General features: G+C 72.3%; 49 protein-coding genes and 1 pseudogene (1 of these 50 running past the window's edge). 30 read left to right on the top strand and 20 right to left on the bottom strand.

Annotated elements, in window-relative coordinates; genetic code table 11:
• The 8 genes and pseudogenes from ABZ444_RS36845 to ABZ444_RS36880 form a co-directional block, all read left to right on the top strand.
• Positions 1–193: pseudogene (locus tag ABZ444_RS36845) on the top strand (AraC family transcriptional regulator); the annotation flags it as partial.
• A gap of 135 nt (positions 194–328) precedes the next feature.
• On the top strand, positions 329–1,258 hold the full coding sequence (locus ABZ444_RS36850; protein WP_358007461.1) for an alpha/beta fold hydrolase: 930 nt from the start codon (positions 329–331) through the stop codon (positions 1,256–1,258).
• Between the two features lie 33 nt (positions 1,259–1,291).
• Positions 1,292–1,747, top strand: coding sequence for a transcriptional regulator (locus ABZ444_RS36855; RefSeq protein ID WP_358007464.1), 456 nt, complete (start codon positions 1,292–1,294; stop codon positions 1,745–1,747).
• 9 nt (positions 1,748–1,756) lie between these two features.
• Positions 1,757–2,569: a class I SAM-dependent methyltransferase gene (locus ABZ444_RS36860; RefSeq protein ID WP_358007467.1), complete on the top strand. Its 813-nt coding sequence runs from the start codon at positions 1,757–1,759 to the stop codon at positions 2,567–2,569.
• Positions 2,570–3,168: 599 nt separating this feature from the next.
• Positions 3,169–3,507, top strand: coding sequence for a hypothetical protein (locus ABZ444_RS36865; protein WP_358007470.1), 339 nt, complete (start codon positions 3,169–3,171; stop codon positions 3,505–3,507).
• Positions 3,508–3,736: 229 nt separating this feature from the next.
• Entirely contained in the window at positions 3,737–4,078 is a 342-nt protein-coding gene (locus tag ABZ444_RS36870; protein ID WP_358007473.1) for a helix-turn-helix transcriptional regulator, read from the top strand.
• Positions 4,075–4,932 carry a hypothetical protein gene (locus ABZ444_RS36875; protein WP_358007476.1) on the top strand — a complete coding sequence of 286 codons (858 nt, stop codon included), beginning with the start codon at positions 4,075–4,077 and terminating at the stop codon, positions 4,930–4,932. The genes ABZ444_RS36870 and ABZ444_RS36875 overlap by 4 nt, the downstream gene beginning before the upstream one ends.
• 61 nt (positions 4,933–4,993) lie before the next feature.
• On the top strand, positions 4,994–5,656 hold the full coding sequence (locus tag ABZ444_RS36880; RefSeq protein WP_358007479.1) for a DUF2993 domain-containing protein: 663 nt from the start codon (positions 4,994–4,996) through the stop codon (positions 5,654–5,656).
• A gap of 388 nt (positions 5,657–6,044) precedes the next feature.
• Here the strand turns inward: ABZ444_RS36880 and ABZ444_RS36885 are convergent, their stop codons facing one another.
• The 5 genes from ABZ444_RS36885 to ABZ444_RS36905 all read right to left on the bottom strand — a co-directional run bounded on the left by ABZ444_RS36885 (position 6,045) and on the right by ABZ444_RS36905 (position 10,229).
• Positions 6,045–6,635: a GNAT family N-acetyltransferase gene (locus tag ABZ444_RS36885; RefSeq protein ID WP_358007482.1), complete on the bottom strand. Its 591-nt coding sequence runs from the start codon at positions 6,633–6,635 to the stop codon at positions 6,045–6,047.
• A gap of 578 nt (positions 6,636–7,213) precedes the next feature.
• Positions 7,214–8,398 (bottom strand): FAD-dependent oxidoreductase, encoded by a 1,185-nt coding sequence (locus ABZ444_RS36890; RefSeq protein ID WP_358007485.1) that lies wholly within the window; start codon positions 8,396–8,398, stop codon positions 7,214–7,216.
• Positions 8,395–8,592: a ferredoxin gene (locus ABZ444_RS36895; RefSeq protein WP_358007488.1), complete on the bottom strand. Its 198-nt coding sequence runs from the start codon at positions 8,590–8,592 to the stop codon at positions 8,395–8,397. Before ABZ444_RS36895 ends, ABZ444_RS36890 begins: the two co-directional genes overlap by 4 nt.
• Before the next feature lie 23 nt (positions 8,593–8,615).
• On the bottom strand, positions 8,616–9,830 hold the full coding sequence (locus tag ABZ444_RS36900; RefSeq protein WP_358007491.1) for a cytochrome P450: 1,215 nt from the start codon (positions 9,828–9,830) through the stop codon (positions 8,616–8,618).
• A 186-nt stretch (positions 9,831–10,016) separates the two neighbouring features.
• The gene (locus ABZ444_RS36905; protein ID WP_358007493.1) at positions 10,017–10,229 is read right to left on the bottom strand and encodes a hypothetical protein; all 213 of its coding nucleotides are present in this window, start codon (positions 10,227–10,229) and stop codon (positions 10,017–10,019) included.
• 65 nt (positions 10,230–10,294) lie between these two features.
• Here ABZ444_RS36905 and ABZ444_RS36910 point away from each other — a divergent pair, with 65 nt between their 5' ends.
• On the top strand, positions 10,295–10,936 hold the full coding sequence (locus tag ABZ444_RS36910) for a DsbA family protein (protein WP_358007496.1): 642 nt from the start codon (positions 10,295–10,297) through the stop codon (positions 10,934–10,936).
• Between the two features lie 64 nt (positions 10,937–11,000).
• On the opposite strand, the gene ABZ444_RS36915 is transcribed toward ABZ444_RS36910, so the two are convergent.
• Positions 11,001–12,179: a cytochrome P450 gene (locus ABZ444_RS36915; RefSeq protein WP_358007499.1), complete on the bottom strand. Its 1,179-nt coding sequence runs from the start codon at positions 12,177–12,179 to the stop codon at positions 11,001–11,003.
• Between the two features lie 279 nt (positions 12,180–12,458).
• Here ABZ444_RS36915 and ABZ444_RS36920 point away from each other — a divergent pair, with 279 nt between their 5' ends.
• Together ABZ444_RS36920 and ABZ444_RS36925 are read left to right on the top strand one after the other, a co-directional pair.
• On the top strand, positions 12,459–13,100 hold the full coding sequence (locus ABZ444_RS36920; RefSeq protein ID WP_358007502.1) for a histidine phosphatase family protein: 642 nt from the start codon (positions 12,459–12,461) through the stop codon (positions 13,098–13,100).
• Between the two features lie 249 nt (positions 13,101–13,349).
• The gene (locus ABZ444_RS36925) at positions 13,350–15,113 is read left to right on the top strand and encodes an alpha/beta hydrolase (protein ID WP_358007505.1); all 1,764 of its coding nucleotides are present in this window, start codon (positions 13,350–13,352) and stop codon (positions 15,111–15,113) included.
• An 84-nt stretch (positions 15,114–15,197) separates the two neighbouring features.
• Here ABZ444_RS36925 and ABZ444_RS36930 read toward each other — a convergent pair whose 3' ends face one another.
• Together ABZ444_RS36930 and ABZ444_RS36935 are read right to left on the bottom strand one after the other, a co-directional pair.
• Positions 15,198–16,607 (bottom strand): FAD-binding protein, encoded by a 1,410-nt coding sequence (locus ABZ444_RS36930; RefSeq protein WP_358007508.1) that lies wholly within the window; start codon positions 16,605–16,607, stop codon positions 15,198–15,200.
• 182 nt (positions 16,608–16,789) lie between these two features.
• Positions 16,790–17,377 (bottom strand): zinc-binding dehydrogenase, encoded by a 588-nt coding sequence (locus ABZ444_RS36935; protein ID WP_358007511.1) that lies wholly within the window; start codon positions 17,375–17,377, stop codon positions 16,790–16,792.
• Here ABZ444_RS36935 and ABZ444_RS36940 point away from each other — a divergent pair.
• Positions 17,321–18,286 carry an ABC transporter permease subunit gene (locus ABZ444_RS36940; RefSeq protein WP_358007514.1) on the top strand — a complete coding sequence of 322 codons (966 nt, stop codon included), beginning with the start codon at positions 17,321–17,323 and terminating at the stop codon, positions 18,284–18,286. The two genes, ABZ444_RS36935 and ABZ444_RS36940, sit on opposite strands and share 57 nt — an antisense overlap.
• A gap of 79 nt (positions 18,287–18,365) precedes the next feature.
• Positions 18,366–18,896: a GNAT family protein gene (locus ABZ444_RS36945; protein WP_358007517.1), complete on the top strand. Its 531-nt coding sequence runs from the start codon at positions 18,366–18,368 to the stop codon at positions 18,894–18,896.
• Between the two features lie 92 nt (positions 18,897–18,988).
• Here ABZ444_RS36945 and ABZ444_RS36950 read toward each other — a convergent pair whose 3' ends face one another.
• The 3 genes from ABZ444_RS36950 to ABZ444_RS36960 are packed head-to-tail and all read right to left on the bottom strand — an operon-like array spanning position 18,989 to position 22,441.
• Positions 18,989–20,191, bottom strand: a complete 1,203-nt coding sequence (locus ABZ444_RS36950) for a hypothetical protein (RefSeq protein ID WP_358007520.1) — start codon at positions 20,189–20,191, stop codon at positions 18,989–18,991.
• A 49-nt stretch (positions 20,192–20,240) separates the two neighbouring features.
• Positions 20,241–21,452, bottom strand: coding sequence for a cytochrome P450 (locus ABZ444_RS36955; protein WP_358007523.1), 1,212 nt, complete (start codon positions 21,450–21,452; stop codon positions 20,241–20,243).
• Complete coding sequence (locus ABZ444_RS36960; RefSeq protein ID WP_358007526.1) at positions 21,449–22,441, bottom strand: methyltransferase; 993 nt, start codon at positions 22,439–22,441, stop codon at positions 21,449–21,451. The genes ABZ444_RS36955 and ABZ444_RS36960 overlap by 4 nt, the downstream gene beginning before the upstream one ends.
• A 153-nt stretch (positions 22,442–22,594) precedes the next feature.
• Between ABZ444_RS36960 and ABZ444_RS36965 the strand changes: the two genes are divergently transcribed.
• Together ABZ444_RS36965 and ABZ444_RS36970 are read left to right on the top strand one after the other, a co-directional pair.
• The gene (locus ABZ444_RS36965) at positions 22,595–24,136 is read left to right on the top strand and encodes a 4-hydroxyphenylacetate 3-hydroxylase N-terminal domain-containing protein (protein ID WP_357981981.1); all 1,542 of its coding nucleotides are present in this window, start codon (positions 22,595–22,597) and stop codon (positions 24,134–24,136) included.
• 41 nt (positions 24,137–24,177) lie between these two features.
• A complete protein-coding gene (locus tag ABZ444_RS36970) occupies positions 24,178–25,332 on the top strand; it encodes an epoxide hydrolase family protein (RefSeq protein WP_358007529.1) in 1,155 nt (384 codons plus the stop codon).
• An 89-nt stretch (positions 25,333–25,421) separates the two neighbouring features.
• Here ABZ444_RS36970 and ABZ444_RS36975 read toward each other — a convergent pair whose 3' ends face one another.
• Genes ABZ444_RS36975 through ABZ444_RS36985 form a run of 3 tightly spaced genes read right to left on the bottom strand, consistent with a single transcriptional unit; the run spans position 25,422 to position 28,391 of the window.
• Positions 25,422–26,801: an FAD-dependent oxidoreductase gene (locus tag ABZ444_RS36975; protein WP_358007638.1), complete on the bottom strand. Its 1,380-nt coding sequence runs from the start codon at positions 26,799–26,801 to the stop codon at positions 25,422–25,424.
• 1 nt (position 26,802) lies between these two features.
• A complete protein-coding gene (locus ABZ444_RS36980) occupies positions 26,803–27,204 on the bottom strand; it encodes an SgcJ/EcaC family oxidoreductase (protein WP_352359652.1) in 402 nt (133 codons plus the stop codon).
• An 11-nt stretch (positions 27,205–27,215) separates the two neighbouring features.
• Entirely contained in the window at positions 27,216–28,391 is a 1,176-nt protein-coding gene (locus tag ABZ444_RS36985; protein ID WP_358007532.1) for an acyl-CoA dehydrogenase family protein, read from the bottom strand.
• Positions 28,392–28,565: 174 nt separating this feature from the next.
• Here ABZ444_RS36985 and ABZ444_RS36990 point away from each other — a divergent pair, with 174 nt between their 5' ends.
• Positions 28,566–29,774 (top strand): acyl-CoA dehydrogenase family protein, encoded by a 1,209-nt coding sequence (locus ABZ444_RS36990; RefSeq protein WP_358007535.1) that lies wholly within the window; start codon positions 28,566–28,568, stop codon positions 29,772–29,774.
• Between the two features lie 81 nt (positions 29,775–29,855).
• Here the strand turns inward: ABZ444_RS36990 and ABZ444_RS36995 are convergent, their stop codons facing one another.
• From ABZ444_RS36995 to ABZ444_RS37010, 4 genes are all read right to left on the bottom strand, one after another.
• Positions 29,856–31,403, bottom strand: coding sequence for an MFS transporter (locus tag ABZ444_RS36995; protein WP_358007538.1), 1,548 nt, complete (start codon positions 31,401–31,403; stop codon positions 29,856–29,858).
• A gap of 24 nt (positions 31,404–31,427) precedes the next feature.
• Positions 31,428–32,486: a glucose-1-phosphate thymidylyltransferase gene (locus ABZ444_RS37000; RefSeq protein ID WP_358007541.1), complete on the bottom strand. Its 1,059-nt coding sequence runs from the start codon at positions 32,484–32,486 to the stop codon at positions 31,428–31,430.
• A gap of 130 nt (positions 32,487–32,616) precedes the next feature.
• Positions 32,617–35,682: a BTAD domain-containing putative transcriptional regulator gene (locus tag ABZ444_RS37005; protein ID WP_358007544.1), complete on the bottom strand. Its 3,066-nt coding sequence runs from the start codon at positions 35,680–35,682 to the stop codon at positions 32,617–32,619.
• Positions 35,683–35,897: 215 nt separating this feature from the next.
• Positions 35,898–36,092: a hypothetical protein gene (locus tag ABZ444_RS37010; protein WP_358007547.1), complete on the bottom strand. Its 195-nt coding sequence runs from the start codon at positions 36,090–36,092 to the stop codon at positions 35,898–35,900.
• Positions 36,093–36,460: 368 nt separating this feature from the next.
• Here ABZ444_RS37010 and ABZ444_RS37015 point away from each other — a divergent pair, with 368 nt between their 5' ends.
• From ABZ444_RS37015 to ABZ444_RS37070, 12 genes are all read left to right on the top strand, one after another.
• Positions 36,461–36,787: a hydroxyisourate hydrolase gene (locus tag ABZ444_RS37015; protein ID WP_357982008.1), complete on the top strand. Its 327-nt coding sequence runs from the start codon at positions 36,461–36,463 to the stop codon at positions 36,785–36,787.
• Between the two features lie 18 nt (positions 36,788–36,805).
• A complete protein-coding gene (locus ABZ444_RS37020) occupies positions 36,806–38,596 on the top strand; it encodes a 2-isopropylmalate synthase (RefSeq protein ID WP_358007550.1) in 1,791 nt (596 codons plus the stop codon).
• 57 nt (positions 38,597–38,653) lie between these two features.
• A complete protein-coding gene (locus ABZ444_RS37025) occupies positions 38,654–41,425 on the top strand; it encodes an AAA family ATPase (RefSeq protein ID WP_358007553.1) in 2,772 nt (923 codons plus the stop codon).
• A 165-nt stretch (positions 41,426–41,590) separates the two neighbouring features.
• Positions 41,591–41,779: an acyl-CoA carboxylase epsilon subunit gene (locus ABZ444_RS37030; protein WP_358007556.1), complete on the top strand. Its 189-nt coding sequence runs from the start codon at positions 41,591–41,593 to the stop codon at positions 41,777–41,779.
• A 35-nt stretch (positions 41,780–41,814) separates the two neighbouring features.
• Complete coding sequence (locus ABZ444_RS37035) at positions 41,815–42,807, top strand: DUF1702 family protein (RefSeq protein WP_358007559.1); 993 nt, start codon at positions 41,815–41,817, stop codon at positions 42,805–42,807.
• A gap of 155 nt (positions 42,808–42,962) precedes the next feature.
• Positions 42,963–43,928 (top strand): DUF1702 family protein, encoded by a 966-nt coding sequence (locus ABZ444_RS37040; protein ID WP_358007641.1) that lies wholly within the window; start codon positions 42,963–42,965, stop codon positions 43,926–43,928.
• Positions 43,925–45,871 carry a CRTAC1 family protein gene (locus ABZ444_RS37045; RefSeq protein ID WP_358007562.1) on the top strand — a complete coding sequence of 649 codons (1,947 nt, stop codon included), beginning with the start codon at positions 43,925–43,927 and terminating at the stop codon, positions 45,869–45,871. Before ABZ444_RS37040 ends, ABZ444_RS37045 begins: the two co-directional genes overlap by 4 nt.
• Positions 45,872–45,875: 4 nt before the next feature.
• Positions 45,876–46,847 carry an enediyne biosynthesis protein gene (locus ABZ444_RS37050; protein WP_358007565.1) on the top strand — a complete coding sequence of 324 codons (972 nt, stop codon included), beginning with the start codon at positions 45,876–45,878 and terminating at the stop codon, positions 46,845–46,847.
• Positions 46,844–52,552 carry an SDR family NAD(P)-dependent oxidoreductase gene (locus tag ABZ444_RS37055; protein WP_358007568.1) on the top strand — a complete coding sequence of 1,903 codons (5,709 nt, stop codon included), beginning with the start codon at positions 46,844–46,846 and terminating at the stop codon, positions 52,550–52,552. The genes ABZ444_RS37050 and ABZ444_RS37055 overlap by 4 nt, the downstream gene beginning before the upstream one ends.
• Before the next feature lie 3 nt (positions 52,553–52,555).
• A complete protein-coding gene (locus ABZ444_RS37060) occupies positions 52,556–52,984 on the top strand; it encodes an acyl-CoA thioesterase (protein ID WP_352329445.1) in 429 nt (142 codons plus the stop codon).
• A 22-nt stretch (positions 52,985–53,006) separates the two neighbouring features.
• The gene (locus ABZ444_RS37065) at positions 53,007–53,546 is read left to right on the top strand and encodes a flavin reductase family protein (protein WP_352329447.1); all 540 of its coding nucleotides are present in this window, start codon (positions 53,007–53,009) and stop codon (positions 53,544–53,546) included.
• Complete coding sequence (locus ABZ444_RS37070; protein WP_358007571.1) at positions 53,543–54,913, top strand: cytochrome P450; 1,371 nt, start codon at positions 53,543–53,545, stop codon at positions 54,911–54,913. The genes ABZ444_RS37065 and ABZ444_RS37070 overlap by 4 nt, the downstream gene beginning before the upstream one ends.
• An 86-nt stretch (positions 54,914–54,999) precedes the next feature.
• Here the strand turns inward: ABZ444_RS37070 and ABZ444_RS37075 are convergent, their stop codons facing one another.
• Complete coding sequence (locus ABZ444_RS37075; protein ID WP_358007574.1) at positions 55,000–55,755, bottom strand: AraC family transcriptional regulator; 756 nt, start codon at positions 55,753–55,755, stop codon at positions 55,000–55,002.
• 217 nt (positions 55,756–55,972) lie between these two features.
• Entirely contained in the window at positions 55,973–56,824 is an 852-nt protein-coding gene (locus tag ABZ444_RS37080; RefSeq protein ID WP_357982039.1) for a metallophosphoesterase, read from the bottom strand.
• 210 nt (positions 56,825–57,034) lie between these two features.
• Between ABZ444_RS37080 and ABZ444_RS37085 the strand changes: the two genes are divergently transcribed.
• The gene (locus ABZ444_RS37085) at positions 57,035–57,562 is read left to right on the top strand and encodes a sigma-70 family RNA polymerase sigma factor (protein WP_357982041.1); all 528 of its coding nucleotides are present in this window, start codon (positions 57,035–57,037) and stop codon (positions 57,560–57,562) included.
• A gap of 14 nt (positions 57,563–57,576) precedes the next feature.
• A protein-coding gene (locus ABZ444_RS37090; RefSeq protein WP_358007577.1) for a DUF5987 family protein crosses the window boundary here: on the top strand, positions 57,577–57,671 show its 5' end (the start). 466 nt of this gene lie beyond the right edge of the window; only the first 95 of its 561 coding nucleotides appear in the window; its start codon is at positions 57,577–57,579; its stop codon lies off the right edge, out of view.

Below are 57,671 nucleotides of genomic sequence, written 5' to 3' on the forward strand. Positions count from 1 at the left end.
CTGCCGCGCCGACCTGGCCGATCCGAGCCTGGCCGGGCAGCCCATCCATGTCATCGCCGCCCGCTGGGGATTCATCCGCGCCGCCGACCTCAGCAAGTCCTTCCGCGCCAGGTACGGCCTGCCGCCCAAGGACTACCGGCACGAGGCCCTGACCCGCGCCACGTCAGAGGCGGACGACGGCCACACACGTTGATGACGCCGAGGGCGGCCCCGACCTCCGCCCGAAGAGCACCGCGGCGCGGCCACCGACACGGGACGCCGAATGTGTTGAAATTGCTAGTCATTTCAGTCATGATTGAAATGACTAGCCGCTACTAGGGAGCGAGCCATGGAACACGTGACCTTCAACAGCCTCGGCACCCGCTGCGCGGGCGATCTCTACCTCCCGGACACGAGTGACCCGGTCCCCGGGCTGGTGCTCGGGCACAGCGGGGTGATGGTCAAGGAGGCGCTGGCGTTCTTCGCGCCGCACTTCGTCGAGGCCGGCTTCGCGGTGCTGGCCATCGACTACCGCACGGTCGGTTCCAGCGAGGGCGAGCCGCGCGGCCTGGATCACCCGGAGCGGCAGGTGGAGGACTTCCGCAGCGCCGTGTCCTACCTGCGGACCCGTCCCGAGGTGCAGCCGGAGCGGATCGGGGTGTGGGGGGTGAGCATCGGCGGCTCGGTGGCGGCCCAGGCCGCCGTGCTCGATCGGCGCATCAAGTGCGTTGTGGTGCAGAGCCCCAGCGTGTGGGACGGATGGCGGTACACCGAACGCCTCCTGGGCCGCGCCGGCGTTCACGCGCTGCGCGACCGGCTGCAGCAGGACTGGCAGCGGCGCTACGAGGGCGAGCAGAGCGCTCGCGTGCCGCACCTGACGCTGGAGGGCGACAGCGTGAAGGACGCTCCGGACATCTCGACCCGCCTGTTTCCCTCCTACCGCAACGAGAAGACCCTCGACTCGGCCGAGCACCTGCTCACCTTCGCCCCGGAGAACCTCATCCACCGGCTGGCGCCGACGCCGCTGCTGATGATCGCCAACGGCGGCTGGGACCCGTACCACATGCTCGAAGAGGCGCAGAGCGCCTTCGCCAAGGCGGGCGAGCCCAAGCGGCTCGCGGTGCTGCCGTACGACGTGCTCGGCCTCTACACCGGGCCCGGCCTGCAGGAGGCGATGGCGCTCGCCATCGACTGGTTCGACCTCCACCTGCGCAGGACCGCGCCGGCGGGCCTCACCCCGACACCCACCTACGAGTCGGTGACCGCCATGACACAGTGAACCGGCACACGATCACCAAGGGAGGACGCGACGATGAGCGCCGAGGAACAGCAGGACCGGCTGCTTCGATGGGTGGAGCGGGTGTCCGCCTTCTGCGTCGAGGAGTGGGGGCTGCCGCCCATCACCGGACGCATCCTCGGCTGGCTCATGATCTGCGATCCGGCCGAGCAGTCCGCCGGCCAGATCGCCGAGGCCATCCAGGCCAGCCGGGCCTCGCTCACCTCGAACATGCGCTTTCTCACGGCCATCGACCTGGTCAAGAAGGTGAGAAGGCCCGGGGATCGCACCTCCTACTACCGCATCGAGGACGACGCCTGGCAGAAGGTCATCCAGCGCAAGCTCGACAGCCTGAGCGCGTTCGGCGAGATCGCCGACGAAGGGCTCGACATCGCGGGCGGCGAGGGGCAGCGCACCGAGCGCATCAAGGCCGCCCACGACTCCCTGACATGGCTGCAGAACCTCGCGGCCCACCATCCGCCACGCCATTGAGGAATCTCCATGCACCGCTGGAAACCCGAGCTGGGGCTGATCCAGGAAACGCTGCTGCTCACTCTCCACGCGAGGGCCCTGGACGCCGGGCTCTCCCATCCGATCCTCGGCGACACGCTCTCCGCCGACCTGGCCGGCAGCGTCGACTACGACTTCGGCATGCTGAAGGTCAAGCCCAGCCTCGTCCTCACCACGGCACTGCGCGCCAAGAAGCTCGACGACGTCGTCCGTGCCTACGTCGCGGCTCACCCCGGATGCGTGGTGCTCGACCTGGGCTGCGGCCTGGACACCAGGATGTCCCGCTGTGATCCGCCGCCGGGCGTCGACTGGTACGACGTCGACTTCCCCGAAGTGGTGGACCTGCGATCCGGACGCCTGCCCGGCCGTTCCCACCTGGTCGGAGCCGACCTCACCGGCTCCGACTGGCTCTCGGCCGTCCCCGGTGACCGGCCGGCGATGATCGTCGCCGAGGGGCTGCTCCCCTTCATGCCCGGCGACTCCTTCCAGACGATGACCCGCGCGCTGACCGGCCATTTCCCCTCGGGTGAGCTCGCGCTCAACGGCTACACCCGCTTCGCCGCCTGGGCCATGAAGTACCACCCGACCATCAAGGCACTCGGCATCGGGGCCGCCCAGGGCTTCGACGACGCGCACGAACCCGAGTCCTGGGACGCCGGCCTCGAACTGATCGAGGAGCAGATCCTCACCCGCGCTCCGGAAGTGGCCCGATTCCCGCAACCCCTACGGGCGCTGACCCGTCTCACCGCCCGCAGCACGACCTTGTCCCGGCAAGGGGCACGCGTTCTCCGCTACCGGTTCTGAGCCTGGCACGGCAACGCACGCGAGTGCGCCCGCGCTGCCGGAACGGGCCTCTGCGTACGTTTCCCTCCGACGGGCAAGACGAGCAGGCGCAGAGGCTCTCCCCTGGGGCGGTCAGGTAGCGGCCGTCTGCCGGCCGCAGGGCGGCGGCGTACGCGTGGCGAATCTGGCCGCCGCTCCTCAGCCATACCCGTGTCGGTGGTGCGCAGGCGTTGGTCCGTGCGTTCAGTCACAACAAGGCGTGCGCCCAGCCCTAACGCGTGACGCGGCCGATCATGCGAGAGTTGGGGGCGAAGGTTCACCTCTTCTCTCGACGCTCGGAGAACTTCTCAGCCATCTGGAAGCGCGGTCCCGGCATCGCCGGGAGGTGACCACTGACATCCGTCGCGGTGCGCTCTCGCCGTAGTCGACCAGACGACAACCGGCCCCGTTCATCGGCCCCCCGTCAACAGCCGCCCGGTGTGCCGATCGCCCGCCACGAGTAGACCGCCACCCCATGCGTGTGGCCGGCCATCTCAGCGGTCTCCGCCACGACTCGCAGATCAAGGCTGTCCTGACAGCTCCCACCAACGTGGGCTGTGCACGAATCGAAGGAGATGAACATGACAACCGTCAAAACCAAGATCGCCGCTCTGAGCTTGGCGTTCACCACCGCCGCGGCCATGGCCGGGGTCATCGGGGCCGGTCCCGCGGCGGCCGGTTCCGCAACGGCCCTGGACCAATGCTCGGACCGCGGCTGGGCCAATGTGGGTCTGCTGGACAGGGGATGGTCGGGCAACACCGGATGGGCGATCATCATGTATTGCGGCTGGGAGTTCAACAGGGGATTCACCATCGACGTGAAGAGCGGGCCCGACCCGAAGTGCGTGTACCTCGATCACGGCGAGATGGCCCTCCTGAGCTGGAACGATGGTTCCTACCGCGGCATCAAGTACTGCTGATCGGCTCTCCACCTGCGCCGGTGAGCCCCGCAGCGCTGGTCGACGTGGCCGGCACGAGACCGGGTTGAGGTGACGTGCGGCCGGTCGGGGTCGCACCGGATGTCTCGGTCCGGAGCGTCCCGATCGGTACCGCCGGCAGCAAGCGTTCGACGGCACCTTCACACCGCTTCGCCGAGGAGTCGACTTCTCAATCCTTCCAATGTACCGACCGTCGGTATATAAAGATCCTGTGTCCAAGTCGCGCTCCTTGCAGGAGCCTTCGTTCCTCATCTTGACCGCGCTGGCCGCCGAGCCTCAGCACGGTTACGGCATCATCGTCGACGTTGAGCGGATCTCCGAGGGCGAGGTCCGGTTGCGGGCCGGGACCCTGTACGCCGCCCTGGACCGGCTCCAGTCCGAAGGGCTGATCGCGGAGGACCGGGAGGAGATCGTCGGCGGGCGGTTGCGGCGCTACTACCGCCTCACCCACGAGGGCAGCGGCCGCCTGGCCGCCGAAGTCGAACGACTGCGGCGCAACGCGAGGACCGCCGCCGCCCGGCTGCGGACGCGCCCCGCCGGAGGTGTCGCGTGAGCGACCTCGAACGACGTTACCGCCGCCTTCTCCGCTGGTACCCGCGCGAGCACCGGGAGCGGCACGAGGAGGAGATGCTCAACGTGCTGATGGCGACGGCGCGGCCCGGGCAGCGTCATCCGGAGCCGCGGGACGTCCTCGACCTCGTCAAGGGTGGCGCCGCGATCCGCGTCCGCTGGGCGTTCGGGCCGGAGTCCATGACGCGCTGGCGCGATGCGGTGCGTGTCGTCGCGGTGGTCGGCCCCGTCGTGTTGCTCACCTACCAGATTCAGTTGGGCATCAGCGTCGAGCTGCTCCTGATGGGCATCCTGACCACCTTCCTGGCCTGGACCGATCGCCGCCGGCCCGCTGCGGCGGTCGCGTGGATCTGGGCGATCCTGTTCGGCGCAGCCATGATCGCCACGGCGATGTTGTCGGCCACAGGCGTCTCCTTGGAGATGGGGGTGGCACTCTGCGGCATCGTCGGGTCCTTTGTGCTGGTAGCGGCGGCGCTGACCGGGGTGGCGCAGCCGCGGCGAGGGCTGTCGCTGGTGGGCCGCAGGCGGATCCTGGCGTGGTCCGGGGCGGCTCTGGCGGTGGGCGCCGTGACGTGGCAGCTGGGAGCCACCCTGCGGGAGGCCGGAGTGCCGCCCGAACTGCTCCCGCTCGGGCTGGGTGCGGTGGCCTGCGGAGTGGCCGCACGATCTCCGACAGGGCGCAGGAGCGTGGTGATGCTCTCACCGGTCATGCTGGCGATGTTCCCCCAGCTCGTGATGGTCGGACTGTGGGGGATCACGCTGTTGGGGCTGGGGTCGGCCGGGTTTCTGGGTGCCGCCGTCCGTTCTGGGTCGCTCGCGCAGAGGTCCGTTGACTGATGAGTGACGCTGGAACGGCAGTCAAGGCCGTCCGCGGGCGCCGGCGCATGCGGACGGCCCCATGCGCAAGGTGATCCTTCTCCTGATCGCGGTCGTCGTCCTCCTCATCATCGACCGAGTCGCCGCGGCGAGCGTCGAGCGGGAGCTCGCGAACAGGATCGCCGCCGTCCCCAACCTCTCCGGCACGCCGAGCGTGTCGATCGAGGGCCTCCCGTTTCTCACGCAGGCCGTGTCGGGGCGCTATCCAGAGGTGCGGTTCGATCTCGGCACCTTCACCTACGGCGGCGTGCCGGTCAAGAATCTGCGGGGTGTCGCATACGACGTGAGGGCGCCCCTCGCCGACGCCCTGCAGAACCGAGCCGACATCCAGGCCGGCCGCGTGACCATCAGCGGCACCCTGCTCAGGGCGACGATCGACAAGTACGCTCCGAGCGGCGTGAAGATCGGCGGTGACGGGCAGCGGCTCACGGCCTCCGGGGAGGTGACGATCGGGGCGAACAAGGTGAAGTTCAACGCCGAGATGCGGGTCGAAGTCGCCGACGGGAGGATCAAGCTCCAGGCCGAGAAAATACCGGGCGTGCCCGTGCCGGACCAGGTCGCGCAACTGATCTCCTACCCGATCCCGTTCAGTCTGCCCTTCGATGTGAAGCTGATCGGGGTCAGGAGCCTGCCGGACGGGCTGGAGCTCTCCGCCGAAGCGTTCGACGTGCCGATTCGTGGCTGAGGTCGGCCCCTTCGCCCTGTCGTCCGTTTCGCCGCAACCCTGGCCCTTGTTGCCCCCGCCGTCCTGGCCTCCTCGCCGGCTGGGGCGTCCGCATCCATGGCCGGCTGGCAGATCGCGGGGTACTACCCCTCCACCTCGGAGGGCCGCAACGAGTGCCACAGGGACGATGTGCGATGGGCGCGCGGCTGAGGGATCCGCTGCCGGATCATGCGGGCGATCCCCGGCATGGCCCGCATGGACAAGGGCATGCTCCGCTTCGCCTTCGCCAGGACCTGACCGCCCGTTCGACGCCGCTGGCCGGGCGCGGTACGCGAGGGGCCTCGACCCGGGGCGTGACGCGGCGGACCACCTGTCCGGCCCGCGGATCGGACGCTCGGGCCAGCCGGCCTCAACTGCCGAGTCGCATGACGATGCGTGGCACGCCGGCGGCCGTCGATCCGGTATCGGCGGTCTTGACGAAGCCGGCGGACTCGAACAGGGAGCGGGTACCGACGAACGCCAGCATGGTGTCGATCTTCTTGCCCTTGTTGTCGACCGGGTAGCCCTCGACGGCCGCGGCGCCGTGCTCGCGCGCGAAACGGACGGCGCCGTCGATCAGCGCCCTCGCCACTCCCCGGCCGCGGTGGCCGGCACGGACTTTGAGACACCAGATCGACCAGATCGCGAGGTCGTCGCCGATCTTGGGGATCCTGCCGCTGCGGGCGATGGAATACACCTCGGCGCGGGGCGCGACACCGGCCCAGCCGACGACCTCGTCGACGTCGTAGGCCAGGACACCCGGGGCGACCGGCTGCCGGCACAGGCGTCGCATGTAGCCTGGCCGCTGGTCGGGACCGAGTTCCCGGTTGACCGCGGGGTCGATGCGATGGCTCAGGCACCAGCAGGCGGTCGTGCCCGGCCTTCGGGGGGCGAGCATGATCGAGACGTCGTCGAAGCGGTCCGCCGACGCGGGCTCGATCCTGAAGGCGGGAGCGCTCATCGGCCGAAGGGGGTCAGTACGGCGATCTTCCATGGGGGCCCCGTGTCGATGAGTTGATGGAGGTGGCGTTCAGTGGCGCCGATGTCATGTCCTTCAGTCCGTCGTACTGCCCCAGGCGCCGGCGAAGAACCCCTCGGTCTTTCCGGCACGGTCTTCTCGTCCCGGGCGAGCAGGGCGCGAGCGTATCGGTCGAAGAACCCGCGCACGACGGTGGTCACACTCACGGGGTGTTCCAAGTTCGGCCGCCGGCACCCGCCGTTAGCCCGAGTCCCATGCTGTTCAAGCGCCGAGACCTCGAACGCATCGCGGACGGGACCCTCACGCTGGCCTTCCGCCGCTGGAAGCGCAGCCGAGACAGAGCGGCGGCTGGCCGGCATCGACAAGGCCGGCCGCCGCGGCCCCTGGCGGCGGCAGATGGCGTTCCGGACAGGACGGCCTGAATGGCGTGACGGGACGCCCTCCGGGTTCTGCGGCGTTGTTGGAGCCGTCCGGCACCTTGGCGATCTCACCGAGCCCCGCCCTGAGGGGCAGGGCCGGCAACTCGTCGTCCTCTTAGAGCTTCCGAACGCTGCTGGCCTTCACTCGGTGGCCTGCCGCCACGGGGTCCGCTCTGCGACGTGGCGGCGGAGCTCGCGTGCCTGCCGGGGCAGGTTCCAGGCCACGGCGCCGATGACGTGGCCGTCCCTGCCGTACAGGCCGGCGAACCGGCCGGTGGCGGGATCCCCGGCCACGACCTGGAACCGGGCATCGCCGCCCGTGACGCCGTGGACCTGGATCCTCACGTCGTACTGGTCGGTCCAGAAGTAGGGCACGGGCGCGAAGGGGGCCTCGCCGCCGAGGAGCGTCCGGGCCGCGGCCGTGCCCTGCTCGGTGGCGTTCAGCCGGTGTTCGACGCGCAGGCGGCCGAAGCGGGGGTGCCGCCAGGAGGCCACGTCGCCGGCGGCGACCACGCCCGGAGCGGCCCGGCACCGATGGTCGCACCTGACGCCGTCCTCCACCTCCAGGCCGCTGCCGGTCAGCCAGCCGGTCGCCGGGGCCGAGCCGACGGCCACGAGCACCAGGTCGGCCGGGACGTGCGCGCCGTCGTCCAGATCGACCCCGTCCACCTGGCCGTCGCGGCCGGTCAGGCCGGTGACCAGGGTGCCGGGACGCAGGCGGACGCCGTGCCCGGTGTGCAGGCCGGCCAGCAGCCGCGCCACCCGGTCGCCGAGCCGGTCGATCAACGGCGCGGGGAGCGGATCGACCAGGGTGACGTCCAGGCCGAGCTGCCGGGCGACGGCGGCGACCTCCGTACCGAGGAAGCCCGCGCCGACGACGACCACCGACCGGGCGGCGAGCAGCCCCTCCCGCAGGGCGAGGGCGTCGTCGAGGGTGCGCAGCACGTGCACGCCGCCGAGTTCGTGCCCCGACGGCAACCGGCGCGGGACGACGCCGGTGGCGATCACCAGCCCGTCGTAGGGCAGGACGCCGCCGTCGGACAGGACGAGCTCACGCGCGCCGGTGTCGAGGGCGGTGGCGGCGACGCCGAGCCGCCAGTCGGCCCCCAGCCCGGCGGGCGCCCACTGGCGGCGCAGCGTCACGCGGTCGGGCGCCCACCTGCCGAGCAGGATCTGCTTGGACAGCGGCGGCCGGTCGTAGGGTTCCCGCCGCTCGGCGCCGACCAGGGTCAGCGAGCCGGTGAATCCGTCGCGGCGCAGGGCCTCGGCGGCGGTCAGGCCCGCCGCCGAGGCGCCCACGACCACGATCCGGGAGGTCCGGCTCACGACGCGCTGAGCGTGATCGCGCGGGCCGGGCAGATCCGGGCGGCCTCGCCGACGCCCTCGTGCAGCCCCGATTCCGGGCTGTCCCGCAGCAGGACGACGATGCCGTCCTCGTCGCGCTGGTCGAACACGTCGGGACTGACGAGGACACACTGCCCCGAGCCGGTGCAGGCGTCCTGATCCACGGTGACCTTCATGTGCTTGACTCCTTCGCTCGATCTCACCAGGTGACGGGCAGTTCGCGGACGCCGTAGAAGACGGCCTGCTGTTTGAACGCCAGCTCCTCCAGCGGCACGGCCGCCGCCAGCGTGGGGACGCGCCGGTAGAGCGTGCCGTAGACGACCTGCAGCTCCACCCGGGCCAGCGACTGCCCCAGGCACTGGTGGGCGCCGAACCCGAAGGCGACGTGGTGGCGGACCTCGCGGCGGACGTCGAGGACGCCGGGGTCCGGGAAGGCCGACGGGTCCCGGTTGGCGGTGCTCTTCACCACGACGATGCCCTCGCCCGCGCCGATCACCGTGCCGCCGACCTCCAGGTCCTCGCGGGCGACGCGGCGGGCCTCGGTGTGGGTGATGGACAGGTAGCGCAGGAGCTCCTCCACAGCGTTGGCCACCAGCGCCGGGTCGCCGTCGCGCACCGCCGCGAGCTGGTCGGGGTGCGCCAGCAGCGCGGCCGTGCCGAGCGCGATCATGTTGGCGGTGGTGTCGTGCCCGGCCACCAGCAGGAGCTGGCCCATCGTGGAGATCTCGGTCAGGGTCATCGCGCCCGTCCTGTACTGCTCCACGGCCAGTCTGCTGAGGACGTCGTCGCCCGGCTCGTCGCTCTTCGCCAGCACCAGCGCCTCCAGGTAGCCGTTCAGCTCCTCGGCGGCGGCCAGGGCCCGCGCGGGGTCGCCTTCGTCCATGACGAGCTCGCCCGCCGCCCGCTGGAAGAAGGCCCGGTCCGCGTAGGGCACGCCGAGCAGTTCGCAGATCACCAGCGAGGGGACCGGCAGCGCGAGCGCCCGCACCAGGTCGGCCGGGTTGGGGCCGGCGAGCAGGTCGTCGATGAGGTCGTCGACGATCCGCTGGATCCTGGGCCGCAGCGCCTCCATCTTCCTGATCATGAAGTCGGCGGTCAGCAGGCGCCGGTGCGTGGTGTGCTCGGGGGCGTCCATCTGCATCAGCGTCTTCATCCGCGCGTCGCGTGCCTTGCTCACCGCGTTGGTGTGCGGGAAGCCGGGCTCGGCCACGTCGACGCTGACGCGCGGATCGGCGAGCACCGCGCGGGCGTCGTCGTAGCGGGTGACCAGCCAGGGGGTGGTGCCGTCCCACAGACGGACGCGCGAGACGGGCGCCTCCTCGCTACGGCGGGTCAGCTCGGGCGCCGGGTCGAACGGGCACGCCGCCGCACGGGGCATCGGGAATGTCACCGGATCCGGCAGGGCATCGGTCATGGTCTCTCCTCACCTCGGTTGTGTGGTCCGCGCAGGGCCGATGACGGCCGCCCGGGCGGGAACCGTCGTGGTCGGCAGCGCTCATACGTCAAGGCTGTCGTTGAACCAGCCCCGGAGACTTCCGCCCGGGAGCGCCGCAAGGGCGGGCGGGAAAGCCTCAACCGGCGGTGGAACCTGGGCGCACGGTCACTCACCCGCCAGTACGTCCGCGTCGGCCGGTTGGCACCACTCGATCGAGATCTCGTCCATCGGGGTATCCATCGGGGTGTGACGGTGGTCGGGAACAGCCGCCGGGACCGAAGCCGGCGTGATATACAACCAGGGCGAACGCTGGCCCGCATCGACCTTCTGGACACCATCCCGATGGCCAAGCACCTCGTCCTCAGCCTGCCCAGCCACGAACCCGACACGTTGCCGGCGCACTTCGCCCGCTGCGAGATCGGTCCGAGAGGAAGGAAGGCATCATGACGATCACCAAAGAGCCGGACCTCGTCGAGGTCCCGTTCTGGTTCGATCCGCTGTGCCCCTGGGCCTGGGTCACCTCACGCTGGCTGCTGGAGGTCGAGAAGGTCCGGCCGGTGCACGCCGACTGGCGGCTCATGTCGCTGGCCCACCTGAACCTCGTCCAGCGTGCGGGTGAGGGGATGAGCGAGGACTACCGGAACCAGATGGAGAAGGCCTGGGGGCCGGTCCGGGTCTGCGCGGCCGCCGCCGAGCACGCCGGCCGCGGAGTTCTCGGCCCGTTGTACACCGCCGTCGGCACCCGGTTCCACAACCAGAAACGTCGCGATGACCCCGCGGTCGTCACCGAAGCCCTCACAGAGGTGGGCCTGCCCGCCGCGTTGGCGGCGGCCGCCGACGGCGAGGAGTTCGATCAGCTCATCAGGGACTCCCACGATGAGGCCTTCAACGAGGTGGGGCTCGATGTCGGGACTCCCGTTCTCCGCATCGGCGGCATGGCCCTGTTCGGCCCGGTGATCAGGCAGGCGCCCCGCGGCGAAGCAGCCGGCAGGCTCTGGGACGGCCTGGTCCTGGTCGCCGGGACGGAGGACTTCTTCGAGCTCAAGCGGAGCCGGGGGCGGAGCGTCAGACCGTCCTTCGACTGAGGGACACCGCAGCCGGGCCTACGCGGTCGACGGGTCCTGATCGCGGGCCGGCCGTGCTCGTCGTTCATCGCGCATGGCACTCCCGCCGTTTCGATGTCCTGGCACAGTCCGGCGTCTGGTTGCCACGCGTCACGGGCAGTCGTAGTACGTCGGTGCCGATGAAGGAGGGGAGCGGCTGGAGATCCTGCGGGCCGGTGGCCAGCCGCAGATCGGGAAAGCGGTCGAACAGTGCGGGCAGCGCGATGCGCGCCTCCAGCCGGGCCAGCGGCGCGCCCAAGCAATAGTGCATGCCGTGGCCGAAGGCCAGGTGCGCCCGGTCGCGCCGGTCGATGTCGAAGCGGTCAGGCTCGGCATTGACGGCAGGGTCACGCCCGTGAGCGCCGAAGCAGATGAGGATGAGGTCTCCGGCTCGGATGATGGTCTGCCCGTCCAAGGGGATGTCCGCGGTGGCGTAGCGCATCGGCAGATGCATGACGGGCGGGTGCCGGCGCAGACTCTCCTCGATGACGTCATCCCAGCGTGCGGGATCGCGGCGGACGACAGCGAGCTGCTCGGGGTGGCTGAGCATCGCGATGACGGCGTGGTCGAGCAGAGACACCGTGGTCTCGCTGCCCGCGCCGATCATCAGGAGCAGCGTGCTGACGAGCTCGTCGTCGCTGAGCTGATCGAGTCCGCTGTCCCTGGCGGTGATCAGCCGGCTGGTCATGTCGTCGCCAGGCTGAGCTCGCTTGGCCTCGATGAGACGGTGCATCGATGCGATCAGCTCCTGCTGTACGCGGATCGCCTGCTCGGCTGACAGGCTGGTGTCCAGCACGGCGTCGATGGTGGCCAGCATGGCGGGCCGCTGATCCGGCGGCACCCCGAACAGGTCGCAGATGACCTGGGTGGGGATCTTGTAGGAGTAGCGTGCTCGCAGGTCCAGCACGTCTCCCGGGGCATCGGCGGTCAGGTCGTCCAGCAACGTGGTGACGATGGTGGTGATCGGCTGCTGCATCGCCTCTACGCGGCGGGGTGTGAACGCTGCGCCGACCAGGTTCCTCAACCGCTGGTGGTCGGGGTCGTCGGCGGTGAACATGCTCCTCACGTCGACCCAGGCGGTGAGCCAGCCGATCGCGTAGGGGCGGTAGCCGGGCCAGGACTTGCGCGCGTCCTTGGAGACGTGGGGACTCGTCAGCAGGTGCTTGACGACATCCCCGTCGGTCACCGACCAGGCGGTGAGGTCGCCGGGCAGCCGGACGGGCACGGCCGGTCCGGCGGCGCGTAAGAAGTCGGCCTGCTCATGGACGCGGTGTCCGCTGCTGTCGAGAATCACGGCTGTGGGAGTCACGCGTGCCTCCTGTCTGTTTCAGATTCCACAATTTGTCGAGGATCGTTTCAAAGGTCCCCGGGGTGATGTGTGGCAGCACCGCGCTCTCGGCGCGCCAGGAAGGCAGGGCGTGCCGGAGAACCTCGACCCCCTGCTGCGCTCCTGAACAACTCTTAAGATCACTCAGGAACAGCCCCCGACAGGAAGACCTTGCGCATGCGCACCATCTACGCCGTCACCCATCCGGAGGCGACGCACCACGTCGAGAGGGTCGTCGGCGGCTGGCATGATTCGCAGCTGACGCCGGCCGGCCTCCGCGCGGCAGCCTCCATCGCCCAGGCGCTGCGGGCCCAGATCCCGGACGGCGCCGAGGTGGAGCTGTTCTCCTCGGATCTGCGGCGCACCCGGCAGACGGCCGAGAAGGTTGCCGAAGTGTTCGGTGTGAAACCCGTCCTGGACCGCAGACTGCGGGAGAAATCCTACGGAGTAGCAGGGGGAAGGCCACAGGAGTGGCTGGACCAGCGGTTCATTCCGCCGCCGGCTGTCGGGGAGCGGTTGGAGCACGACGAGGGCGTGGAGGGCGCCGAGACCAAGGCGGCGTTGGCGCGGCGCGTCTACGCGGCGATGGACGAGATCTTGCAGCGTCCCTGCGAACACCAGATCATCGTGACTCACGGTGGCTCCCTGACATGCGTCGTGACGTCCTGGATCAAGATGCCGATCGCGGCGGCCGGCTATGCCGGCTTCCGGGTGCCGTCTGGCAGCATCACCACGCTGCGCGAAGACGACTTCTTCCACAACCGCACGGTCGTCAGCCTCGGCGACGCCCGCCATCTCGATTCCGCCGAAGCCGGCTGACCTCCACGGCCTGCCTCGGCCGGGCGGGGCGAGCCCGGTTCGCCCTCATCGGACGACCGAACGTGCTGGTGCCGTGCCACCGCCTCGATCGCCAGGCGCCGCCCCGGACGCGCGGGTCTGCGGGCACCTTCACCTGGAGTGCCGGGGCGGAGATCAGCCCGCAGTCGCAGACGGCAGGGAGCAGGCTCCCACAGCCCAACCCTTCTCGGTGCTGAGGAAACTCGGAACAAGGGCAGGGAGGCTGGGTGCATGATCACCAAGACATTGGGGCTCGTCCTCGCCGCCGCCCTGTTGCCCGGCCCCCCGTCCCCTGCGACCGGCCTGCATGAGTGCGCGACCGCGACCACACGCTGCGACGGCACCATCGAGGTCCCCCTTGACTGGGAGAACCCCTTCTCCGAGCGCATCTCCGTGGCCTTCACCTTCATCCCGGCCAGGGACGCCGACGGCACGGTGGCGGCCAACCGCGGCGGGCCGATGCCGGCCCTGCCGGCGACCCCCGACATCCAGCGAGCTCTCGGGCCCGTCCTTGACCGGAAGAACCTGCTGGTCATGGATCCACGCGGAATGGGGCAGTCGTCGCCGCTGCTGTGCCCGGGAGCCGACCCCTTCAAGCCCGGGACCATCGCCGCCTGTGCCGAGAGCGTGGGCCCGCGAGGCGCGTACTTCACCGCCGACCAGGCCTCGCACGACCTCGACGCGGTACGGCGAGCGCTCGGCCTGGGAAAGATGAGCTACTACGGCAACTCCTACGGCACCCTGTACGCCCAGGCGTACGCGGCCCGGTACCCCGGCAGCCTGGACGCCGTCTTCCTGGACAGCTCCATGGTCATCGGCCGCGACGGGTACGCCGAGCAGCGGTTCGACGCCCGGCTCGACTACCTTGATCTCGTCTGTGAGCGTTCGAGGCCATGCGACGCGCTGCCCGGCAAGGCCTCCGACACCTGGAAGAGGCTGGTGGACCGGCTTCGCAAGCACCCCGACCCGGAGGTGACGCTGCACCAGGCGCTCACCCTGCGTGAGCCGGCCGAAGCGGTGCTCGGCCGGGAGGTCGTCGCGGCCGCACACGCCTACCTCGGCGGGGACCCGGTCCCACTACGCCGCCTGGCCCGGCTGATCCCCGGAACCGTCCCGCCGTTCGATCCTCCCTGGCTCGCGGGGCATGTGGCCTTCCGCTGTGGCGACGGCTCCTTCCCCTTCGACCGGCTGGCCCCGGCGGCCGAACGTCAGGCCCAAGCCGAGCGGTACTACGAGCGAGAACGCCCGATGGCGCCCTTTCAGCCCACCGACGTCTTCCCCACCGAGGCGGTCGCCGGCCAGGAGTGGTGCATCAACTGGCCCACCCCACGGCACAGCCCGCCGCGCCCGCCCGGACAGGCGCTGCCCGACGTGCCCGTCCTGGTGGTGGCAGGGGACTTCGACGTCAACCGCCCCGCCGAGGTGGAGCGTTCCCTCCGGGTCTTCCCGAACGCGACCATCATCCGGATCCCGTTCGGGATGCACGCCCAGTCCTTCTTCCCGTCGCCGATGGGTGAGTGCGTACGCGGCATGTTGCGTACCTTCCTGACCACCAAGCGGGTGGTCGACCAGAAATGCACCGGCGAGAACTACCGCGCCGTCGGTGCGTTCCCGCAACGGGTCAGGGACGTGGCGCCGCACCCGGCCCCCGAGCTCAGCCCGAGCCGGCGGCGGATCCTCGCGGCCGCCTTCGCCACCGCCGCCGACGCCACCGCCCGCCGCAACCCGCACGCCTTCTACTACTTCGGGCGGACGAACGAGCCGGGGTTGCGCGGCGGCCAGGTCACCTTCGGTCAGGACATCACGCTCGACGGCGTGCGGTTCGTGCGCGACCTGCGGGTCAGCGGCCTGGTCACCATCACCCCGGACGGCCACGCCACCGCCACCCTCACGGCCGAGACCGGCCGACGCACCCACAAGGTGACGCTCTCCTGGACGGCGTTCTCCACTCAGCCATCCGTATCCGGCACCGTCGACGGCATCCCCTTCGAGTAGGCCCCGCCGCTCGGGTTGGCCTGACCGGACGTGCGTCAGCTCTGCTGGGTGGCGAAAGTCGGCACGGAGTTCCGGCTGCGGGCTTCACGGTCCTGGAGGGAAGACGCCCTGGCCCGGAGTGAGGATTCCGTCGGGGTCGTAGCGTTCGTGGGCCGCCTCGAAGGCGGCCCACGCGGGGCCGTAGTGGGTGCGCCACTCCTCGGGCGTGGTGGGTATGGAGCCCACCGGGTACTGGTAACCCCCGACGGCCTGGGCGCGCAGGTAGAGGGAACGGTTGGCCGCCACCATGTCCTGCGGGTCCTCGGCTCCGTACGAGGCGGTTCTGAGCAGGGTGAAGAGGAAGACCGTCTCCTCGTCGGGCACGCGCAGCAAGGGCAGGTGCAGGCGGTCGCGGGGGAAGGGATAGAGCAGGACCACGCCGCTGGCGCCGACCTCGGTCTCGGTCAGGTCCTTGATGACGGCCTCCACGAAGGCGTCGGTACGGCTCGCGGGCAGGAACATGTTCCACCACGGGTGCGGGCGGTACCACTCGCCTGTGGACTTCAGTTCGGCGACGCCCGGGGCGAGCCGGTTGAGGAAGTCGAAGTAGGACATGTCCTGGATCTGCCGGTCGCCGGGCTGGTCGCCCAGCCCGGCGAGCAGCCTGGCGTCGTCGGGCGGGGTCGTGCCGTCGAAGAAGGCGACCGCTTCGAGCTGGTGACTCCAGCCGGCGGAGCCGGTCGGCAGTTCGAGCTCTCCCTCCACGTAGGCGAAGCGGCCGTCGTTGACCACGCGCCGCTGGTCGGCGGTCAGCGCGGCGACGCTCGGGTAGGTGAGCAGGTAGTGGCGGACCGTCGTGGGGGCGGGCAGCAGGCGCAGGGTGGCCTTGGTGATGATGCCGCACTGTCCTCTTCCCGCCAGCGCCGCGCGGAAGAGGTCGGGGCGCAGCCGCGCGGAACACCTCCTGAGGCCGGCCTCCCCCGTGACGACCTCCAGCTCCACGACGCTGTCCGCCTGGGATCCGTGGTGGTGGGTCTGGCCGCCGACGCCGCCGACCGAGAGCGTGCCGCCGACCGAGAGCTCCAGGTAGTCGGTGAAGACCGGAGGGGTCAGGCCGTGGACCAGGGTCGCCTGCGCCAGGCTGCTCCAGAGCGCACCCGCCTCCACGACGGCCGTGTCCTCCCGCACCTCGATCGCGTTGAGCGGGGTCATGTCGATGATCAGACCGCCCGCGACCTGGCCCTGGCCGAAGGTGGCGTGTCCCTGGCCGCGCGCGGCCACCTGCAGGTCGTGCGTGCGGCAGTACTTCATCATCAGCATGATGTCCGACACCGCGCCGGGCTCCAGCACGGCCCCTGAGGTCCGATGGACCAGGTGCCCGAAGTCGTCGGCCGCCTGGCCGCGCGAGGCGGGATCGGTCACCACCTTGCCCTTCAGCGGCGGCAGGTCGACCATCCCCTGAGACCGGGCGGCGTCGGTGACCCACGTGCGCGTGGACGGATCGAAGCCGACCACGGCCGCCCCCGTCGTGAGTAACGCTCGTCTCCACGGATACCACGTCATACCCGACCCCCTCGCAGCGCGGTCACGTCGCGTCGATAATCGCCGACAGCACTTGGCCGCGCCACCTGAACGAATCCGGATGACAGCCATAAAAGGGTTACCAGGGCCCTTCGGGCAGAGCGTGGGGTGGGCGGTCACTGTTCCCGCTTCGCGCCGGTCCAGTCGAAGCAGAGCGCTCCGGCCGGGGCGCCGCCGTCCCGCAGACGTGCGTAGGTGGATGCCGCATCCAGGGGGACACCTGCTCGGAGATCATTCCGGCGGTCCGGGACGTGCCGGAGGCGAGGCGGCGGAAGTACAACCCGGTCACCGCGTCGCGGTTGAGCGGGCCGGCTGACGGGTCGTCGGAGACGAGGTCGGCGTGCGCCCCGAGGATGGTCAGCGAATTGCTGACCACGCCGGGGCCGAGCATCTGCCGGGACGGCGTGGGCGTGTCGCCGAGAAGGACGACCCGGCCCAGCGGGCGGGCCGGCCGTACCGCCTGGGGAGAGCACGGCGGGGTTGCCGGTGACGTCGAAGACCACCTCGGCGAGCCGGCCGCCGGTCAGGTCGGCGACGGCGGCACGGGCGTCGGCCGCGGTGGCCGCGATCAGGTCGCTCGCGCCACTCGTCCGCGCCAGGTCGAGTCGCCTGGCATCGGTGTCGACGGCGACGACGCGGGAGGCTCCATGCGCGACCGCGTACTGGACGACCAGCTGACCCACCGGGCCGAGTCCCAGGACCACGACGGATGGATCAATACCGCGCTGCGCCGGCTCGGCGTGGGCGGCGCGCCGAGCCGGCTGAGCGACCCCGCCTGGGTGATCCCCGGGCTCGTCATGATCGGCCTGTGGGGGCTCGGCTCGGGCATCATCATCAACCTGGCGGGGCTGCGCGGCATCCCCACCGCGTTGTACGACGCCGCCCGGCTGGACGGCGCCGGATGGTTGCGCCGGCTGCGGCACGTGACGATCCCGATGATGTCACCGGTGATCTTCTACACGATGATCCTCGCGGTCGTCGAGGTCGTGCAGTACTTGCTCAACACCATCGCACTGGCGGTGATCAGCACGATCGGGACCGTCCTGTCGTGCACGCTGGTCGCCTGTGGCTTCGCCCGCTTCCCCGGCCGCGGGCCGCTGTTCACCCTGCTCATCGCCACGATCTTCCTGCCCAGCGCGGTGACGCTGATCCCGACATATACCGTCTTCGCGCAGATCGGATGGGTCGTCACCTGGCTGCCGCTGCTCGTGCCGGCCTTCTTCGCCAACGCCTACAGCGTCTTCCTGCTACGGCAGTACTTCCTCACCATCCCGCGCGAGATGGACGAAGCGGCCTCGATCGACGGCGCCGGACCGCTGCGCACGCTGCGTTCGGTGATCGTGCCGCAGGCGTGGCCGGCGATCACCGCCGTCACCCTGTTCAACTTCGTCTACACCTGGAACGACTACTTCACCCCGCTCGTCTACCTCTCCGGCCGGCCCGAGCTCCAGCCGCTGCAGGTGGGCCTGGCCGCCTTCAACGGCCTGTACTCGACGAAACCCGCCTACATCCAGGCCGGCGCCATGATGACGATCGCCGTACCAGTGATCCTTCTCATCTGTTTCCAGCGCACGTTCGTGCGCGGCATCATGAGTACGGGGGTGGAGAGATGACCCCGGCGGCCGAACTCCTGCCCATGGTGATGTTTAAACCGTTTGCCCGTGATCTGGCCCTTCGGCTACCACTTGACCCATGTTGACCGGAGATCTCGTCCGCCTGCGCGCCCTCGAACCCGCTGACAGCGAGCCCATGTGGCGCTGGTACCACGACCCGGAGGTGGGCCGCTGGATGAACAGCGCTCCGCCCATCTCCCTGGCCCAGAACATGGCCAAGGGCCTGGACCGTCCCCGCAACACCTTCGAGCAGATGCTCCTGGGCATCGAACCCCTCGACGCCCCCCGGCTGATCGGCTACGCCTCCCTGGGCGACACCGACTTCGTGGCCCGCGACATCACCCTGCAGAGCTTCGCCATCGGCGACCGCGACGCCTGGGGCAAGGGTTATGCCACCGACGCCCTCCGGGTGGCATGCCGGTTCGTGTTCGAGGAGGTCGGCATGCACCGCGTCACCCTCTGGGTGGCCGCCGAGAACACCGCCGCCGTCCGGGCCTACGAGCGGGTGGGCTTCGTCCAGGAGGGCCGCAAGCGGGAGTCCTTCCGGACCGGCGGCAAGTTGTACGACTACCTGATGATGGGGCTGTTGGCGAGCGAGCTCACCGGCTGAGGGTCCGGAAGCTGACCCGGTAGGCGTTCAGATCGGTGGGCGCAGGCCGGAGCGCATGGCGAAGACCACCAGTTGCGCCCGGTCACGGGCCTTCAGCCTGACCGCCGCCGAGCCCGTGCCGGCGACCGGCCGGACCGCACGTCCGGGAAGACGCAGGCGTGGCCGCTCTCGTCGGCCGCCCAGATCGCCAACGCGCCGCGCCCGCTGCCGACCAGTTCGCCGACCAGGTCAGGGACGTTGCCCTCGAACCCCTTCTCCCATCCGAGGAGAGTCCAGAACTCGGTCCACATGGTGGCGCGGCGCTGCCGTACGGGCCTGATCTTCGCACGGTGTGTCCGGTGCCGGGCGCAGGCCTTCTCCTTCGCCGCCTGGTAGGCCGCCGCCTCGGCCTGCTGCCGCGCGCCCTCCCGCTCCCGCCACCGGACCACCGCGGGGCACAACGGGTCGAGCGCGTCCGCCAGCGACCCGTGCGGCGCGTCCCGGACGGCCGGCGCGCCGAGGTCTCCGCCGTGCCGGGTGGCCAGACGGCACAGGTGGTGTCCTTGCGTGACCACCACCTGGTCAGAGGCGTCCTGCCAGCCCTCGATGCCGCCCTCGGCGCGGAAGGTGCTGTATCCGCGGACCTCGCACAGGAACCTTTTCTCCGCCTCGGTCAGCCAGGTGGCCGTGCCGTCGCCGAAGCCGGCGCAGTCGAGCTCGCCGTCGGTGCTCACCTTGCCGGCCGGGGCCGCCTGCGCCGCGGCCAGCAGGGTCGCCGCCACGGTCAGGATCGTGGCGGTCGTGCGCGCCAGGCGGCCGCGCCGGACGAACGCCCGGCGCGGCGCCCGTACCGCGAGCAGGACCAGGATCGGCGGCACCAGGAAGTACAGGCCCCAGCCCACCTGTGCGCTCACCATCTCCGGCGGCCCCCACGCGTCCATGCAGCCCGGGCCGTACGCCCCGTCGAGCAGGAGCAGCAGCGGACCGGGCAGGCGTGACAGGAGCAGCAGCGCGACCACGCAGCGGGCGAGGAGGCGGCCGAGCCGGTGCCGTCCGGTGCGTACGCCCGCGTACCAGCCGACCAGGGCCAGGACGAGCAGCGGCGCGCCGCCGAAGTCGAAGATCGGGAGTTCCCAGATCGGGAGGCCCTGGATCAGGGTGTGGATCCGGTCGCCCGTGCACTGCCCGAAGGACATGTACGAGTAGTACCGGGAGCCGTCGTCCCCGGACAGCAGCAACCGGATCAGGTCGTGGAGGCCGGGAGCGAGCGCGGTGAGCGTGGCCGCACCCCATAAAGCCCATGATCGTCGGGACACGGGAGGGAACCCTAGAGGAGCGGTCCGACAGGAAGGAAGGGCCTGGCGGTCAGGAGGTGGTGACGAGGAAGCGGTGGAGGCCGCGGCCCACCCAGCGGTCGCGATGGTCCGGTGGCTCGGCCGCGGACAGCGCCGGGAAACGCCGCAGGAGCAGCGGCAGCGCGATGCGGGCCTCCATGCGCGACAGCGGCGCCCCCAGGCAGAAGTGCGGCCCGGCGCCGAAGCTGAGCGGCTGGACGTCCGGCCGGTCGGGGTCGAAGCGGGCCGGGTCGGGGAAACGGCGCGGGTCCCGGTTCCCGGCGGCGAGCATGAGGACGACCTTCGTCCCGCCCGGCACCGAGACGCCGGAGATGTCGGTCGCCGTCTCGGCCCACCGGCTGGTCGCCTGGACGGGCGCCTCGAACCGCAGGACCTCCTCCACGTACGCGGTGGCGAAGCCCGGCTCCTCGCGCAGCCGCGCGGCCTGGTCCGGGTGCTCGAACGCCAGCCGCAGCCCGTGCCCGAGCAGGAAGCTCGTCGTCTCGAACCCGGCGGTCAGCAGCAGCATGAGGTTGCCGACCAGCTCGTCGTGGCTGAGCCGGGTGCCGTCGTCGTGGGCGCGTACGAGCGCGGTCAGCATGTCGTCGGCGGGGTGGCGGCGGCGGTCGTCGATCAGCTCGCCGAAGTAGCCGGCCAGTTCGTCCATGGCCTTGTCGGCGATGGACAGCCTGGAGACGTTGGTGATGCCCTCCAGGGCGATCGTCAGGTCCGAGGCGACCTGGCGGAACCATTTCTGGTCGTCCTCGGCCACGCCGATGAGCGCGCTGATGACGGCGATCGGCAGCCGGGAGGCGAACTCGGCGACGTAGTCGACGGGCGTGCCGCCGGCGCCGAGGTCGGCCAGCCGGTCCAGCAGCCGGTGGACCATCCGCTCGACCGACTCCTGCATCCCGGCCACGCGGGCGGGCGTGAAGCCGCTGCTGACCAGGCGCCGGGTCTGGGTGTGGCCGGGCGGGTTGCGGTACAGCATGGAGTCGGTGTAGCCGCGCAGCGAGGAGTGCGAGCGCCAGGCGGGATAGATGTGGTCGTACCCGGCGGCGTCCTGGACGCGGAGGCGGTTGTCGCGCAGCGCGCGGTTGATCTCGGCGTAGCCGACGGCGACCGTGAGACCGGGGCGTACCGGGACGACCGGGCCGTGGGCGCGCAGCAGCTCGTACAGCGGGTAGGGGTCGCGGCGGCCCTCGGGGGCGACCAGGGCGGCGACGATCTCGGCGGGCGTCACGGGCGTGCCACCAGCCGGACGATCCGCAGCGCGCCCGCCGGATGCACCGAGGCGACCTCCAGGCCGCACCGACCGGCCAGGGCCCGCAGGTCGCCGACGGCGCGCTCGCGGCCTCCGTAGTAGACGAGCATGCGCAGGTCCATCCCGGTACGCGGCGACTCGCCGTCGGGGCCGAAGTCCTCCACCACGAAGACCGAGCCGTCCGGCCCGGCCGCCTCGGCGCAGCGGCCCAGGATGACGGCGGCGTCGTCGTCGCTCCAGTCGTGCAGGATCCACGACAGCAGGTAGCCGTCGGCGCCTGGCGGCAGCGGGTCGAAGAAGCTGCCCGCCACGGCCTCGCCGCGGCCGGACAGGCCGGCGGCCGCCAGCGCCGCGGCGGCGGCCCGCGCGGTGGCCGGCTGGTCGACGACCGTGCCGCGCAGGCCGGGGTAGGCGGTGAGCAGCGCGATGAGCAGGGATCCGTCGCCGCCGCCGACGTCGACGATCCGGCCGAGGCTTCCCCACTCGTAGCCGGCCACGATGGCGGGGGCCCGGCCGGGGACCTCGGCGGCCATGCGCGCGTCGAACGCGGCGGCGCGGGCCGGGTCGGCGGCCAGGTCCGCCCAGAAGGAGCGGCCGAACTGGCGGGGGAAGGCCGCCTCGCCGGTGCGCACGCTGTGCAGCAGGTGGGCGAAGGCCAGTTCGGCCCGGCCCTCCCAGCCCTCGATGTCCAGCATGGCGCGCATCCCGGCCGGATGGTCGTCGCGCAGCTCCTCGCCGATGGCGGTCAGCGTGTACCTGCCGTCGTCGTCGCGGCCGAGCACTCCCCTGGCGGCCAGGTAGCGCATGAGGCGCTCCAGCACGCCGGGGTCGGCGCCCACGGCGGGGGCGAGTTCGGCTCCGGTGGCCGGCCCCTTGGCGAGCCGGTCGGCGATCCTCAGCGTCGCGGCCACCCGGATCGCCATCGGGGTTCCCAGGTGGGCCAGCGCCCACAGGCGATGCTCCGTCACGCGGTCATCGTCACATCGGGGCGCGCGTACGGGCACCTTCCAGAATGCCGCCCGTGCCCACGCCGGCGGAACAGCGCACATCGCGAGATGGCCGCCGCGGGCCCGGGTGCCACGCTGAGGATGCACCGTGCTGCCTGCCCTGGGAGATGTCCGATGCCCGATGCCGCGCCGAAGACCCGCCCGCTCACGGGCAGCGAGTACGTCGAGAGCCTGCGTGACGATCGTGAGATCTACCTCTACGGTGACCGCGTCAAGGACGTCACCGAGCACCCGGCCTTCCACAACCCGGTGCGGATGACCGCCAGGCTCTACGACGCCCTCCACGCCGACGGCACCCGTGAGCTGCTGACCTGCCCCACCGACAGCGGCGGCGAGGGTTACACGCACCGCTTCTTCACCACCCCGCGCACGGTCGAGGACCTGGTCGCCGACCAGCGGGCCATCGCGACGTGGGCCAGGATGAGCTACGGCTGGATGGGCCGCAGCCCCGACTACAAGGCCTCCTTCCTCGGCACGCTCGGCGCCAACGCCGGCTTCTACGCGCCCTTCGACGGCAACGCCCGCCGCTGGTACCGCGAGTCGCAGGAGAAGGTGCTGTTCTGGAACCACGCGATCGTGCACCCGCCGGTCGACCGCAACCGGCCGCCGGACGAGGTCAACGACGTCTACGTGCACGTCGAGCGGGAGACCGACGCGGGGCTCGTGGTGAGCGGCGCGAAGGTGGTGGCGACCGGCTCGGCGCTGACGCACTACAACTTCATCGCCCACTACGGCCTGCCGGTCAAGAAGCGCGAGTTCGCGCTGGTGGCCACCGTGCCGATGGACGCGCAGGGCCTGAAGCTGATCTGCCGCCCGTCCTACGGCATGGCCGCGGCGCTGACCGGCGGCCCGTTCGACTACCCGCTCTCCTCCCGGCTGGACGAGAACGACAGCATCCTCGTCCTGGACAAGGTGCTCATCCCCTGGGAGAACGTGTTCATCTACGGCGATCTCGGCAAGGCGCAGCTGTTCACCGGCCAGTCGGGCTTCACCGAGCGGTTCACCTTCCACGGCTGCACCCGGCTGGCGGTCAAGCTGGAGTTCATCGCCGGGCTGCTGGTCAGGGCGCTGGAGATCACCGGCACCAAGGACTTCCGCGGCGTGCAGACCCGGATCGGCGAGGTGCTGGCCTGGCGCAACCTGTTCTGGGCGCTGTCGGACGCCGCCGCCCGCAACCCGGTGGAGTGGCGCAACGGCGCCCTGCTGCCCAACCCGCAGTACGGCCTGGCCTACCGCTGGTTCATGCAGATCGGCTACCCGCGGATCAAGGAGATCATCCTTCAGGACGTGGCCAGCGGGCTCATCTACGTCAACTCCGGCGCGGCCGACTTCAAGAACCCCGACATCCGCCCGTACCTGGACAAATACCTGCGGGGTTCGGACGGCACCGACGCCGAGGGCCGCGTCAAGGTGATGAAGCTGCTGTGGGACGCGATCGGCTCGGAGTTCGGCGGCCGCCACGAGCTCTACGAGCGCAACTACGGCGGCAACCACGAGAACACCCGGGTCGAGCTGCTGTTCTCGCAGATGGCCGGCGGCCAGCTCGACGAGTACGCGGCCTTCGTCGACCGCTGCCTCGGCGAGTACGACCTGGACGGCTGGACGGTGCCCGACCTGTCCTCCTTCGAGGAGCTGCGGCGCACCGGCACCGGCTGACCTGCTCGACCCAACCCTGACAAGAGAAGGGCGGACCACCCATGCGTCCATTCCGCATCGACATCCCCGAGGCCGAGCTGGCCGACCTGCACCGCAGGATCGACGCCACCCGCTGGCCGGACGAGCTGCCCGGCACCGGCTGGGAGCGCGGCGTGCCGCTGGGCTACCTCAAGGAGCTGGCCGACCACTGGCGGCACGGCTTCGACTGGCGGGCGGCCGAGGCCGAGCTGAACCGGCACCCGCAGTTCGTGACCGAGATCGACGGCGCCGACGTGCACTTCCTGCACGTGCGCTCGCCGGAGCCGCAGGCCGTGCCGCTGCTGCTGACGCACGGCTGGCCGGGCTCGGTCGCCGAGTTCCTGGACGTGATCGGGCCGCTCACCGACCCGCGCGCGCACGGCGGCGACCCGGCCGACGCCTTCCACCTGGTCATCCCGTCGATCCCGGGGTTCGGGTTCTCCGGGCACACCAGGGAGGCGGGCTGGCATCCGTACCGGGTGGCGCTGGCGTGGGCCGAGCTGATGCGCCGGCTGGGCTACGACCGCTACCTGGCGCAGGGCGGCGACGCGGGCGCGGTGATCTCGCTGGAGCTGGCCAGGCTGGCCCCCGAGCACGTGATCGGCGCGCACGTCAACATGCTGATGGCCTTCCCCTCGGGCGATCCGGCCGAGCTGGCCGGCCTGTCGCCCGCCGAGCAGGGGCGGCTGGCCGGGCTGGCCCGGTTCGACGAGGAGCTGTCGGGCTACATGAAGCTGCAGTCCACCCGCCCGCAGACGCTGGCGTACGCGCTCACCGACTCGCCCGTGGGGCAGCTCGCCTGGATCGTGGAGAAGTTCCACGACTGGACGGACTCCGACAAGGCGCCCGAGGACGCCGTGGACCGGGACCGGATGCTGGCCAACGTGTCGATCTACTGGCTGACCGCGACCGCCGGGTCGTCGGCGCGCTTCTACTACGAGGGCGCGGCGGGGCTGAAGATGGCCGCTGAGGGGCACCGGCCGCCGCCCATCACCGTGCCCGTGGGCGTGGCGGTCTTCCCCAGGGACATCTTCGTGCCGGTGCGCCGGCTGGCCGACCGGGACATCCCGACGATCAGCCACTGGACCGAGTTCGAGCGCGGCGGCCACTTCGCCGCCATGGAGCAGCCGGAGCTGCTGGTGGGCGACGTCCGCGCGTTCGCCCGCTCGCTGCGGTAGGCGCGGCGCGAAAGGGGCCGCTGAGGCAGGCGCGGCGCGAAAAGGACGCCGGCGGGATCCGCCGGCGTCCTTTCGTCGTTCGGACGGGGTCAGGGCTTGAGCAGCGGCACCTGCGGGCGCTGCTCGGGGGCGGCGGCCGGCGCGGGGCCGGCGCCGCTCTGGCACAGGACCCGCAGCATGAGCGCGGGCCGCATGAGCGTCTGCGGCGGGTCCACGAGCCCGGCCACCCGCATGAACGCGGCCGTGACCGCGCCGTCGCGGGCCGCCGCGGCGTGCAGGCGCGCCATGTAGGCGTTGCCGATGCGCACCTTGGCGGTACGCCGCCCCTCAACCCCGGGGAAGGCGAGGTCGGCGCCGGCGGAGATATCCCACGGGACGTCGATGACCCGCGAGATGTCCCTGAAGAAGGCCTGCCAGGGCGGCACCGTGCCCGCCTGGAGGTGCTCGCGCAGGATCATCGCCTCCATGGCGGCGACGGTCATGCCCTGGCCGTAGACGGGGTTGAAGCTGCACACGCCGTCGCCCAGCACCAGCAGGCCGTCGGGGAAGGCGGGCAGACGCTCGTAGCGGCGCCGCACGCTGGCCGGGAAGGTGAAGGTGACGCCCTCGTCGAGCGGTTCGGCGTCGCGGACGGCGTCGTAGACGTCGGGCACGGGCAGGGACTTGGCGAAGGCGAGGAAGCCCTCCAGGTCGGCCGGCGGGTGGTCGCCCAGGATGCCGGTGAGGGAGAGCATGCTCATGTCGCCGGGCAGCTTGGGGAAGAAAGCGCCGCGCGGGTTCGCGGGCGAGGCGACGGGGTTGATCGACAGGTCCTCGCCGTACGGGTCGCGGCGCAGGCGGAAGTGGCGGGTGGTGTAGGCCAGGCCGATCTTGACGCGGTCCTCGTCCGGCCGGGGGAAGCCGAGCTCCTGGAGCCAGGCGGGGGTGCGCGAGCCGCGGCCCGTCGCGTCCACCAGCAGGTCGCAGGCCAGGTGCTGCTCGACGCCGTCCGTCCCGCGCACGCGGACGCCGGTGACCCGGTCGCGGGCCGGCGTCGCGGTCGGCCCGAGGATGTCGGTGCGCTCCAGGAAGCGCACGTTGGGCAGGGCCGAGACCCGGTTCCTGACCTGCTCCTCCAGGACGGGCCTGGTGGCCGAGACGCTGATCAGGCCGGTGGGGGCCGGGCGCAGCCGGCGGCCGTTGAAGTACCAGCGCAGGCTGGTGGCGAGGTCTCCGGCGGGCACCCCGTCGTCGATCATCTGCTGGGTGAGGCCGGGGAACAGCTCGTCCAGGATCTGCTGGCCGCGGGCCAGCAGGGCGTGGGCGTGGCAGCCGTGCGGCACGCCCCGGCGCGGGCCCGCCGCGCCGGTCAGCGTGTCCCGGTCCACCAGCAGGACCTCGGCGCAGTGCTCGGCGAGCACGCGCGCGGCCAGCAGCCCCGCCATGCCTCCGCCGAGCACCACCGCGCGCTGTGCGACGTGAGCGGCCATCTCAGTCACGCGGGCTGTTCTGGTAGGCGGCCAGCTTCCACTGCCCGTCGCGGCGGACGGCCAGCCAGGAGGCGCGGACCGCGCGCTCGGGGGCGACCTCGCTCTCGCCGGCCGCCAGCACGCCGCCCTCGGTGGTCAGCAGGCAGACGTCCTCCGCGAGGAACCGCAGGTCGATGGGCTGCCCGGTGACCTGGGTGCCCTGGTACGGCCCGGCGAAGGCGTGGGCCATGAAGGCGCGGATCTCGGCCTGGCCCTTGCGGTACACGCCGGGCAGGATCATGGAGCCGTCCTCGGTGAAGACGGCGGCGAACGCCTCGGCGTCGTGGGCGGCCCAGGCGGCGATGATCTGCTGCGGCAGGGCGGCGACGGCGAGGGTCTGGTCGGGGGCCGACACGGTGGTCATGGCGATCTCCTTCAGATGTAGAGGGTGTCGGGTTCGAGGCCGCACAGAATCCGCCCGTACAGCTCGGCGTTGGTGTTGGGGTGCATGAGGGCGTGCTGGTTGACGGCGTGCACGTCGCGGGCGATGCGCTGGATGGGCACGTCGGTGTAGATGGAGGAGCCGCCGCTGGCGGTGGCCAGGATGTCGACGGCCTCCTTGGCCAGGCGGCAGACGGCGCCCATGTCGGCGCGGGCGCGTACGCGCTCCTCGACGGTCCACCCGGCGGAGTCGGCGTCCTTGGCGTCCACGGTGGAGGACAGGCGGTGGGCGTGGAACTCGGCCTGGTCGATCTTGAAGGTGGCCTCGGCGACCTGGAGGTGGGTCAGCGGGGCGGCGCTCTGGCTGGCGTACCCGGTGTAGGTGATCTTGCGGTCGGGCAGCCGCTCGAAGAAGACCTCGCGGGCGGCCCTGGCCAGGCCGAGCACGGTCCCGACCGAGGAGGCGGCGGCCACGGGCAGCAGCGGCGAACGGTAGATCGGGGAGCCGGCGTTGGCGCCGTCGGCGTGCTGTCCCTGGAGGATCGCGCCCAGCGGCATGACCCGCGCGGCCGGGACGAACAGGTCCTGGGCCACGGTGCTGACGCTGCCGGTGCCGCGCAGGCCGGAGGTGTGCCAGTCGTCGATGACGGTCAGGTCGCTCATCGGCACCAGCGCCATGACCGGCTCGGGCTCGCTGTCCGGGCCGACGACGACGGCCACGATCTCCTGCCAGTGGCTGTGGTGGGCGCCGCTGACGAAGCCCCACTTGCCGTTGACCACGATGCCGCCCTCGGCGCGCACGGCCATCGCGGTGGGGCTGAGCGTGCCGCAGATGCGCACGTCGGGGGTGGCGAACACCTCGTCCTGGACGGCCTCGGGGAAATGCGCGGCCATCCAGGTCGGGATCCAGTAGACCGAGGCCGTCCACGCCGCGGCGCCGTCGGCGCGGCCCAGCTCGGCGGCGACCTCCACCAGGGTGCGCGTGTCCGCCTCGAAACCGCCGTAGCGGCGCGGCGTCCGCAGCCTGAAGACGCCGGCCTCGGCCAGCGCCCCGATCGTCTCCTCGTGCAGCCTGCGGTTCTCCTCCGCCCAGGCCGCGTTCCTGCGCAGGACAGGGCCTGCCTCCGTCGCGCGGCGGACGAGGTCTTCCCGCGCCGGAGCACCTGTCATCAACACCATGTCCTCCCGGGACGTCAGTCGAGACACTGCTCCCTGAACGTCCCATTCGCCGGTTGACGGGCGCATCTTCCGGCGTGCGGGATTGCCGGGCACGTACGGAGATGCGTAGGTCACCGGGGCCGGGCGAGCCTTGAGGGAAAACCCGAGACGAAGGGTTCGCGCAGCATGACAGCCGTCACCCACGCCCCCATGGCTCCGCCCGAGCCCGGGCTCACCTCCGACGAGATCGTCGCCAGGGCCGAGGCCATGGTGCCCGCCCTGGTCGAGCGCCAGGCCGAGACGGAGCGGCGCACCTACTACGCCCCCGACACCCACGAGGCGTTCGCCAGGGCGGGCTTCTACCGCATCCTGGTCCCCCGCCGCTTCGGCGGCTACGAGTTCGGCGTGGAGACCTTCATGCGGGTGTCGATGACGCTCGCGCGGGGCTGTCCGTCCACCGGCTGGATGTACTCCTTCGGCTCGGCGCACACGCTGGCGGTGGCCACGCTGTTCGGCGAGCGGGCCCAGAGCGAGCTGTTCGCCTGCGGGGACTTCGTCTGCCCGGCCACGGTCGCGCCCGGCGGCTCCGCCCGTCCGGACGGCGAGGGCGGGTGGCTCCTCGACGGCACCTGGAGCTACTGCTCGGGAGCCCCGTACGCCACGCACTTCATGGGCCACGTCGTCGTGGACGGGCAGCCGATGTTGTTCGTCGCGCCGCGCGACCAGTGGCGCCGGCTGGACGACTGGGGCGGCCAGCTCGGCCTGAAGGGCAGCGGCTCGCACAGCATCGCCATGGACGGCGGCCGCGTCCCCGGCCACCTCACGCTGCCGATCCACCTCAGCCAGGCCGTCGTCACCGGCGGCACCCCTGGCCGGGACCTGCACGGCAACCCCGAGTACGGCGGCGGCCCGCTCAGCGTCATGCTGCTCGGCAGCGCGGCCGTCGTGCTGGGCATGGCCCAGGGCGCCCTGGACGCCTACGAGGAGCTGATGCGCACCAGGACGACCATCTTCCCGCCGTTCACCACCCGCGCCGAGGACCCCGACTACCAGTACTGGTACGGCGAGGCCGCCGGCATGCTCGCCGCCGCCGAGGCGGCCATGACGAACGCCGTCCAGCAGTGGAGCCGGACCTGCGCGGCGGGCCCGGCGGCGTTCACCAGGGAGCGGGACGTGCGCCTGGCCACCGTCAGCCGCGAGGTCGCCCGGCTGGCCTGGCGGGCCGTGGAGGGCTGCCTGTTCCCGACGGCCGGTTCCAGCGCGGTCAGGGACGGCCAGCGCATGGAGCGGATCTGGCGGGACATGTCCACCACGCACAGCCACGCCGGGTTCGCGATCTACCTGGCGGCCCTGGCCAACCGGGAGCTGTCCCGCGCCCGGTTCGGCCTGGACTGACCTCTCGGAAGACCAAGGCGGGCCCGGTTCCCCGGGCCCGCCTTCTCGTGCGCTCGGTCTCGTGCGCCCAGTCTCGTGTGCTCAGTCCACCAGGACGGGCTCCTGGTCCGGCTGGTGGTGACCGTCGTGGACCCCGGCGAAGGGCGCCACGCCGCGCAGCCGGACCAGCGCGAGCACGGCCAGCACGGCGCACAGGGCCGCGCTCGCCCACGCGACCGCGTGCAGCCCGGCGGTGAACGCCTCGCGGGCCGCGCCGAGCAGCGCCGCGCCCTGGTCGGCGGGCAGCTGCCCGGCCACGGTGACCGCGCCGGTGATGCTGTCCTGGGCGAGCGCCGGGGTGCCGGCGGGCGGGCTGAACGTGCCCCGGTAGACCGCGGTGCCGAGGCTGCCCAGGGTCGCCACGCCGAGCGCGACGCCGAACTCGCCGCCGGTGGCCACCAGCGAGGCGGCCGAACCGGCCTGCTCCGGCGGGCTGGTGCTCATCGCCACCTGGTTGATCATGCCGCCGACCGGCCCGACGCCGAAGTAGCACACGCCCAGGAAGACGATCAGCGCCGTCACCGCGCCCACGACGACCTGGGTGAGCAGGAGCTGCCCGACGACCGCGATCACCATGCCGCCGCCCAGCAGGTACGCCGGCCGCACCCGGCTGGCCAGCCTCGGGGTGAGGTTGATCGAGACGATGAGCGCGACAGCCGGGCCCAGCAGCCACAACCCCGCCTCCAGCGGCGACATGCCCTCGACCGTCTGCAGGAACAGCGCGACCTCCATCCCGGTCCCGGTCTGCAACGCCCCGCACAGCAGCCCGATCAGCACCGCGGCGGTGAACGCGCGGTGGCGGAACAGCCGCACGTCCAGCAGCGGGTGGGCCAGAGCTCGCTGGCGGTGCACGAACACCGCGCCCACGAGCAGCCCGGCGGCGACCGCGACGGCCGGACCGGCGCCCCAGCCGTCGCGGGCGACCGCCTTGAGCCCGTAGATCAGCGGCAGGATCGCCGCCAGCGACAGCACGACGCTGACCAGGTCGATCCGGCCGCCGGTGGGATCGCGGAACTCCGGCAGCAGCGGGGCCGCGGCCAGCAGCAGGAGCATGACCGGCACGCCCATCAGGAAGACCGACCCCCACCAGAAGCGCTCCAGCAGCGCGCCGCCGACCACCGGGCCGAGCGCGATGCCGAGCATGAAGGCCGTGCCCCAGGCGGCCATGGCCAGGCCGAACTGCCGGGGGTCGCGGAACATGACGCCGATCAGGGACAGCGTCGAGGGCAGCAGCGTGGCCCCGGCGACGCCGAGCAGCGCGCGGGCCACGATCAGCATCTCGGGGCTGGTGGAGAAGGCGGCCAGGAGCGACAGCAGACCGAAGGCCGCGCCTCCGGCCAGCAGCAGCCGCCGCCGGCCGATCCGGTCGCCGAGCGAGCCCATGGTGACCAGGAACCCGGCGGTCATGAAGCCGTAGATGTCGGTGATCCACAGTTGCTGGGTGGCGTCCGCGCCCAGGTCGGTGCTGAGGTGCGGCAAGGCCAGGAACAGCACGCTGATGTCCAGGGCCACGAGCATCGTGGGCAGGAACAGCGCCACCAGCCCGAGCCACTCTTTCCGCCCCGCGCGCGGGGCGCCGTCGTCGGTCACGTCCTCACTCCTTGTTCCCTGGGTTCATGTGGTCAGCTCGATCCGCGTGTGGTCGCCGACCACGAGACGGTGGTCGCTGCGGCCGGGAGCGACGGTTGTGTAGCGCCCGATGAGCGAGCCGCGCAGGCCGCTGGCGGCCACGATGGAGGCGCCGTCGAGCACGATGGAGTCGGACAGGCGGGTGGAGCGCACCACGCAGTCGCGTCCGATGGAGGTGCCGGGCCCGATGTGGCTGTCCACGATCAGGGTGTCCGGGCCGATGATCGCCGGTCCCTCGACGACGGAGGCGACCACCCGCGCGCCGGGGCCGAGCACGACGTCGCCGCGTACCAGGCTGGCGGCGTCCACGTGGCCGGCGATGTCGCGGGAGAGCCGGGCCAGCAGCCGCCGGTTGCACTCCAGGACGTCCTCGACGCGGCCGGCGTCGCTCCAGTAGCCGCGGTAGAGGCTGGCCCGCACCTCCTGGCCGGAGGTCAGCAGCCACTGGACGGCGTCGGTGATCTCCAGCTCGCCCCGGCGTCCGGGGACGATGCGGTCCACCGCCTCGTGGACGGCGGGGGTGAAGAAGTAGACGCCGGTCATGACCAGGTCGCTGCGCGGATGTTCCGGCTTCTCCACCACCCGCAGCACCGCGCCGGTCTCGTCGGTCTCGACGACGCCGAACGGCCGGGGGTCGGCCACCCGGTGCACCACGATCTGGGCGGCCGGGCGCAACGCGTGGAACTCCTCGGCGATGGGGCCGATGCCGTCGGCCAGGACGCAGTCGCCGAGGTACATGACGAAGTCGTCGCCGCCGAGGAAGGGTCGCGCCAGCTTGACGCAGTGGGCCAGCCCAAGCGGGCGGAGCTGGCGGATGTAGGTGACGCGCGTCCCGAACCGCGAGCCGTCGCCGACGACCTCGGCGATCTGCGCCTCCCTGTCGCCGACCACGAGGCCGATCTCGGTCACGCCGAGCGCGCGCAGGCTCTCCAGCACGTGCTCCAGGACCGGTTTGTTGGCGATCGGGATGAGCTGCTTCGGCATGGAGTGGCTCAAGGGACGCATGCGGGTGCCCGACCCGCCGGACAGCACCAGAGCCTTCATGCTCGCCAGAATCCCAACGGCGGGCCCCCGCGGGCATCTCTGACAGTGCGGGATGACGGTGGGGGACGACAGGCGGGACGACGCGGGCCGGTGCGGGATGACGGCGCGGGGCGCCGCGGCGAGGTTCGGGCTACCCGATGCCCTCCACCAGCCCGGCGGCCGAGGACAGGTTGTCGCGCAGCCGCTGACCGGCCCGTTCGTCGACCGTGTCGGCCAGTTCGTGCACCCGCGACAGCGCCCGTTCGGCCGCGCTGGCGTCGCCGAGGGCGACCAGCACCTCGCTCAGCATCGTGAGCGTCTGCGCCTCGAACAGCGGCGCGCGCATCTGGCGGAACAGCGTGACCGCCTTGCGCAGGCGGCCGATCGCGTCGCCGGGCTCGTTCGTGGTGACGGCCAGCTCACCCAGCCCGGCCAGGGCGTGCGCCTCGGCCAGGCGATGGCGGGCGGTCTCGGCCACGGCCAGCGCCCGGCGCAGCAGGTCGCCGGCCTCGCGCAGGCGCCCCCTGCGCAGGTGGGCGATGCCGAGGCCGTGCAGGGCGAAGGACTCGCCGACGGTGTCGCCGATCTCCTCCACCAGCGTGAGCGCCTCCTCGAACGCGCCGGCCGCCAGCGCGAACTCCTCGGCCTGCAGATGCACCCGGCCCATCCGGTGCAGGATCTGGGAGATGATGCGCCGGCTGCCGCCGCTCTTGCCGCGGACCAGCGCCTCGGCCAGCATGATCTTGGCGTCGTCGATGTCGCCGCACTCCGACCGGATGGCGGCCAGGTTGTCCAGCGTGTGCGCGGCCGAGATCTGGTCGCCGATGTCGGTGAAGATGGCCAGCGACTGCTCCAGGTGCGTCGCGGCGGCTTCGAGCTGGCCGTTCATGCGTTCCAGGAACGCCAGGTTGCGCCGGGACCGGGCGATCTGCACCACGTTGCCGGTCTTCTCGAACAGCGTCAGGGCGGCCTCGAAGTCGCGTCTGGCCTCGCCGAAGCGCTGCTCGGTCTGGGCCAGCGTGCCGCGCACGCACAACATCTCGGCCTGGCCGCGCTCGTCTCCCGCCCGGCGGGCGGCCTCCAGGGCGATCTCCTGGATCTCGCGCCAGTCGTCGAGGTAGACGTGCAGCTCGAAGAAGGGCTCGGCGTTCATCGCGGTACGCCAGCACAGCTCCACGAACCCGGCCTGGGCGGCCTGGCGGATGCCGGCCAGCAGCACGTGGCGCTCGCGTTCGAACCAGCCGATCGGGTCGGCGACCAGCCGCTCGACCAGCTCGGCCGGGAGCGGCGAGTCGGTGCCGGGCCGCAGGTGGGGGCCGGCGGGCGGGCCGTACTCGCGGGTCCTGGCGGTCTCGGTGAGGCGGTGCAGCGCGTCGAGCACGCGGGCCAGCGCCGCGCTGCGCTCGGCGGGCGGCTCCTCGGCGGCCAGGCGCTCGTGGGCGTAGACGCGGATGAGGTCGTGGAAGCGGTACTGGACGTTGACGTTCCTGCCGACCCCGGCGACCTCGATGAGCTGGGCGTCGACCAGGTCGTCGAAGAGGTCCTGGGCGTCGGCCAGCGGCCGGTCGAGCAGGGCGGCGCCGGTCCAGGCGGAGAAGATGTGCGAGTGCAGGATGGCCAGCCGGCGGAACAGGCAGCGGGCCTGCTCGGTGAGCGCTTCGTAGGTGAGCGACAGGCTGGCCCTGATGCCCATGTCGCCGTGCTTGAGCTCGTCGAGCCGGCGGGCCTCGTCGCCGAGCCGGTCCACGAGCTGCTCCACGGCCCAGTGGGGGCGCGAGGCCAGACGGGCGCCGGCGATGCGCAGCGCGAGGGGCAGGAAGCAGCACAGCTCGGCCAGGGCGGCGGCCGACTCCGGCTCGGCCCGTACCCGCTCGGCCCCGGCGATGCGGGACAGCAGCTCGACGGACTGGGCGGCGTCGAAGAGGTCGACGTCCACGTGGGTGGCGCCGGCCAGCCCGCCGAGCCGGGTCCGGCTGGTGGTGATGACGGCCGAGGTCGGGCTGCCGGGTAACAGCGGCAGCACCTGGCTCTCGGCGGCGGCGTCGTCGAGCACGATCAGCATCCTGCGGTCGGCCAGCAGCATGCGGTACAGCTCGGCCCGCTCGGCGAGGGTGTCGGGCAGCGCCGTCCCCTGCACGCCGCAGGCCCGCAGGAACCGGTCGAGCACCTGCATCGGGTGGACCGGGCGGGAGACGCCGCCGTGCAGGTCGGCGAAGAGCTGGCCGTCGGGGAAGTGCGCGGCGACGCTGTGCGCGGCGTGCACGGCGATCGTGGTCTTGCCGATCCCGGCCCGCCCGGCGACCGCGATGACGGGCACGGCGAAGCGGCCGTCCCCGGCCAGGGGGACGGTCACCCGCTGCCTGATGACGTCGAGCTGGGCCTGCCGCCCGATGAAGTCGGCGATGTCGGAGGGGAGCATGCCGGGCACCGCGGGCGGACGGGCGGGCGGCTCGGCCGGGGCCGCGGCGGGCGGCGGCTGCGCCTCCAGGCTCTCGTCGGAGGTGAGGATGGCCGATTCGAGCTGCTGCAGCCGTTCGTTGGGCTCGATGCCCAGCTCCTCGACGATCACCCGCCGCGCGTCGCGGTAGACCTGGAGCGCCTCGGCCTGCCGTCCTGAACGGTAGAGGGCGACCATGAGCTGGGCGACCAGCCCCTCCCTGAGCGGGTGTTCCTGGACGAGCGCGGCCAGCTCGCCGACGAGCTCGTGGTGGCGGCCGAGGTCCAGTTCGAGCTGCACGCAGTCCTCGTTGACGGTGACGCGCTGCTCGGCGATCCCGCTGGCCAGCGCCTGCACGGCCCTGCTGTCGATGCCGTCGAAAGCCGGGCCGCGCCACAACGCCAGCGCCTCGCGGTAGTACTGGATGGCCTCGGGGAAGGAACGTCCGTCGCGAGCCTTGCGGGCCCGGCTCACAAGGCTCTCGAAACGGCGTGCGTCGATCGCGTCGGCGGGGGCGCGCAACATGTAGCCCTGCCGGGTGGTGACGATCATCTCGGGGTGGCCGTGGGCGCTGAACAGGCGCCTGAGCGCGGAGATGCAGATCTGCACCTGCGCACGCGACGTGGCCGGGGGGTCCTCGTCGTAGATCGCCTCGACGAGGCGGTCCAGAGTGACCGAGTGATTGGCGTTCAGGATCAGGACGGCGAGGACGATCTGCTGCCGTGCCCCGCCCAGATCGAGCTGTCTCTCGCTCGCAGTTACCTCGAGCGCACCCAACACGCGAAACTCCACCCGCATCCCCTCAAACAAATCATCGCCCTCGGTCAAAGATCTTTCCCGACGCGACCGGAATCCGGGCGTGATTGCCATGATGAGCGGCGTAACTGGTGCTTACCCCTCAAAAGTTTCTGCCATGGTTGGGTGGATGGTACAACGCCATTGGGTATGTGGCCAGTTTTGGAGCGTTTCAGGGTGATCCGTGTTGCCTGTCACCGTCAGCGCTGAAAGACGCCCTCGATCAGGCCCCACGGCCAGTCCATCGTGCCGTTGACGGTGTCGTGCTGGCCGGCGGACGGAACGGCGTGCGCGGGGGACGGCGCGGCGGCGATGGCGGCGAAGCCGGCCAGCGCGGCGAGCAGCAGGGCGATGGCGAGGCGGACGCGGGCGGTGATGGCGGTGGTCGCGGTCATTTCGATCTACCTCCGGGTGATTACCGCGGTCTTCGTTCGCGGCTTCGGAAATGACGCTCACACGGTGCGCAATTCGCGCTTTATCCATCTTCTTTTCACCGGCCATCAGCGCACGTTGGACGCTGTGCGCACCGATCCCCGCACCCGCCGGCGATAGCCGCGATAGCGCAAAATAAGGCGGGCGCCTCTTTTCGCCATCGGCGGCGATCGGACGGCGATAGCGCGGCGATAGCGGCCGGAGGTCCGGCGGATAGGCGGCGGCGCGAGCCTTGGGCGCGAGCCCGGGCGGCGCGACGTGTCGTCGTCCGGGTGGCCATGTGCGCGGACGGCCCGCGCGGACCACTCGGAGAGGTTCGATGGGAATAGCGGTGCAAGCCCAGGACGCGGTCTACGGCCGGGGTGCGGCTGACCTGCACGTCCGCCTGGACCATGACGCCGACGGGCAGTGGGTGCTCGAAGCCGAGACCCGTACGGACCAGGACGGGTCGGTCAGCGAGTGGGCCGACCGCCCGCTCGACCGCGGTCTGTACCGCATCGTGTTCGCCACCGACCCGTACTTCGTCGGGCTCGGGCTGCGGCCGGCGTATCCGGAGATCGTCGTCACCTTCCGCATGGTGGACGAGACCGCCGTGAACCACATCGTCGTGCTGATCTCGCCGCATTTCTCGACCGTCTATTTCGGATCGCTCAGCTGAGGGACAGTGAGGCCGGACATGAAGATCAGCCGCTATCGACCCTTCCCCCGGATGCCGCTCGGCGACCGCGCCTGGCCGGACGCCGCGCTCACCGCGCCGCCGCGCTGGTTGTCCACCGACCTGCGGGACGGCAACCAGGCGCTGCCCAGGCCCATGGACCCCGGCCGCAAGCTGGTGCTGTTCGACCTGCTGGTGGGCATGGGCTACAAGGAGATCGAGGTCGGCTTCCCGGCGGCGAGCCAGGACGACTACGACTTCGTCCGGCTGCTGGTCGAGCGCGACCGCATCCCGGACGACGTGTGCGTGACCGTGCTGACCCAGGCGCGCGACGAGCTGATCGAGCGCACGGTGGAGAGCGTGAGCGGGGCGCCCAGGGCGACGATCCACCTCTACAACGCGACCTCGCCGCTGGCGCGGCGGCTGGTGTTCGGGATGAACCGGGACGAGTGCAAGGACCTGGCCGTCCAGGGAACCCGATTGGTCATGAAATATGCCGATAAATTGCTCGAAGAGGGTGATGTTCGGTTTCAGTACTCGCCTGAGCATTTCCACGACACCGAGCCGGACTTCGCGCTGGAGGTCTGCGCGGCCGTCATGGACGTCTGGCAGCCGGGCCCCGACCGGCCGATCATCCTGAACTTCCCCACGACGGTCGAGCGCTCGACGCCCAACGTGTTCGCCGACCAGATCGAGTGGCTGCACCGCAACCTGCCGCACCGCGAGCACGTCTGCCTGTCGGTGCACACGCACAACGACCGCGGCACCGGGGTCGCGGCGACCGAGCTGGCGATGCTGGCCGGCGCCCAGCGCGTCGAGGGCTGCCTGTTCGGCAACGGCGAGCGGGCGGGCAACGTCTGCCTGGTCACGCTCGGCCTGAACCTGGCCACCCAGGGCGTCGACCCCGGCATCGACTTCTCCGATCTCGACCGGGTGCGGCGCGTCGTCGAGGAGTGCACCGGGCTCGCGGTGCCGCCGCGCCACCCGTACGGGGGCGACCTGGTGTTCACCGCCTTCTCCGGCGGGCACCAGGACGCGATCAAGAAGGCGTTCGACGCCATGGACCGGGAGGCGGCCCGTACCGGGAGCGATCCGGCGCGGCTGCCGTGGGAGGTGCCGTACCTGCCGGTGGACCCGCGGGACCTGGGGCGCACGTACGAGGCGGTCGTCCGGGTCACCAGCCAGTCGGGTAAGGCGGGCCCGGCGTACCTGCTGAACGCCCGGTACGGGATCACGCTGCCGCGCGGGCTGCAGATCGAGCTGGGCCGGGCCGTCCAGGCGATGGCGGAGGCCGGGCAGGGCGAGGTCGAGCCGGAACGGATCAGGCGGCTGTTCGAGCAGGAGTACCTGGCGCCCGGCGCCTCCCCCGGCGACCTGCCCGCCGACCTGCCCGCCGACCTGCCCGGCGACCTGCCCGGCGACCTGGCCGGGACGGTGGCCACGCTGCACGTCGACGGCGGCGCGTACGGTCAGGCCCGACCGGACACGGCGGCGGCGCTGCGCGCTGCGCTGGCGGCCGCCGGCGTCCGGGTCCGGGCCGTGCACCACCTCGACGGCGCGGCCGGCGCCGCCGGCGGCGAGGTGACCGTCTACGCCCGGTGCGGCCTCGACGGCGGCACGGCGTGGGGCGCCGGCGCCGCGCCCGACGCGGTCGCCGCGGCCCTGGCCGCCGTGGGCACCGCCGTGGCCCGCGCCCGCCGCGCGGGCCCGCCGCCCGCCGCCCCTGACTCGACCCCCGCCCCTGAGCTGCCCCTTCCCGAGCCCGGACGCCGGCGCGCGGCCAGGAACCGGCGGCTGATGGCGGGACGATAGAGATCGAATACCACCCCGGCCTAGCGTGAGCGCAACTCGACATGGGGGGAGACGGCCATGACTCTCATCGAACGGCAGGAGGAGATGTCCTGCCTGGAGTCGCTCGTCGCCAACGCCATCCTCGGCCGTGGACGGGTCGCACTGGTCAGCGGGCCCGCCGGGACGGGCAAGAGCGCGCTGCTGCGCGCGTTGTCCGAACAGGCCATAGAGCTGGGCGCGCTCGCGGTGACGGCGACAGGATCGCGCATGGAGCAGGACCTGCAGCTGGGCCTGCTCCGCCAGCTCATCCAGGACGCCCCCCTGGTCGAGGAGGAGCGCGAGCGCTCGGAGAAACTGCTGGCGGAGGGCGTGCGGACCGCGACCGCGGCGCACGCCGACGCCGAGCGGCTGCTCGACCCGCAGGTCGTGCACGCCCTCGTCACGGTGCTGCTCGACCTGTCCGAGCGCTGCCCGCTGGTGGTCGTCGTGGACGACGTGCACCACGCCGACCGCACCTCCCTGCTCTGCCTGGCCTACCTGGCGCGGCGGGTGCGCAACGCGCGGATCGTGGCGGTGTTCGCGCTCAACGACCGGCAGGGCACGGACGGTCCGCTGGAGACCGACCTGCTGCGGCTGCCGCACTGCCTGCGCCTGCAGCTCGCCCCGCTGTCGCGCAGGGGCGTGGCCACGCTGGTGGCGGGCCAGGTGGGGCTCAGCGCGACCGAGCGGTTCGCCGAGGAGTGGCACACGATCAGCGGCGGCAACCCGCTGCTGGCCGGCGAGCTGGCCGCCGACTACCGCCAGCACCTGCGGGCCGTGGAGGAGCCGCCGCGCGAGCTGGTCGTCGGCGACCGGTTCGTCCGGGCGGTCGAGACGTGCCTGCGGCGCAGCCACCCGCGTACCGTCCGGGTGGCGCAGGGCCTGGCCATCCTCGGCGAGGCCGACGGGCTGGCCGAGATGCTCGAACTGCCCGCGGTCGACGTCAGCAGGGAGCTGCTCACGATCGGCGCGACCGGCCTGCTGCGCGGCGGCGGCTACCGTCACGAGGCGGTGCGCTCGGCGGTGCTGGCCGGCATGGACCTGTCCGAGCGCAAGGAGCTGTACCGCCGCGCCGCCGAGCTGGCCTACACGCGCGGCGTGCGGCCCGGCGTGGTCGCCGACCGCCTGCTCCAGGCCGCCCGGGTCGAGGCGCCGTGGGTGGTGCCCACGCTGGAGGAGGCCGCGCTGGCCGCGCTGCGCAAGGGCGAGGTGGAGTCGGCGGTGGCCTACCTGAAGCTGGCCTGGCGCGAGTGCACCGACGAGCTCCAGCGCTCCAAGCTGATGACCATGCTCGTCCGCGCGGAGTGGCGGATCAACCCGGCCGCCCCCGCCGGGCACCTGGACCAGCTCACCGAGGCGCTGCAGAAGGGCAGCCTGCACGGCAGCGACGCCGTCGTGCTGGCCCGCGCGCTGCTGTGGCACGGCCGCTTCGAGGACGCCCGCGACGTGCTGGAGCAGCTCAACCAGGAGGCGTCGGCGTCCGACCACGCGACGCTGGCCGAGCTGGTCGTGGCGCAGCTCTGGCTGCGGGTGACCTGCCCGCCGCTGGCCGCCTACGTGGCCAACCCGCCGCGGGAGCACATCCTGGCCGGCATGGTGTCGGTCGCCGTCAACCGGCGGCTGGAGTCCACGCTCGCCCTGGCCGAGGTGCTCACCCACGGCCCCCGGGAGCACAACCTCGACGCCGTCGAGCGCATCCTGGAGGGCGAGCGGCTGGACGAGATGTCCCTGGACGTCGTGGAGAACTCGCTGCTCGCCCTCACCTACGCCGGCCGTTGCGAGCGCGCGGCGCCGCTGTGCGACCTGTTCGGCGACGAGGCGGCGGCCCGGCAGGCGCCGAGCCGCCGGGCCCGGCTGGCGGCCATCCGGGCCGAGATCGCGATCCGCCAGGGCGACATGCCCGCGGCCGAGCGGCACGCCCGCATCGCGCTGGACACGATCCCGATGAGCAGCTGGGGCGTGGCCATCGGCGGCCCGCTGGCCAGCCTGGTCATCGCGCTGACCGCGATGGGCCGGCACGAGGCCGTGCGCGACCCGCTGGACCGGCCGGTCGCCGAGGCCATGTTCCAGACCCGCTACGGCCTGCACTACCTGTACGCCCGCGGCCGCTACAACCTGGCCGGCGAGTCGTTCGTGGCGGCCCTGCACGACTTCCTGCGCTGCGGCGAGCTGGTGACGGCCTGGGGCCTGAACAACCCGGCGCTGATCCCCTGGCAGGCCGACGCGGCCGAGGCGTGCCTGCGGATGGGCCAGACCGAGGAGGCCAGAGAGCTGATCAAGGCCCACCTGGACGGCTGCGGCCCCGGCGCCTACCGGGGACGCGGCATCGGGATGCGGCTCAAGGCGGCCGTCTCCGAGCCGGCCCGCCGTCCGGCGCTGCTGCGCCAGGCGGTGGAGTACCTCCAGCTCGCCGGCGACCGGTACGAGCTGGCCAGGGCGCTGTTCGACCTGGTGGAGGCGTACGAGGCGCTGGGCGAGTTCCGGCGGGCCCGGACGGTGGCCGGACGGGCGACGGCGGCGGCCCTGGAGTGCGGGGCCGAGCCGATGATCGGCGCGCTCAGCCGGGCCGCGGACACGGACGGCGCGCCGTCCCCCCTGCCGGGTGACCTGATCGGCGTGCTGAGCGTCGGCGAGCGCCGGGTCGCCGCGCTGGCGGCGGCCGGTTACAGCAACCGCGAGATCGCGGCCAAGCTCTACATCACGATCAGCACCGTCGAGCAGCACCTGACCCGCACCTACCGCAAGCTGAACATCCGCCGCCGGGCCGACCTCCCGCTCGTGGTGGAGTTCGACGACCAGGCCCAGTCCTGACCGCCTGCCCCTGAACCCGGGGGCGCTCGGGCCGGCCCGGTCCGGCGCGACTTCCGCCGCCGGACCGGGCTCATCCGTGCTCATCCGTGCTCACCTGTGCTCCCCGTGGGCACCGGGCATGCAGGAAGTTGCGGCCGCGCGGGCCCGCGGGCGAGCGTCGAAGGCATGGAACTCACCGTGGTGCGGGGGCAGGCGACCCCCGAAGAACTCGAAGCGGTCGTCGCGGCGGTCTTCCGCCGCCTGGCCGAGGCGGCCGAGCGCGAGGCGTCGGCCTGGTCCGACCCGTCCGTCCTGGTGCGCACGCCGCTGCCCGGCGGCGGCGGCGACTGGCGGCTGGCGGCCTGGGCGAGCTGACCCGGGTCTTCACGGTACTGGAGGAGGAGCACACCATGTCGTCTCTGCTCGGTTCGCTGCGCCGGCTCGTGCTGGCGCCATCCCTGGCCGACGTGACCTTCGGCGCACGCGGCTTCCCCGTCGTCCCCTCGGCGCTCACCGGCCGCCTGGAGGCCATCCCGCAGGCCGTCGTGTGCGGCTTCGAGTGGGGCATCGACGTCCGCGACCAGTGGGAGATCGAGCGCCGGCTGTCCCTGGTGGACGTCGAGCAGCGCGGCTTCGCCTACGAGGGCGCGACGATGGCCTTCACCGTGCTGGACGCCATGGGCGGCGGGCGCGGGCGGCGTACCCGGGACCTGCTCATGGGTCCGGGTCAGCCGCACATCTTCCTGGCCTACATCGGCATCGGCTTCGCCATGGCCCGGCTGCCGCGGGTGTTGTGGAAGAAGGTGCTGCCGGACCTGGACGGCACCCCGTACCACCCGGTGATGAGCTGGCTGGCCGTGGACGGGTACGGCTTCGACCTGGCCTACTTCCACACCCGCCGGCACGTGGACGGGCAGCAGGTGCCGGCCCCCTACCCCTGGCAGGGCGACGCGGCCTACTTCCCGCGCGCCGTGGACCAGGGCGTCGGCCGGGCGTTGTGGTTCATTCACGGCGGCAGGCCGGCAGACGTGGCCGCGGCGGTGCGCGCGTTCGCCGCGGGGCGGCAGGCGGACCTGTGGAGCGGGGTCGGGCTGGCGGCCACGTTCGCCGGATGTGCGGCGGGCGCGGCGGCGGTGCTGCGCGAGGAGGCCGGGGAGCACCGGGGCGAGCTGGCCCAGGGCTCGGTCTTCGCGACCAAGGCCCGGCACTACTCGGGGTTCGTCCCGGAGCATTCGGCGGCCACGGGCGCGGTGCTGACGGGGCTCGACGTGGCCGGCGCGGTCGCGCTGGCCGACGACAGCGAAGTCGCCGCGGGCACGTCGGAACGCGTCCCGGATTACGAGCTGTGGCGCGGCAGGGTGCGCGCGCATTTCGCGGCGGAGGCCGAGATCCCGGCCCGCTGAGCGTTTCCCGGAATAAGCACGTCATTCGCTGTCGCACGCCCAAAAATGAGCCTCCGAGCTGAGCAAACCCGAAGTTGTCCGGCCACCGGGCGGCATGTGTCAATGAAATTGGATTGTTCGGGCTATAAGCGGCGGAGGCTCAATTGGCAAGCGCATTGCGGTCACTCAGACGCAGAATTCTGGTGCCGGACGTCGGCGAGACGAAAGTCGAAAAGCGCGGCTTCTGGGTGAAGAACGCGGCGTCCACTGAAATACTGGAGACGGTCGGCGAATACTTTCTCGCCGGTTACGCCCACGCCGTGGAGTCGCGCACCGTCGCCGAGGCCGAGGACCGGCTCGAAGAGGTGCCCGCCCGCTTCCGCGGCTTCGCCTACGAGGGCGCGGGCATGGGCTTCGCCATCCTCGACTGCATGACCTTCGGCGACCTGCGCCGGGTCAACGCCTTCCTCCAGGGACGCGGGCACCACCACAACTACATGGTCTACGTGGGGATCGGCTGGGCCATGGCCCGGCTCCCCCGCTTCCTGTGGCCCAAGCCCCGGCTGCTGGACCCGCTGCTGCTGTGGCTGGTCCACGACGGGTACGGCTTCCACCAGGCCTACTTCCACACCGACCGGTACGTGCACCAGCAGGTGCGCGAACCCCGCTTCTCCTGGCCGGCCGGCCAGGAGGACTACGCGGCCCACGCCCTCGACCAGGGCATCGGCCGCGCGCTGTGGTTCGTCGCCGGCACCAGCGCCGAGCGGGCGGTCACACTGCTCGAACGGTTCCCCGAGTCCCGCCACGCCGACCTCTACGCCGGCATCGGCCTGGCCGCCACCTACGCGGGCGGCGCCGACGAGGCCGAGCTGCGGTGGCTGCGCGAGCGCGCCGGAGCGCACCGGGGGCCGCTGGCCCAGGGCAGCGTGTTCGCCGCCGAGGCCAGGATCCGCGCCGGGCTGCTCTTCCCGCACACCGAGTCGGCCGTGGGCGTTCTCTGCGGCACCACGGCGGAGCAGGCGGCCGAGGTGAGCCGCGTGACCCGCCCCACCGCGACAGCACAGGACTCGCCGCCCGCCTATGAGGGGTGGCGCCGGCGCATCGCCGAGACGTTCGTCTTCCATGGAGGTGTTCCCTCGTGAGCTCGGTAGCCGCGTGGTTGCGCAAGCAGGCGGCGGGAGTCGCCGCACTCGCGCTGATGATCGCCGTCTTCGCGATCGGCCACCCGACCTTCGCCTCGGACGCGACCAAGGCCGAGATGGCCGGCGCGTACGGCTTCAAGTCCCTGGCGATCGCCATGCCGGGCGGCGGCCCGGCCAAGACCGTCCGCAAGGTGAACCAGGCCTACAAGCACATCGACGCCTGGATCTCCTCCGTGGGGGCCGCGATCGCGCTGAACGACCTCGACGGCAACGGCAGGGACGACGACCTGGTGATCGTGGACCCGCGTACCGACCAGGTGGTCGTCACCCCGGCGCCGGTCGAGGGCGGCGGCGAGCGGTACCGGCCGTTCGCGCTGTCGCTCGGCTCGCTGCCGGTCACCGACGCGATGGCGCCCATGGGCGCGGTGCCCGCCGACTACAACGACGACGGCCGGACGGACCTGCTGGTCTACTGGTGGGGCCGCACGCCCACGCTGCACCTGCAGCGGCCCACCGCGGCCCGGTTCGAGGCCGCCGCCTTCGACGCGGCCGAGCTGGTGCCCAACGCGGGCGGCGCGAAGTACACCGGCGAGCTGTGGAACAGCAACGTCGCGACCGTCGCCGACTTCGACGGTGACGGCAGGCAGGACATCTTCGTCGGCAACTACTTCCCCGACGGCAGCCCGATCCTCGACAGCCGCGTGGACGGCGGCGTGCAGATGAACCACTCGCTGTCCAAGGCCGTCAACGGCGGCCGGGACTACTTCTTCCGCGGCACCGGCAACGGCGGCTTCACCCGCCTGGACGGCGTGCTGCCGCCGGACGTCTCCACCGGCTGGGAGCTCGGCGCGACCAGCGCCGACCTGGACGGCGACGGCCTGCCCGAGCTGCTGCTGAACAACGACTTCGGGCCCGACCACCTGCTCTACAACACCTCCTCCCCCGGCACCATCAAGTTCTCCGCCACCACCGGGGTGCACGAGATCGGCGTGCCCAAGTCGAAGGTGCTCGGCGAGGACTCCTTCAAGGGCATGGGCTCGGACGCCGGCGACCTCAACCACGACGGCGTCCTGGACTTCTTCGTCAGCAACATCACCACCCCGTACGGCATCCAGGAGAGCAACTTCACGTTCCTGTCCACCGTCAAGACCCAGGCCGAGCTGCGCGAGAAGCTGCGGCAGGGCCAGGCGCCGTGGAAGGACCTCAGCGCCGAGCTGCGCACCGCCTGGTCCGGCTGGGGCTGGGACCCGAAGATCGAGGACTTCGACAACGACGGCGAGAACGAGATCGTCCAGGCGACCGGGTTCGTCAAGGGCGACGTCAACCGCTGGCCGCCGCTGCAGGAGCTGGCCGCCGCCAACGACGGCGTGACCAGCAACCCCAAGTCGTGGCCGAACGTCACCGAGGGCGCCGACATCGCCGGCGCGCAGACGCTGGCCTTCTTCGCCAAGGGCCCCGACGGCCGCTACGCCAACCTGTCGGAGCAGCTCGGCCTGGCCGTGCCCGTGCCGACGCGCGGCATCGCGACCGGGGACGTCAACGGCGACGGCCTGATCGACTTCGCGGTGGCCCGGCAGTGGGAGGCTCCCGCCTTCTACCTCAACACCAGCCGGTCGGCGGGCTCGTTCCTCGGGCTGCGCCTGCAGTACGACACCCCCTCCGCGGCCGGCCCGCTGCCCGCCGCCGGATCGCCGGTGATCGGCGCGACGGTGACCGCGACCACGCCCGACGGCCGCTCCTTCGTCGGCCGCGTGGACGGCGGCAGCGGCCACTCCGGCAAGCGCGCGCACGCGGTGCACATCGGCCTCGGCGCGAACGTCACCGGCCCCGTGCGGGTCAAGCTGAGCTGGCGCGACCGCGCCGGGCAGCGGCACCAGCAGGAGCTCACGCTCACCCCCGGCTGGCACACCCTCCAGCTCGGCTCGCAAGCGAAGGAGAAGTGACGGCATGGCCGCCAAGACGATCACCCCGCCACGTCACGATCCCAAAGTGATCACGGCGCTGCGCCGGTTCGCGATCTCGATCACCATCTTCAACATCCTCGGCTACACCGTGCTGGGGTTCGAGCAGCCGTGGTCGTGGCCGTTCGTGGCGCTGGCCACCGGCTACACCGTGGAGATCATCCTTGAGGTGATCGGCGCCCGCCAGGAGGGCCGCGCGCCGCGCTTCCTCGGCAACGGCCCGCGCGGGCTGATGGAGTTCCTCTATCCCGCGCACATCACCTCCATCGCGCTCAACATGCTGATCTACGTCAACGACCAGGTGCTGGTCATGATGTTCGGCGTGACCGTCGCCGTGGGCGCCAAGTGGGTGCTCAAGGCGCCGGTGCGCGGGCGCATGCGGCACTTCATGAACCCGTCCAACTTCGGCATCGCGATCATCCTGCTGCTGCTGCCGTGGGCCAGCATCGCGCCGCCGTACCACTTCACCGAGAACGTCGACAACCCGATCGACTGGATCATCCCGGGGATCATCATCATCGGCGGGACCATGATCAACGGGAAGCTGACCGGCCGCATGTGGCTGATCGGCGGATGGGTGGGCGTCTTCGCCCTCCAGGCCGTGGTGCGCGGGCTGATCATCGACGACATCTCCATCCTCGGCGGGCTGTCGATGATGACCGGGGTGGCGTTCATCCTGTTCACCAACTACATGATCACCGACCCGGGCACGAGCCCGTCCAGACCGCTGTCCCAGGTCGCCTTCGGCGGCGGCGTGGCCGTGGTGTACGGCCTGCTCATGGGGATGAACATCCCGTACGGGATCTTCTTCGCCACGGCGGCGGTCTGCCTGATCCGCGGCGGCTTCCTGTGGGCGCTGCACATCGTGAACAAGGCGCGCGAGCTCGACGCCGCCAGGGTCAGCGCAGCCGCCGCCCAGGCGCTGCAGCACGCGCGGGAAGAGGTCGCGAAGGCATGACGAGGATCGCGATCGTCGGCATGGCCTGCCGGTACCCGGACGCCGCCTCGCCCAGGGAGCTGTGGGAGAACGCGGTGGCCGGCCGCCGCGCCTTCCGCCGGCTCCCGGACGAGCGCATGCGGCTGGAGGACTACTGGGACCCCGATCCCGCAGCGCCGGACCGCTTCTACGCCAAGACCGCCGCGGTCATCGAGGGCTACGCCTTCGACCGGGTGGCACACAAGATCGCCGGTAGCACGTACCGGTCGACCGACCTGGCCCACTGGCTGGCCCTGGACATGGCCGGCCGGGCCCTGGCCGACGCCGGGTTCGCGGGCGGCGAGGGGCTGCCGCGCGAGCGCACCGGGGTCGTCGTGGGCAACACGCTCACCGGCGAGTTCACCCGCGCGAACGTGCTGCGGCTGCGCTGGCCGTACGTGCGGCGCACCCTGGCCGCGGCCCTGAAGGAGCAGGGCTGGGACGACGAGCGCCTGGCCGCGTTCCTGGCCGACTACGAGGTCGCCTACAAGAGCCCCTTCCCGCCGGTGGACGAGGACACGCTGGCCGGCGGGCTGTCCAACACGATCGCCGGGCGCATCTGCAACCACTTCGACCTCAACGGCGGCGGCTACACCGTGGACGGCGCCTGCTCCTCGTCCCTGCTGTCGGTGGTGACGGCCGGCAAGGCGCTGGCCGACCACGACGTGGACGTGGCCGTCGCGGGCGGCGTGGACCTGTCCATCGACCCGTTCGAGGTGATCGGATTCGCCAAGACCGGCGCGCTGGCCAAGAGCGACTTCCGCCTGTACGACCGGCACTCCAACGGCTTCTGGCCGGGCGAGGGCTGCGGCATCGTCGTGCTGATGCGCGAGGAGGACGCGCTGGCCGCCGGGCGGCGGATCTACGCCACGATCGCCGGCTGGGGCGTCTCCTCCGACGGCAAGGGCGGGATCACCCGTCCGGAGGTGAGCGGCTACCTGCTCGCGATGCGCCGCGCGTACGACAAGGCCGGGTTCGGCCCCGAGAGCGTCGAGCTGTTCGAGGGCCACGGGACGGGCACGGCGCTCGGCGACGCGACGGAGCTCACGGCCCTGTCGCGGGCCAGGGCCGCGGCCGGGCGGCCGGCCGCGGTCGGCTCGATCAAGGGCATGATCGGCCACGCCAAGGCGGCGGCGGGCGTGGCGGGCCTGATCAAGGCGGCCATGGCCGTGCACGAGCAGGTGCTGCCGCCGACCATCGGGTGCGTCGACCCGCACCAGGTGCTCACCGACGAGGGCGCCACGCTGCGGGTGCTGCGCACGGCCGAGCCGTGGCCGCAGGGCGCGCCGCTGCGCGCCGCGGTGACCGCCATGGGCTTCGGCGGCATCAACACGCACGTGGTGCTGGAGAACACCGGCCCGCGGCGGCGGGTGTCCAGCCGCGTCAAGGCGCTGGCCGCCGCGTCCCAGGACGCGGAGCTGTTCCTGCTGGACGGCGGCACCTGGGACGAGCTGCGCGGCCTGGTGTCGGAGCTGCTCGACTTCGTGCCCAAGGTGTCCTACGGCCAGCTCGCCGACCTGGCCGCCACGCTGCGCGGGCGGCTGCGCGGCCTGCCGTTCCGGGCGGCCGTCGTGGTCTCCTCGCCCGACGACGCCGTACGGCAGCTCACCCGCGTGCTGACGGCGCTGGAGTCCGGCGAGAACACGCTGTCCACCCCCGACGGCAAGGCGTTCGTCGGCCGCGCCTCGGCCCGGCCGCGGATCGGCTTCCTCTTCCCCGGGCAGGGCTCGGGCCGCGGGACCGACGGCGGCGCGCTGGCCAGGCGCTTCGCCGACGTCGCCGAGGTGTACACCACCGCGGCGCTGCCCGCCGACGGCGACATGGCGGCCACCGAGGTCGCCCAGCCGCGCATCGTCACCGGCTCGATGGCGGGCCTGCGCGCGCTGTCGCTGCTCGGCATCGAGGCGGACGCGGCCGTCGGGCACAGCCTGGGCGAGCTGTCGGCCCTGCACTGGGCGGGCGCGATGGACGAGGACGCGCTGCTGCGCGTGGCGACCAAGCGCGGCCGGGCGATGCGGGAGCGCAGCGAGCCGGGCACGATGGCCGGCGTGCGGGCCGCGCCGGAGACCGTGCTGGAACTGGCCGGCGACCTGCCGGTGGTGATCGCCGGGTACAACGGGCCGCTCCAGACCGTCGTCGCCGGGCCGGTGGCGGCGGTGGAGGAGGCCGGGCGCGCGGCCGAGCGCGCCGGGCTGACCTGGACCAGGCTGAACGTCTCGCACGCCTTCCACTCGCCCCTGGTCGCCCCGGCGGCCGAGGCGCTGGCCGGATACCTGGCGGAGGAGCGGTTCGGGCCGGTCGCCCGGCGGGTCGTCTCCACCGTCACCGGGGACGACCTGGCCGCCGGGACCGACATCCCGGCGCTGCTGCACCGGCAGATCACCGCGCCCGTGCTGTTCGCCCAGGCGCTGGCCGCGGTGGCCGCGGACGCGGACCTGCTGGTCGAGGTGGGCCCCGGCCGGGTGCTCAGCAGGCTGGCGGCCGAGCTGACCGACGTGCCGGCCGTCGCGCTGGACACCGACAGCGAGTCGCTGGCCGGGCTGCTCGGCGTGGCCGGCGCCGCGCACGTGGCGGGCGTGCCCGTCGCCTGCGAGGAGCTGTTCCACGGGCGGCTGGTCAAGCCGCTGGAGATCGGCGCGACGTTCTCGTTCTTCACCAGCCCGGCCGAGCAGGCGCCGCAGGTGCGCGTCAAGGCAGCCGCCCCGCAGCCGGCGGAGCGGGCGGCCGAGCCGGACGGCGGGACGAGCGGCGGGGCGGCGGCGCGGCCGGGCGAGTCCACGGTCGAGCTGCTGCGGCGGCTGGCCGCCGAACGCGCCGAGCTGCCGCTGGAGATGGTGACCGAGGACAGCAAGCCGCTGGACGAGCTGCACCTCAGCTCGGTCACCGTCATGCACATCATCGACCAGGCCACCCAGCATCTGGGCGTGCCCGCGGGCATGGCGCCGGCCAACGTCGCCACCGCGACGCTCCAGGAGCTGGGCGAGGCCCTGGACCGGCTGGCCGCGCAGCCGCGCGCGCAGTCGGCGCGGGGCGTGGCGGGCGCGGCGCCGTGGGTGCGCCCGTTCGCCGTGGACCTGGACGAGCAGCCGCGGCCCCGGCGGGCGGCCGCGGACCGCGCGGGGTCGTGGCAGGTGTTCGCGCCCGCCGGTGCGCCCCTGGCGGGGCCGCTGCGCGAGGCACTCGAAGGGGAGAAGATCGGTTCCGGTGTCCTGGTGTGCCTACCCGCGCGGTGCGCGGCCGACGACCTGGAGCAGGCGCTGCTCGGCGCCAAGGCGGCCCTGGCCGGCGGACCGGGCACCCGGTTCGTCCTGGTCCAGCACGGCCGGGGCGCGGCGGGGCTGGCCAAGACGTTCCACCTGGAGAGCGGCCTGCCCACCACGGTCGTGCACCTGCCGCAGGACGCGCCGCAGGCCGCCGCCTGGGTAGCGGCGGAGGCGGCGGCCACGACGGCGTTCAGCGAGGTGCACTACGACGCCGGCGGTGTGCGGCGGGTGCCGACGCTGCGGGCGCTGCCGTACCGGCAGGAGCGGGCGGAGGAGCCGCTGACCGGCTCCGACGTGCTCCTGGTGACCGGCGGCGGCAAGGGCATCACCGCCGAGTGCGCCATGGCCATGGCCGGTGCGGCCAAGGTGGCCGTGCTCGGCCGCTCCGACCCCGCCCAGGACGAGGAGCTGGCCGCGAACCTGCGGCGCATGGCCACGACCGGGCTCACCGTCCACTACGCCAGGGCCGACGTCACCGACGCCGCCCAGGTGCGGGCGGCCGTGGCCGCGGCCGAGCAGGCGCTCGGGCCGGTCACCGCCGTCCTGCACGGCGCCGGGCGCAACGAGCCCGAGGGCATCGCCGGGCTGGACATGGACGCCTTCCGCCGCACGTTCGCCCCCAAGGTGGACGGCCTGCGCAACGTGCTGGAGGCGGTCGAGCCCGGACGGCTGCGGCTGCTGGTGACGTTCGGCAGCATCATCGGCCGGGCGGGCCTGCACGGCGAGGGCCACTACGCCACCGCCAACGAGTGGCTTGCCGACCTGACCCGCGAGGCGGGCGAGCGGCACCCGGGCTGCCGGGCGATCTGCATGGAGTGGTCGGTCTGGTCCGAGGTCGGCATGGGCGAGCGGCTGTCGGTCGTGGACCGGCTGGTCGAGCAGGGCATCACGCCGATCCCGGTGGACCGGGGCGTGGAGATCATGCGCCGCCTGGTGAGCGATCCCGACGCGCCCGGCGTGGTGGTGATCAGCGGGCGCACCGAGGGCATCCACACCGTGCGCCGGGAGGAGCCGGAGCTGCCGCTGCTCCGCTTCGTCGGCGCGCCACTGGTCCGCTACCACGGCGTGGAGCTGGTCAGCGAGGTCGAGGTGAACGCCGGGACCGACCTGTACCTGGCCGATCACCTGCTGGACGGCAACCTGCTGTTCCCGGCGGTGTTCGGGCTGGAGGCCATGGCGCAGGTGGCGTACGCGGCCACCGGCCGTCCCGGGGCGCCCGTCGTGGAGCAGGCGGAGTTCGTCCGGCCGATCATCGTGCCGCCCGACGGGAGCACCACGCTCCGGGTGGCGGCGGCGGTCACCGGGCACGACACGGTCGCGGTCGCCATCCGCAGCCAGGAGACCGGCTTCGACGTCGACCACTTCACGGCCGTGCTGCGCCTGGACGCCGGCGCCCCGCCCGCGGGCCCGCCCGAGCAGTCCGGCGACGAGCTGCCGCCGGTCGCGCTGGACCCCGACACCCAGCTCTACGGCGAGGTGCTCTTCCAGGGCCGGCGCTTCCAGCGGCTGCGCCGCTACCACCGGGCCGCGGCCCGCGAGGTGGACGCCGACCTCCAGGTGGCGCAGGAGTGCGACTGGTTCGCCGGGTACCTGCCGCCGGACCTGCTCCTGGGCGACCCCGGCATGCGGGACGCGCTGATGCACGGCAACCAGGTGTGCGTGCCCGACGCCACCCTGCTGCCGACCGGCATCGAACGCGTCCACCCGGCCGGGGCCGCGCTGTCCGGCGCGGACGAGGTGCGCTACTGCGCCTCCGAGCGGTCCAGGGACGGCGACGCCTACGTCTACGACGTCGCGGTCCGGACGAAGGACGGCGAGGTCGTCGAACGCTGGGAGGGGCTGCGGTTGCAGGCCGTGCGGAAGAAGGGCGGAGCCGGTCCGTGGGCGGCGCCGCTGCTCGGCCCGTACCTGGAGCGCACGCTGGAGGACCTGACGGGCGCGCGGGTCGCGGTCGTCGTGGAGCCGGGCGAGGGCACCGGCGACCTGGCCGTGGCCCGGCTCGGCGCGGCCCCGGCGGAGGGCGTGCGGACGGTGTCGGCGCACGTGCCGGGACTGACGGTGTGCGTGGCCGCCCCGGGGCCGCTGTCCTGCGCAGTCGAGCCCGTCACCCCCGCCGGGCCCGGCGACGCGGCCGACCCGGGCGACGGGCGGGACGCGCTCGCCGGCGAGATCGCCGCGGCCTCCGGGGAGGACGCGGACACCGCCCGCGCCCGCACCCGCGCCGCGCTCGCCTGCCTGCGCACCGCCGGAACGGCGGCGGGGACGGCAGCGGGGACGGACGTGCCGCTCGCGGTGACCCGGGCCGGGGCCGACGGATGGGTGGTGCTGACCGGCGGCGGCGCGGCCGTGGCCACGCTCGCCACCCGGGTGAACGGCCTGCCCGCCCCCGTCGTCGTCGCGATACTCACCGAAGGGCGGTCCTAGCCCATGGGCACCTACTACGAGTACCTGCACACGGTCGGCTTCGAGGAGACCAACCTCGTCGGCAACGTCTACTACGTCAACTACCTGCGCTGGCAGGGACGCTGCCGGGAGATGTTCCTCATGGAACGGGCCCGGGACGTGCTGGCCGACCTGCAGGACGACCTCAAGCTGTTCACGCTCAAGGTCGACTGCGAGTTCTTCGCCGAGATCACGGCCTTCGACCAGCTGTCCATCCGGATGCGCCTGATCGAGCTGGCGCAGACGCAGATCGAGTTCGGCTTCGACTACGTCCGGGTCACCCCGGGCGCGCCCGAGGTCCTCGTCGCCCGCGGCAGGCAGCGGGTGGCCTGCATGCGGGGGCCGAACACCAAGACCGCGCCGGCGAGGGTGCCCGAGCCCCTGGTCAGGGCGCTCGAACCGTACCTGGCCTAGAACCCGGACCCAGGAGGTCACCGTGCAACTCCACTCATCGGCCCCGGCGCCGCAGGTCGCGGACGCCAAGGCGCTGCGCGACGCGTTCGGGGCGTTCGCCACCGGCGTCACCGTGATCACCACGGGCGGCGAGGTCCCGCACGCCATGACGGCCAACTCCTTCACCTCGGTCTCGCTCGACCCGCCGCTGCTGCTGGTGTGCGTCGGCAAGGGCGCCGTGATGCACCAGTGCATCACCGCGGCCACGTCGTTCGGGGTGTCGGTGCTGGCCGGGCACCAGGAGGCCGAGGCGCGGCACTTCGCCGACCGCTACCGGCCGCTCGGCCTGGCCCAGTTCGCCGACGTCGAGGTGACGCCGGGTGAGGTCACCGGGGTGCCGCTCATCGCGGGCGCAGCGGCCCGCTTCGAGTGCCGGGTCTGGCGCGCCTACGACGGCGGCGATCACACGATCTTCGTCGGCGAGGTGCTGTCCCTGAGCCGGCGGGACGACTGCGACGGCCTGCTGGTCTACCGGGGCCGTTTCGGGGAGACCTCCCCTGCCCTGCAGGGGGTGTCGGCGTGACCACGCTGGGCACCCGCCCGGTGGCGCTGGGCGGCCGCGTGCCGCCCGGCCCGCCGCCCTGGGCGGCGCCCGTCCTGTACCGGCGGCTGGTCGGCGACCGGCTCGCGCTGCTGTCGAAGGCGACCGCCCGGTACGGCGACGCGGTGCGCATGACGATCGGCCCGAAGAGCATCTACCTGTTCAACCATCCCGACCACGCCAAGCACGTCCTGGCCGACAACAGCGGCAACTACCGCAAGGGCATCGGCCTGGCCGAGGCCCGGCGGGTGATCGGTGACGGGCTGCTGACCAGCGACGGCGAGCGGTGGCGGCAGCAGCGCAGGACCATCCAGCCGCTGTTCCAGAACAAGCGGCTGGCCCAGCAGGACACCGTGCTGGCCGAGGAGGCCGGCCGTCTGGTCGAGCGGCTGCGGGCCCGGGTGGGCGGCGGGCCCGTGGACGTGGCCGGGGAGATGACCGGCCTGGCGCTCGGGGTGCTCGGCCGCACCCTGCTGGAGGCCGACCTCGGCGCGCACGGCTCGGTCGGGCACGCCTTCGAGGGCGTCCAGGACCAGGCCATGTTCGAGATGGTCACGCTGGCCATGGTGCCGTTATGGCTGCCGCTGCCGCTGCACCTGCGTTTCCGCCGGTCGCGGCGGGAGTTGTACCGGGTCGTGGACCTGCTGGTGGCCGAGCGGCTGGCGAACCCGACCGGCGGCGGCGACCTGTTGTCCCTGCTGATCGAGTCCACCGGGCTGCGGAAGGACCCGCGGGCCGCCCGGCAGCGCCTGCGGGAGGAGGTGGTCACGGTGCTGCTGGCCGGGCACGAGACCACCGCCAGCACCCTGTCGTGGGCCTTCCACCTGCTGGACCGGCATCCGGAGGTGCGCGAGCGGGTGCGGGCCGAGGCCGTCTCGGTGCTGGGCGACCGGCCGCCGAAGTACGAGGACCTGCGCAGGCTCACCTACACGGCGGCGGTGCTGGAGGAGGTCATGCGGCTGTACCCGCCGGTGTGGGCGCTGACGCGGGTGGCGCGGGAGGACGACGAGGTGGGCGGGTACCGGGTCCCGGCGGGCGCGGACGTGCTCATCAGCCCGTACACGCTGCACCGGCATCCGGCGTACTGGCGGGAGCCGGACGCGTTCCGTCCCGAGCGGTTCGAGCCGGGCGCGCCCGCCGACCGGCCGCGGTACGCCTACATCCCCTTCGGCGCGGGCCCGCGCTTCTGCGTGGGCAACCACCTGGGGATGATGGAGGCCACGTTCGTGCTGGCGATGGTCACCCGGGAGCTGCGGCTGACCGGGCTGCCCGGCCGCCGGGCGGTTCCGGAGGCCATGTTGTCGCTGCGGGTGCGCGGCGGGCTGCCGATGACGGTGAGCCCGGCCTAGAGATCGGCCCGGAGATCGGCCCGGAAGTCACGGAAGGGCCCGCGGAAATCGACCGCGGGCCCTTCCGCACGTGCCACCCCTTCTTGTCAGGTGTGGGTGTCGGTCCAGGCCAGCAGGTCGCGCAGGGCGAGCAGGACGGGCGGGTCGAGCGCGTTCATGGGACGCAGCCGCAGGTCGGCGCGCTCGCCGCCGCCGCCGCCCACCTCGATCGGCCCGATCCGCGCGATGCACGTCGCGGCGTCACCCTGGGGCGGGTGGTGCACGGCGTCCTCGCGGGACTCGGCCACGGACTGGGCGATCAGGTACCAGCTGCCCTTGGGCACGTTCTCCAGCACGTACGGGCCGGGCCGGCTGATCAGGGTGAAGCTCGCCGGTCTGCCCTCCAGGATCTGGCCGGGGAAGACGCCGGCGAACACCGGCCGGTCGGCCAGCGGCGAGGTCACGACGCCGTGCAGGGTCGCCGCCGGGCCGCCGAACACGCGCCCGCCGCCGGCCAGGTCCGCCGCCGTGACGCTCAGGAACTGCCGGTACCTGCTCGGCGACAGGCCCACGCTGTGGGTGAAGCGCGAGCTGAAGGTGCCCACGCTGGAGTAGCCGACCTGGTGGCTGATGTGGGTGATGCTGAGCGAGGTGGACACGAGCAGGCGTTTGGCCTCGCGCAGCCGCACCGCGGACAGGAACCGTCCAGGGGACAGCCCGGTCACGCGCTGGAAGACGCGCGAGAAGTGGAACTTGCTGAACATCGCGGTCCGCGCCATGTCGTCAATGGTGAGCTGCTCGCCGTGGTTCTCCTGCATGCTCTCGATGACCCGCAGGACCGCTCGTTCGATGACGTCGTCCATATGGTCTCCCGGAACCCGGAAGCCCTCGGGCGCGCGTCCCCCGTCGATTCTCCGGCCGGAGAATTCCCGGGAGGCGCGACGATTCCTCGGCGCTCCGGATGCATTGCCTTTCGGTTGCCACCTGGTACACGCTCTCGGGCGTGCAGTACGCTGCATGACAAATCGCCCTTTTTTGGGAAATCTTCGGAAATCTCGGCAATTTATCTGAGAATGCGATTTATAGGGCCCATTCGCGGCGGGGGGCCGGCAGCAGCTGCCTGAGCACCCGGCCGTCGCGGTGGTGCGGCCGCCGCTCGTGCGGGTAGCCGAGCGAGACCTCCTCGAAGCGCACCCCGTCGTGCCAGCTCGTGCCCGGGATGTGCAGGTGGCCGTAGACGACCGCGGCGGCACGGAAGCGCAGGTGCCAGTCGGCCGTCTGCTCGGTGCCGCACCACTGCGCCAGCGCCTGGTGCCGCAGGACGCGGGTGGGGGCGCGCAGCAGCGGGAAGTGGTTGACCAGGACCGTGGGCAGGGCCGGGTCGAGCGCGTCCAGCCGCAGTTCGCTCTCGCGCACCCGGGCCCGGCACCACGCCTGCCTGCTGGGATACGGCTCGGGATGCAGCAGGAACTCGTCCCTGCACACCACCCCCTGTTCGCGGGCCAGGCCGAGCGCCTGCTCCCGGGTGGTGCCCGGCGGGCGGAAGCTGTAGTCGTACAGCAGGAACAGGGGGACGACGGCCACCGGGCCGCCCTCCCCCGTCCAGACCGCGTACGGGTCCTCGGGCGTGAGCACGCCGAGGCGCCGGCAGATCTGCACCAGGCGCCGGTAGCGCTCCTCGCCGCGCAGGCCGGGGTCGCCGGGCGTGGTCCACAGCTCGTGGTTGCCCGGCGCCCACACCACCTTGGCGAAGCGCTCGCCGAGCAGGCCGAGCGTCTGCTCGAACGCGTCCAGCCGCTCGGCGACGTCCCCCGCCACCAGCAGCCAGTCGTCCGCGGTGCGCGGGCGCAGCTCCTCGACGGCCGCCCTGTTCTCGGGAAATCCGACGTGGAGGTCGCTGATCGCCAGTAATGCCGCACCGGAGGCGCTCACGTCGCGAGCGTATGTGCGCGAGAACGGGCCGGGCAGCGTACGGAGAGAAGAACAGGGGTCCACGGGGGGCGAATAGGGGGTGGCGCCGGTGCCTTTGTGGATAAGGGCGCGGGGGCGTCCGTTAGGGGTTGTTGCGGCGCACCGCACATTCAATTCTGAGCATGCCGAAGAAAGCGGAAATTGCACGGCCGTGTTCCGGGGGTGAGGGTGATGGCCGATGTACGGGGGCAGGAATTCGCTGATTTCGCGCGGGAGGCCAGGCCCATGCTGCGCCGGGTGGCCTTCCGGCTCTCCGACGACTGGCACGAGGCCGACGACCTCGTCCAGCGCACCCTGCTGGCGCTGCACCGGCACTGGGACGGCCTCGACCGGCGCGACCGCGCCGAGGCGTACGCGCGGCAGATCATGCGGCGGTTGCTCATCAGCGACCGCAGGTCGCTGCGCTGGTCGCGGGAGGTGCTCAGCGGGGCGCCGCCCGACGCGGCCGCGGCGCTGGACCCCTACGACCTGGTGGGCGAGCGCATCGTGCTGATGGGCGCGCTGGCCAGGCTCGGGCCGCGGCAGCGGGCGACGATCTTCTTCCGGTTCTGGGAGGGGCGCAGCGCCGAGGACACGGCCCGGGTCATGGGCAACGAGTCCTCCACGGTCCGCAGCCAGACCGTCAGGGCGCTGAGCACCCTGCGGGCCGCGCTGGCGCGCACCGACCCCGCCGACCGTACCGACCGAAAGCCGACCTGAACGAGGGAGTACCCATGGGTCCACTGCTCTACGAGACGAGGGTGGAGACGCTGGAGGCGCTCGCGGACACCATCGTGCCCGGCCCCAAGCGCGGCCCGGACGACCGGGC

Origin of the sequence: Nonomuraea sp. NPDC005730, from assembly GCF_040630865.1 — a bacterium.
GTDB lineage: Bacteria > Actinomycetota > Actinomycetes > Streptosporangiales > Streptosporangiaceae > Nonomuraea.

Bases quoted from the DNA above. Each gene is read 5' to 3' on its own strand.
- ABZ444_RS36975 (WP_358007638.1), bottom strand. From the start codon at position 26,801: ATGGCCGCTCACGTCGCACAGCGCGCGGTGGTGCTCGGCGGAGGCATG.
- ABZ444_RS37025 (WP_358007553.1), top strand. From the start codon at position 38,654: ATGACTCTCATCGAACGGCAGGAGGAGATGTCCTGCCTGGAGTCGCTC.
- ABZ444_RS36900 (WP_358007491.1), bottom strand. From the start codon at position 9,830: ATGACCGATGCCCTGCCGGATCCGGTGACATTCCCGATGCCCCGTGCG.
- ABZ444_RS37075 (WP_358007574.1), bottom strand. From the start codon at position 55,755: ATGGACGACGTCATCGAACGAGCGGTCCTGCGGGTCATCGAGAGCATG.
- ABZ444_RS37085 (WP_357982041.1), top strand. From the start codon at position 57,035: ATGGCCGATGTACGGGGGCAGGAATTCGCTGATTTCGCGCGGGAGGCC.
- ABZ444_RS36880 (WP_358007479.1), top strand. From the start codon at position 4,994: ATGCGCAAGGTGATCCTTCTCCTGATCGCGGTCGTCGTCCTCCTCATC.
- ABZ444_RS36940 (WP_358007514.1), top strand. From the start codon at position 17,321: ATGCGCGACCGCGTACTGGACGACCAGCTGACCCACCGGGCCGAGTCC.
- ABZ444_RS36980 (WP_352359652.1), bottom strand. From the start codon at position 27,204: ATGACCACCGTGTCGGCCCCCGACCAGACCCTCGCCGTCGCCGCCCTG.
- ABZ444_RS37050 (WP_358007565.1), top strand. From the start codon at position 45,876: ATGGCCGCCAAGACGATCACCCCGCCACGTCACGATCCCAAAGTGATC.
- ABZ444_RS37030 (WP_358007556.1), top strand. From the start codon at position 41,591: ATGGAACTCACCGTGGTGCGGGGGCAGGCGACCCCCGAAGAACTCGAA.
- ABZ444_RS36895 (WP_358007488.1), bottom strand. From the start codon at position 8,592: ATGAAGGTCACCGTGGATCAGGACGCCTGCACCGGCTCGGGGCAGTGT.
- ABZ444_RS36985 (WP_358007532.1), bottom strand. From the start codon at position 28,391: ATGACAGGTGCTCCGGCGCGGGAAGACCTCGTCCGCCGCGCGACGGAG.
- ABZ444_RS36945 (WP_358007517.1), top strand. From the start codon at position 18,366: ATGTTGACCGGAGATCTCGTCCGCCTGCGCGCCCTCGAACCCGCTGAC.
- ABZ444_RS36865 (WP_358007470.1), top strand. From the start codon at position 3,169: ATGACAACCGTCAAAACCAAGATCGCCGCTCTGAGCTTGGCGTTCACC.
- ABZ444_RS37060 (WP_352329445.1), top strand. From the start codon at position 52,556: ATGGGCACCTACTACGAGTACCTGCACACGGTCGGCTTCGAGGAGACC.
- ABZ444_RS36970 (WP_358007529.1), top strand. From the start codon at position 24,178: ATGCGTCCATTCCGCATCGACATCCCCGAGGCCGAGCTGGCCGACCTG.
- ABZ444_RS37020 (WP_358007550.1), top strand. From the start codon at position 36,806: ATGAAGATCAGCCGCTATCGACCCTTCCCCCGGATGCCGCTCGGCGAC.
- ABZ444_RS36850 (WP_358007461.1), top strand. From the start codon at position 329: ATGGAACACGTGACCTTCAACAGCCTCGGCACCCGCTGCGCGGGCGAT.
- ABZ444_RS36965 (WP_357981981.1), top strand. From the start codon at position 22,595: ATGCCCGATGCCGCGCCGAAGACCCGCCCGCTCACGGGCAGCGAGTAC.
- ABZ444_RS36920 (WP_358007502.1), top strand. From the start codon at position 12,459: ATGCGCACCATCTACGCCGTCACCCATCCGGAGGCGACGCACCACGTC.
- ABZ444_RS36855 (WP_358007464.1), top strand. From the start codon at position 1,292: ATGAGCGCCGAGGAACAGCAGGACCGGCTGCTTCGATGGGTGGAGCGG.
- ABZ444_RS36910 (WP_358007496.1), top strand. From the start codon at position 10,295: ATGACGATCACCAAAGAGCCGGACCTCGTCGAGGTCCCGTTCTGGTTC.
- ABZ444_RS37035 (WP_358007559.1), top strand. From the start codon at position 41,815: ATGTCGTCTCTGCTCGGTTCGCTGCGCCGGCTCGTGCTGGCGCCATCC.
- ABZ444_RS36925 (WP_358007505.1), top strand. From the start codon at position 13,350: ATGATCACCAAGACATTGGGGCTCGTCCTCGCCGCCGCCCTGTTGCCC.
- ABZ444_RS36990 (WP_358007535.1), top strand. From the start codon at position 28,566: ATGACAGCCGTCACCCACGCCCCCATGGCTCCGCCCGAGCCCGGGCTC.
- ABZ444_RS36860 (WP_358007467.1), top strand. From the start codon at position 1,757: ATGCACCGCTGGAAACCCGAGCTGGGGCTGATCCAGGAAACGCTGCTG.
- ABZ444_RS37000 (WP_358007541.1), bottom strand. From the start codon at position 32,486: ATGAAGGCTCTGGTGCTGTCCGGCGGGTCGGGCACCCGCATGCGTCCC.
- ABZ444_RS37010 (WP_358007547.1), bottom strand. From the start codon at position 36,092: ATGACCGCGACCACCGCCATCACCGCCCGCGTCCGCCTCGCCATCGCC.
- ABZ444_RS37055 (WP_358007568.1), top strand. From the start codon at position 46,844: ATGACGAGGATCGCGATCGTCGGCATGGCCTGCCGGTACCCGGACGCC.
- ABZ444_RS36885 (WP_358007482.1), bottom strand. From the start codon at position 6,635: ATGAGCGCTCCCGCCTTCAGGATCGAGCCCGCGTCGGCGGACCGCTTC.